Annotated in this window: 56 protein-coding genes and 1 tRNA gene (2 of these 57 only partly in view); 25 read left to right on the top strand and 32 right to left on the bottom strand. The window is 38.4% G+C overall.

The features are described from left to right. From ahpF to AC1M83_RS07040, 4 genes are all read left to right on the top strand, one after another. A protein-coding gene (ahpF, locus tag AC1M83_RS07055; RefSeq protein ID WP_481590248.1) for an alkyl hydroperoxide reductase subunit F crosses the window boundary here: on the top strand, positions 1–1,239 show its 3' portion. The gene continues 327 nt to the left of window position 1, outside the view; 1,239 of the gene's 1,566 nt are visible here — the last part of the coding sequence; its start codon lies beyond the left edge, outside the window; it ends in the stop codon at positions 1,237–1,239. A gap of 174 nt (positions 1,240–1,413) precedes the next feature. Then, positions 1,414–1,758, top strand: coding sequence for a hypothetical protein (locus AC1M83_RS07050; RefSeq protein WP_035265393.1), 345 nt, complete (start codon positions 1,414–1,416; stop codon positions 1,756–1,758). Positions 1,759–1,907: 149 nt separating this feature from the next. Then, positions 1,908–2,609 carry a VIT1/CCC1 transporter family protein gene (locus AC1M83_RS07045; protein ID WP_180028406.1) on the top strand — a complete coding sequence of 234 codons (702 nt, stop codon included), beginning with the start codon at positions 1,908–1,910 and terminating at the stop codon, positions 2,607–2,609. A 131-nt stretch (positions 2,610–2,740) separates the two neighbouring features. Next, positions 2,741–3,952: a YeeE/YedE family protein gene (locus AC1M83_RS07040; protein WP_481590325.1), complete on the top strand. Its 1,212-nt coding sequence runs from the start codon at positions 2,741–2,743 to the stop codon at positions 3,950–3,952. A gap of 255 nt (positions 3,953–4,207) precedes the next feature. On the opposite strand, the gene AC1M83_RS07035 is transcribed toward AC1M83_RS07040, so the two are convergent. From AC1M83_RS07035 to AC1M83_RS07025, 3 genes are all read right to left on the bottom strand, one after another. Further along, entirely contained in the window at positions 4,208–5,506 is a 1,299-nt protein-coding gene (locus tag AC1M83_RS07035) for a dicarboxylate/amino acid:cation symporter (protein ID WP_481590324.1), read from the bottom strand. A 536-nt stretch (positions 5,507–6,042) separates the two neighbouring features. Beyond that, complete coding sequence (locus tag AC1M83_RS07030) at positions 6,043–6,822, bottom strand: TIGR03915 family putative DNA repair protein (RefSeq protein WP_481590323.1); 780 nt, start codon at positions 6,820–6,822, stop codon at positions 6,043–6,045. Further along, the gene (locus AC1M83_RS07025) at positions 6,823–8,082 is read right to left on the bottom strand and encodes a putative DNA modification/repair radical SAM protein (RefSeq protein ID WP_481590322.1); all 1,260 of its coding nucleotides are present in this window, start codon (positions 8,080–8,082) and stop codon (positions 6,823–6,825) included. A 178-nt stretch (positions 8,083–8,260) separates the two neighbouring features. Here AC1M83_RS07025 and AC1M83_RS07020 point away from each other — a divergent pair, with 178 nt between their 5' ends. Next, complete coding sequence (locus tag AC1M83_RS07020; protein WP_481590321.1) at positions 8,261–9,310, top strand: NAD(P)H-dependent flavin oxidoreductase; 1,050 nt, start codon at positions 8,261–8,263, stop codon at positions 9,308–9,310. Positions 9,311–9,383: 73 nt separating this feature from the next. Beyond that, positions 9,384–9,584, top strand: coding sequence for a hypothetical protein (locus tag AC1M83_RS07015; RefSeq protein ID WP_481590320.1), 201 nt, complete (start codon positions 9,384–9,386; stop codon positions 9,582–9,584). Between the two features lie 45 nt (positions 9,585–9,629). Here AC1M83_RS07015 and dusB read toward each other — a convergent pair whose 3' ends face one another. Then, a complete protein-coding gene (gene dusB / locus AC1M83_RS07010) occupies positions 9,630–10,676 on the bottom strand; it encodes a tRNA dihydrouridine synthase DusB (RefSeq protein WP_180028412.1) in 1,047 nt (348 codons plus the stop codon). Between the two features lie 282 nt (positions 10,677–10,958). Here dusB and AC1M83_RS07005 point away from each other — a divergent pair, with 282 nt between their 5' ends. Both AC1M83_RS07005 and AC1M83_RS07000 read left to right on the top strand, forming a co-directional pair. Next, the gene (locus AC1M83_RS07005; protein WP_481590319.1) at positions 10,959–12,164 is read left to right on the top strand and encodes a DUF1615 domain-containing protein; all 1,206 of its coding nucleotides are present in this window, start codon (positions 10,959–10,961) and stop codon (positions 12,162–12,164) included. Then, the gene (locus tag AC1M83_RS07000) at positions 12,131–12,778 is read left to right on the top strand and encodes an HAD-IB family hydrolase (protein ID WP_481590318.1); all 648 of its coding nucleotides are present in this window, start codon (positions 12,131–12,133) and stop codon (positions 12,776–12,778) included. Before AC1M83_RS07005 ends, AC1M83_RS07000 begins: the two co-directional genes overlap by 34 nt. A 23-nt stretch (positions 12,779–12,801) precedes the next feature. Here AC1M83_RS07000 and proB read toward each other — a convergent pair whose 3' ends face one another. Together proB and cgtA are read right to left on the bottom strand one after the other, a co-directional pair. Beyond that, positions 12,802–13,935 carry a glutamate 5-kinase gene (gene proB / locus AC1M83_RS06995; RefSeq protein ID WP_035265485.1) on the bottom strand — a complete coding sequence of 378 codons (1,134 nt, stop codon included), beginning with the start codon at positions 13,933–13,935 and terminating at the stop codon, positions 12,802–12,804. Between the two features lie 28 nt (positions 13,936–13,963). Beyond that, on the bottom strand, positions 13,964–15,175 hold the full coding sequence (gene cgtA, locus AC1M83_RS06990) for an Obg family GTPase CgtA (RefSeq protein WP_092767039.1): 1,212 nt from the start codon (positions 15,173–15,175) through the stop codon (positions 13,964–13,966). A 257-nt stretch (positions 15,176–15,432) separates the two neighbouring features. Between cgtA and AC1M83_RS06985 the strand changes: the two genes are divergently transcribed. Then, on the top strand, positions 15,433–16,614 hold the full coding sequence (locus tag AC1M83_RS06985) for an MFS transporter (RefSeq protein WP_481590317.1): 1,182 nt from the start codon (positions 15,433–15,435) through the stop codon (positions 16,612–16,614). A 55-nt stretch (positions 16,615–16,669) separates the two neighbouring features. Here AC1M83_RS06985 and AC1M83_RS06980 read toward each other — a convergent pair whose 3' ends face one another. Further along, on the bottom strand, positions 16,670–17,044 hold the full coding sequence (locus AC1M83_RS06980) for a winged helix-turn-helix transcriptional regulator (protein WP_180028416.1): 375 nt from the start codon (positions 17,042–17,044) through the stop codon (positions 16,670–16,672). 117 nt (positions 17,045–17,161) lie between these two features. Between AC1M83_RS06980 and AC1M83_RS06975 the strand changes: the two genes are divergently transcribed. Beyond that, entirely contained in the window at positions 17,162–18,025 is an 864-nt protein-coding gene (locus tag AC1M83_RS06975) for an SDR family oxidoreductase (protein WP_481590316.1), read from the top strand. A gap of 28 nt (positions 18,026–18,053) precedes the next feature. Here the strand turns inward: AC1M83_RS06975 and AC1M83_RS06970 are convergent, their stop codons facing one another. The 8 genes from AC1M83_RS06970 to uvrB all read right to left on the bottom strand — a co-directional run bounded on the left by AC1M83_RS06970 (position 18,054) and on the right by uvrB (position 27,063). Then, positions 18,054–18,734 carry a hypothetical protein gene (locus AC1M83_RS06970; RefSeq protein ID WP_180028418.1) on the bottom strand — a complete coding sequence of 227 codons (681 nt, stop codon included), beginning with the start codon at positions 18,732–18,734 and terminating at the stop codon, positions 18,054–18,056. An 11-nt stretch (positions 18,735–18,745) separates the two neighbouring features. Further along, positions 18,746–19,504, bottom strand: coding sequence for an MFS transporter (locus AC1M83_RS06965; RefSeq protein WP_180028419.1), 759 nt, complete (start codon positions 19,502–19,504; stop codon positions 18,746–18,748). A gap of 189 nt (positions 19,505–19,693) precedes the next feature. Beyond that, complete coding sequence (locus AC1M83_RS06960) at positions 19,694–21,151, bottom strand: glyceraldehyde-3-phosphate dehydrogenase (protein ID WP_481590315.1); 1,458 nt, start codon at positions 21,149–21,151, stop codon at positions 19,694–19,696. Between the two features lie 245 nt (positions 21,152–21,396). Then, positions 21,397–22,509, bottom strand: coding sequence for a hypothetical protein (locus AC1M83_RS06955; RefSeq protein WP_481590314.1), 1,113 nt, complete (start codon positions 22,507–22,509; stop codon positions 21,397–21,399). After that, positions 22,506–23,108 (bottom strand): hypothetical protein, encoded by a 603-nt coding sequence (locus AC1M83_RS06950; RefSeq protein ID WP_481590313.1) that lies wholly within the window; start codon positions 23,106–23,108, stop codon positions 22,506–22,508. Before AC1M83_RS06950 ends, AC1M83_RS06955 begins: the two co-directional genes overlap by 4 nt. A gap of 157 nt (positions 23,109–23,265) precedes the next feature. After that, positions 23,266–24,210, bottom strand: coding sequence for an EamA family transporter RarD (gene rarD, locus AC1M83_RS06945; protein WP_481590312.1), 945 nt, complete (start codon positions 24,208–24,210; stop codon positions 23,266–23,268). A 106-nt stretch (positions 24,211–24,316) separates the two neighbouring features. After that, positions 24,317–24,919: a lipocalin family protein gene (locus tag AC1M83_RS06940; protein ID WP_481590311.1), complete on the bottom strand. Its 603-nt coding sequence runs from the start codon at positions 24,917–24,919 to the stop codon at positions 24,317–24,319. A 122-nt stretch (positions 24,920–25,041) separates the two neighbouring features. Then, entirely contained in the window at positions 25,042–27,063 is a 2,022-nt protein-coding gene (gene uvrB, locus AC1M83_RS06935) for an excinuclease ABC subunit UvrB (protein WP_179997909.1), read from the bottom strand. Between the two features lie 190 nt (positions 27,064–27,253). Between uvrB and AC1M83_RS06930 the strand changes: the two genes are divergently transcribed. The 5 genes from AC1M83_RS06930 (at position 27,254) to AC1M83_RS06910 (ending at position 34,264) form a co-directional block, all read left to right on the top strand. After that, positions 27,254–28,039, top strand: a complete 786-nt coding sequence (locus AC1M83_RS06930; RefSeq protein WP_481590310.1) for an A1S_2505 family phage non-structural protein — start codon at positions 27,254–27,256, stop codon at positions 28,037–28,039. 76 nt (positions 28,040–28,115) lie between these two features. Further along, positions 28,116–29,066: a PAS domain-containing protein gene (locus AC1M83_RS06925; RefSeq protein ID WP_481590309.1), complete on the top strand. Its 951-nt coding sequence runs from the start codon at positions 28,116–28,118 to the stop codon at positions 29,064–29,066. Further along, positions 29,053–29,532, top strand: coding sequence for a GGDEF domain-containing protein (locus AC1M83_RS06920; RefSeq protein ID WP_481590308.1), 480 nt, complete (start codon positions 29,053–29,055; stop codon positions 29,530–29,532). The genes AC1M83_RS06925 and AC1M83_RS06920 overlap by 14 nt, the downstream gene beginning before the upstream one ends. 133 nt (positions 29,533–29,665) lie before the next feature. After that, on the top strand, positions 29,666–31,108 hold the full coding sequence (locus AC1M83_RS06915; protein WP_481590307.1) for a sensor domain-containing diguanylate cyclase: 1,443 nt from the start codon (positions 29,666–29,668) through the stop codon (positions 31,106–31,108). Positions 31,109–31,369: 261 nt separating this feature from the next. Continuing rightward, complete coding sequence (locus tag AC1M83_RS06910) at positions 31,370–34,264, top strand: calcium-binding protein (protein WP_481590306.1); 2,895 nt, start codon at positions 31,370–31,372, stop codon at positions 34,262–34,264. Positions 34,265–34,305: 41 nt separating this feature from the next. Here the strand turns inward: AC1M83_RS06910 and AC1M83_RS06905 are convergent, their stop codons facing one another. Continuing rightward, the gene (locus tag AC1M83_RS06905) at positions 34,306–34,488 is read right to left on the bottom strand and encodes a hypothetical protein (RefSeq protein WP_092767054.1); all 183 of its coding nucleotides are present in this window, start codon (positions 34,486–34,488) and stop codon (positions 34,306–34,308) included. 216 nt (positions 34,489–34,704) lie between these two features. On the opposite strand from AC1M83_RS06905, the gene AC1M83_RS06900 reads away from it, so the two are divergent. Further along, complete coding sequence (locus AC1M83_RS06900; RefSeq protein ID WP_035265512.1) at positions 34,705–35,931, top strand: pyridoxal phosphate-dependent aminotransferase; 1,227 nt, start codon at positions 34,705–34,707, stop codon at positions 35,929–35,931. Between the two features lie 497 nt (positions 35,932–36,428). Here the strand turns inward: AC1M83_RS06900 and AC1M83_RS06895 are convergent, their stop codons facing one another. After that, complete coding sequence (locus AC1M83_RS06895; RefSeq protein WP_481587793.1) at positions 36,429–36,872, bottom strand: hypothetical protein; 444 nt, start codon at positions 36,870–36,872, stop codon at positions 36,429–36,431. 239 nt (positions 36,873–37,111) lie between these two features. Between AC1M83_RS06895 and AC1M83_RS06890 the strand changes: the two genes are divergently transcribed. After that, positions 37,112–37,187 (top strand) — tRNA-Asn (locus AC1M83_RS06890). Between the two features lie 87 nt (positions 37,188–37,274). Here AC1M83_RS06890 and AC1M83_RS06885 read toward each other — a convergent pair. The 11 genes from AC1M83_RS06885 to AC1M83_RS06835 form a co-directional block, all read right to left on the bottom strand. Next, positions 37,275–37,928, bottom strand: coding sequence for a MiaE family protein (locus tag AC1M83_RS06885; RefSeq protein ID WP_180028430.1), 654 nt, complete (start codon positions 37,926–37,928; stop codon positions 37,275–37,277). Between the two features lie 14 nt (positions 37,929–37,942). Continuing rightward, positions 37,943–38,668, bottom strand: coding sequence for a pyridoxine 5'-phosphate synthase (gene pdxJ, locus AC1M83_RS06880; protein ID WP_035267175.1), 726 nt, complete (start codon positions 38,666–38,668; stop codon positions 37,943–37,945). Positions 38,669–38,677: 9 nt separating this feature from the next. Further along, entirely contained in the window at positions 38,678–39,391 is a 714-nt protein-coding gene (gene recO, locus AC1M83_RS06875) for a DNA repair protein RecO (protein WP_481590305.1), read from the bottom strand. Between the two features lie 12 nt (positions 39,392–39,403). After that, the gene (locus tag AC1M83_RS06870) at positions 39,404–39,595 is read right to left on the bottom strand and encodes an NF038104 family lipoprotein (protein ID WP_180028433.1); all 192 of its coding nucleotides are present in this window, start codon (positions 39,593–39,595) and stop codon (positions 39,404–39,406) included. 26 nt (positions 39,596–39,621) lie between these two features. Then, a complete protein-coding gene (gene era / locus AC1M83_RS06865; RefSeq protein WP_035267178.1) occupies positions 39,622–40,650 on the bottom strand; it encodes a GTPase Era in 1,029 nt (342 codons plus the stop codon). Then, positions 40,647–41,348 (bottom strand): ribonuclease III, encoded by a 702-nt coding sequence (gene rnc / locus AC1M83_RS06860; RefSeq protein ID WP_035267179.1) that lies wholly within the window; start codon positions 41,346–41,348, stop codon positions 40,647–40,649. Before rnc ends, era begins: the two co-directional genes overlap by 4 nt. Next, the gene (locus AC1M83_RS06855) at positions 41,320–41,694 is read right to left on the bottom strand and encodes a DUF4845 domain-containing protein (RefSeq protein WP_035267180.1); all 375 of its coding nucleotides are present in this window, start codon (positions 41,692–41,694) and stop codon (positions 41,320–41,322) included. The genes rnc and AC1M83_RS06855 overlap by 29 nt, the downstream gene beginning before the upstream one ends. Before the next feature lie 25 nt (positions 41,695–41,719). After that, entirely contained in the window at positions 41,720–42,574 is an 855-nt protein-coding gene (lepB, locus tag AC1M83_RS06850) for a signal peptidase I (RefSeq protein WP_035267182.1), read from the bottom strand. Positions 42,575–42,590: 16 nt separating this feature from the next. Beyond that, positions 42,591–44,408, bottom strand: coding sequence for a translation elongation factor 4 (gene lepA, locus AC1M83_RS06845; RefSeq protein WP_180028436.1), 1,818 nt, complete (start codon positions 44,406–44,408; stop codon positions 42,591–42,593). A gap of 163 nt (positions 44,409–44,571) precedes the next feature. Then, a complete protein-coding gene (locus AC1M83_RS06840) occupies positions 44,572–45,033 on the bottom strand; it encodes an acyl-CoA thioesterase (RefSeq protein ID WP_481590304.1) in 462 nt (153 codons plus the stop codon). A 112-nt stretch (positions 45,034–45,145) separates the two neighbouring features. Then, complete coding sequence (locus tag AC1M83_RS06835; RefSeq protein WP_481590303.1) at positions 45,146–46,531, bottom strand: Do family serine endopeptidase; 1,386 nt, start codon at positions 46,529–46,531, stop codon at positions 45,146–45,148. A gap of 233 nt (positions 46,532–46,764) precedes the next feature. On the opposite strand from AC1M83_RS06835, the gene nadB reads away from it, so the two are divergent. After that, positions 46,765–48,396, top strand: coding sequence for an L-aspartate oxidase (gene nadB, locus AC1M83_RS06830; RefSeq protein ID WP_373683328.1), 1,632 nt, complete (start codon positions 46,765–46,767; stop codon positions 48,394–48,396). A gap of 35 nt (positions 48,397–48,431) precedes the next feature. On the opposite strand, the gene AC1M83_RS06825 is transcribed toward nadB, so the two are convergent. The 4 genes from AC1M83_RS06825 to pabC all read right to left on the bottom strand — a co-directional run bounded on the left by AC1M83_RS06825 (position 48,432) and on the right by pabC (position 51,416). After that, positions 48,432–48,851 carry a PaaI family thioesterase gene (locus AC1M83_RS06825; RefSeq protein WP_481590302.1) on the bottom strand — a complete coding sequence of 140 codons (420 nt, stop codon included), beginning with the start codon at positions 48,849–48,851 and terminating at the stop codon, positions 48,432–48,434. Between the two features lie 62 nt (positions 48,852–48,913). After that, complete coding sequence (tmk, locus tag AC1M83_RS06820; protein ID WP_481590301.1) at positions 48,914–49,537, bottom strand: dTMP kinase; 624 nt, start codon at positions 49,535–49,537, stop codon at positions 48,914–48,916. Between the two features lie 14 nt (positions 49,538–49,551). Next, complete coding sequence (gene mltG / locus AC1M83_RS06815) at positions 49,552–50,601, bottom strand: endolytic transglycosylase MltG (protein WP_481587787.1); 1,050 nt, start codon at positions 50,599–50,601, stop codon at positions 49,552–49,554. Between the two features lie 5 nt (positions 50,602–50,606). Then, complete coding sequence (gene pabC / locus AC1M83_RS06810; protein ID WP_481587823.1) at positions 50,607–51,416, bottom strand: aminodeoxychorismate lyase; 810 nt, start codon at positions 51,414–51,416, stop codon at positions 50,607–50,609. Between the two features lie 152 nt (positions 51,417–51,568). Here pabC and AC1M83_RS06805 point away from each other — a divergent pair, with 152 nt between their 5' ends. The 7 genes from AC1M83_RS06805 to AC1M83_RS06775 all read left to right on the top strand — a co-directional run. Continuing rightward, positions 51,569–52,576: a sulfate ABC transporter substrate-binding protein gene (locus AC1M83_RS06805; RefSeq protein ID WP_481589029.1), complete on the top strand. Its 1,008-nt coding sequence runs from the start codon at positions 51,569–51,571 to the stop codon at positions 52,574–52,576. A gap of 175 nt (positions 52,577–52,751) precedes the next feature. Beyond that, positions 52,752–53,768 (top strand): sulfate ABC transporter substrate-binding protein, encoded by a 1,017-nt coding sequence (locus tag AC1M83_RS06800; protein WP_481590300.1) that lies wholly within the window; start codon positions 52,752–52,754, stop codon positions 53,766–53,768. Positions 53,769–53,783: 15 nt separating this feature from the next. After that, the gene (locus AC1M83_RS06795) at positions 53,784–54,389 is read left to right on the top strand and encodes an alpha/beta hydrolase (protein WP_481590299.1); all 606 of its coding nucleotides are present in this window, start codon (positions 53,784–53,786) and stop codon (positions 54,387–54,389) included. Positions 54,390–54,473: 84 nt separating this feature from the next. Further along, positions 54,474–55,307: a sulfate ABC transporter permease subunit CysT gene (gene cysT, locus AC1M83_RS06790; protein ID WP_035267202.1), complete on the top strand. Its 834-nt coding sequence runs from the start codon at positions 54,474–54,476 to the stop codon at positions 55,305–55,307. Next, on the top strand, positions 55,304–56,194 hold the full coding sequence (gene cysW / locus AC1M83_RS06785; protein WP_481589027.1) for a sulfate ABC transporter permease subunit CysW: 891 nt from the start codon (positions 55,304–55,306) through the stop codon (positions 56,192–56,194). The genes cysT and cysW overlap by 4 nt, the downstream gene beginning before the upstream one ends. Positions 56,195–56,206: 12 nt before the next feature. Continuing rightward, a complete protein-coding gene (locus AC1M83_RS06780; RefSeq protein WP_035267206.1) occupies positions 56,207–57,268 on the top strand; it encodes a sulfate/molybdate ABC transporter ATP-binding protein in 1,062 nt (353 codons plus the stop codon). Positions 57,269–57,323: 55 nt separating this feature from the next. Next, positions 57,324–57,671, top strand: the start of a protein-coding gene (locus AC1M83_RS06775; protein WP_481590298.1) for a CysB family HTH-type transcriptional regulator. 582 nt of this gene lie beyond the right edge of the window; only the first 348 of its 930 coding nucleotides appear in the window; the start codon lies at positions 57,324–57,326; its stop codon lies beyond the right edge, outside the window.

Here is a 57,671-nt window from a genome sequence, read left to right as displayed (position 1 = left end):
TCCATCAAAGCTTTAGAAATCAAATCTGACTTTGACGTATTCGTATCTTTAAGCTGTCATAACTGCCCAGATGTGGTTCAAGCACTTAATTTGATCGCAATCTACAACCCTGGCACAACTGCAACCATGATTGATGGTGCATTCTTCCAAGACGAAGTAGAAGAACGCAAAATCATGGCTGTCCCAATGGTGTTCCAAGACAACGAACATATTGGTCAAGGTCGTATGACATTGGAAGAAATTGTTGCGAAGCTCGATACTAACTCTGCAGCGAAAGATGCTGAAAAACTCAATGCCAAAGATGCATTTGACGTGCTTGTGATCGGTGGTGGTCCTGCAGGTAACACATCTGCAATCTATGCGGCTCGTAAAGGTATCCGTACAGGAATCGTTGCTGAGCGCATGGGTGGTCAGGTCATGGACACCATGGATATTGAAAACTTTACATCAGTGCAAAAGACGCAAGGTCCTAAGTTTGCGGCTGAAATGGAAGCACACGTTCGTGAATACGGTGTCGACATCATGAACTTACAACGTGTGTCTGACATCAAAGGTGCGGATGAAACTGCCAACGGTTTAGTTGAAGTGACTTTAGAGAATGGTGCAAAACTTGAATCGAAAACGGTCATCCTGTCTACAGGTGCACGTTGGAGAGAAATGAATGTACCAGGTGAGCAAGAATACAAAACACGTGGTGTTGCGTACTGCCCACATTGTGATGGTCCATTGTTCAAAGGTAAACGTGTGGCTGTGATCGGTGGTGGTAACTCTGGTGTAGAAGCGGCAATTGACCTTGCGGGTATTGTTGAGCATGTCACTTTAGTTGAGTTTGATACCAAACTACGTGCTGACCAAGTCCTTCAAGATAAATTGAACAGCTTACCTAACACGACTGTCATCAAAAATGCGCTGTCTACAGAAGTTGTGGGTGATGGCAAACAAGTCACTGCACTGAAATACAAAGATCGTGCGACGGATGAAGAACACACTGTCGAATTGGCGGGAATCTTCGTACAAATCGGTTTGTTACCCAACACGGATTTCTTAAAAGAAACTCAAGTTGAGTTGACCAACCGTGGTGAGATTGTGATTAACGATCGCAACGAAACCAATGTAAAAGGTGTATTTGCTGCGGGTGACTGTACAACAGTACCTTATAAACAAATCATCATTGCCACTGGTGAAGGCGCGAAAGCATCACTGTCAGCGTTTGATTACATCATTCGTTCTGGACAGTAATTTAAGCCTTAACATACCACACTAAAGTGTAGCCCTGAGAAAACTCTTTCTCGGGGCTCTTTTATAAGCCAATATTATCTTTACAATTTTTGAATAAAACTTTATTTAAAATCTGCTTATATTGTTCTCATCCATGCTACTTGGATACTCATTGAATTAAAAAAGGAAGATAAAATGAATAAGATTCTTGTTGCTTTAGGTCTTGCTGCTACAGTTGCTTTGGTTGGGTGTAATAAGGATAAAGCTCCTGAAACTGGCGCGACAACTGGTGAACATTTAGAAAATGCCGCTGAACAAGCAGGTGCAGATATTCAGAATGCGACTGAAGATGCAGCTCAATCAACTGCAACTGCAGTCGACAATGCTGCTGATGCGACAGCGCAAGCTGCAGATAATGCTGCTGCACATGCTGAAAATGCTGCGCACAACGCTTCAGAAGCGGCTAAAGAAGCAACTGCTAATGCAGCAGCAGCTGTAGAAGAAGGTGCAGCGAATGTAAAAGAAAAAGCTCAACAATAATTTGAGTTCTACCAATTAAAGCCTCTTTAGAGGCTTTAATTTTTTCTCTAACAGAGCAATTTTACAGCCCCAAGATACGAATCAAGCCTATACTGTATGAATAACAACTCTTTTTTGAATAACATTTTCAGATAATAAGACAAAATCCTATGAGCTATTCACATCATACAGAACCACATTATATACATCGCACAGGTTGGTTAAGAGCTGCTGTTCTTGGTGCCAACGACGGTATAATTTCAGTCACTAGTTTAATCATGGGGATGGCAGCAAGTGGCGCGAATCAACATACCCTTTTAATCACTTGTATTGCTGGTTTGATTGCAGGCGCAACGTCCATGGCAGCTGGTGAATATATTTCGGTAAAATCTCAGTCTGATATTGAAGAAGCTGATCTAAAGTTTGAAGCAAGTGAGTTAGCACGCAATCCACAAATCGAACTGAAAGAATTAACGCATATTTATGTACAAAGAGGATTATCACCCGAACTTGCTCATCAAGTTGCTATACAACTGAGCGAGCATGATGCGTTAGCTGCACATGCACGCGATGAAATTGGTATTCATGAAAATACAACAGCTCAACCTTTTCAAGCCGCTTGGTCTTCTGCCACCGCCTTTTCAATAGGTGCAGCTTGCCCTATGATCGCTATACTGATCAGTCCTCCTGCATATTTAGAATACAGTGTTGCCTTTTTTTGCATTTTAGCGTTATTTATTCTAGGGGCTTTATCTGGATATTTTGCTGGAACGTCTAAAGTAAAATCTGCATTGCGAATTACGCTTTGGGGAATCGCAGCGATGGCATTTTCAAGTTGGATTGGCTCACTGTTTAATGTACATGTCGGCTAACATATAAGAATTACAAATATATAAAATCAATATTACTCAGCAGCATTTAATGCATAAATGCAGTGTAGGACTATCAACCCACAATCAATCAATTAAAATACTGATGTGTTTTATCAGCGTTTCTTATCTTCATGTCCATTATTGCAGCTCAATCTGACCGATCACACTCATCGGTCTGGATCGCTATTGTTTTATTGATTGTAGGCACCCTTAGTGCTTATCAAATTGTGGGAATTAATCAAGCCCTGTTATTCCTTATTGGTGGTGCGCTTGGTATGACGCTCTACCATGCATCATTTGGTTTTACATCGAGCTGGCGCGTTTTTATTAAAGAACGCAAAGGTCGTGGTTTACGTGCACAAATGATTATGCTCGCACTGGCAGTGCTGCTCTTCTTCCCAGCTTTAGGTGCAGGTGAATTATTTGGTCAACCCGTTAAAGGCAACGTCAATCCCGTATCGATGTCCGTGATGATTGGTGCATTTATTTTCGGAATTGGCATGCAACTGGGTGGTGGTTGCGCATCTGGGACACTCTATACAGTCGGTGGTGGTAGCTCACGTATGCTGATCACTCTATTCTTTTTCTGTTTAGGCTCACTGATCGCTACTTCACATATTGAATGGTGGTTTGCACTGCCACACTTAGCCCCTATTTCAGTAGTACAAAGCTTTGGTGTTATTCCAGCGCTAATACTCAATTTCGTGCTATTTGGTTTGATCGCATTAGCAACAGTCTACTTCGAGAAAAAACGCCACGGTCAGCTTGAACAAGAACCTGTTGCAGCACATCAAGGCTGGAAACGTTTCCTAAAGGGACCATGGCCTTTAATTTGGGGTGGTATTATTCTCACCCTGCTTAATTTCGCCACGCTTGCATTGGCTGGTCGCCCATGGGGTGTCACATCTGCACTCGCAGTATGGGCAGCGAAAGGTGCAACATTAGTCGGAATTGATGTAACAGCTTGGGACTATTGGCAACAACCTGGAAATGCTAAAGCTTTAGCAAATTCGTTGTGGTTTGATATCACCTCTATGATGAATTTTGGCATCATGCTCGGCGCTTTACTTGCAGCAGGTCTCGCTGGAAAATTTGCACCGAGTCTTAATATCCCTAAACGCTCAATTCTAGCAGCAGTCATTGGGGGGATCATGTTGGGTTATGGCGCTCGATTAGCATACGGTTGTAACATCGGTGCTTATTTGAGCGGCATTGCATCAGGCAGTCTACATGGGTGGTTATGGCTGATTTTCGCTTTTATTGGTAATGGTATAGGTGTGAAACTTCGTCCACTATTTTTCCCGAATGAAAAGCCTCAGCCTGAAAAACTTACAGGTTGCTAATCAGCAAATATCGATATTTGAGAACGCCTAATTTCAATTGGGCGTTTTTATCTTTCTATAGTGCAATTACAACCACTTAATAGAATAAGAAAAAGAAAGGAGTATTAAATTTCAGCCGATTGAAATCAGCTAAGTCACCAAAGTTTGTTCTTATAATAAGTCTTACTGTGCTTACTTTGAGTTTGTTAAATGCTGCATCATCTATATAAAAACCCATCCGAAGATGGGCTTAAGATTTAGATATTAAAAGTGAAGTCAAGCCTCTACTTTATTTTTCAAAGTTGCATCTAATTGTTCTTTATCTAATGCATTATCCCAACGTGCTACAACGATTGCTGCACAAGCATTGCCAACAAGATTAGTTAATGCGCGGCATTCAGACATGAAACGATCGATACCTAAAATAAGTGCCATCCCTGCAACAGGTAATGCTGGAACAACGGATAATGTAGCTGCCAGAGTAATAAAGCCCGCACCCGTTACACCTGCAGCCCCTTTTGAACTAATCATCGCAACCAACAAAATCGTGATCTGTTCCCAAATGGTCAAATCGATATTACAGGCTTGAGCAATAAAAAGAGCAGCCATCGTCATATAGATATTTGTACCATCTAAATTAAATGAATATCCAGTTGGAATGACCAAACCAACGACCGACTTTTCACAACCCGCTTTTTCCATTTTATTCATCAGCGTTGGCAGTGCAGCTTCAGAAGAGCTCGTACCTAATACTAACCATAATTCATCTTTGATATAGCGGATGAGATCAATGATAGAAAATCGATTGTAACGTGCAACTGCTCCCAGAATAAGCAGAACAAATAAAAGTGAAGTAATATAGAACGTTACGATTAATAATAGTAAATTTCCAATACTTGAAATACCGAAAGCACCAATCGTATACGCCATCGCACCAAATGCACCAATTGGAGCTAGTTTCATTAACATACCGACAAGGTAAAATACTGGAGCGGTCAGTGTCGTTAAGAAATCTGTAATTGGTTTCCCTTTTTCACCCACCGCTGCAAGCGCTAAACCAAATAACACAGCAACAAATAAAACCTGAAGAATATCCCCACCCGCTAAAGGACTGATTAAAGTCTTTGGTATGATATTCATGAAGAAGTCAACAATAGAGGCATCCTGAGCTTTTTCAACATAAGTTGAAACTTTGTCACCTTCTAAAGCAGCAGGATCGATATTAAGACCTTTACCCGGCTGAATAAGATTGGCAACAATCATGCCCACAATCAGCGCAAGCGTAGAGAAAGTTAAAAAGTAAGCCATTGCTTTACCCGTCACTCGCCCCACTGCGCCCATATTCGTCATACCAGCAATACCCGTGACCACAGTCAAGAAAATAACGGGTGCAATGATCATTTTGACGATTTTAATAAAAGCATCGCCAAGAGGTTTTAAACTTGCCCCCAACTCCGGCATAAAATGTCCAAGTGTGACACCCGCAATAATTGCAAAGATGACTTGAACATATAAAATTTGATAAAACTTTTGCTTCTTAGGTGGTTGAGATTGCTCATCAACGTGAATATCCATGGAAGACCCTTCTAATTCAAAAAAGTGAATCCATTGTTAAATGCAATAAATTTCACACTCAAAAATGAATTGCGCGTTAAATAATTTCAAAGGTCGAAATTCTAGTGACATTCACTTTTTGAATGAAAAAGTCGGGCTTAACTATTAGTCTAAGAAAAAAAAGATTTATAGAGTCCAATTGTGCTGAGATGACTAAATATGAATCGTCATAAAAATTAACTCATATAAAATTAAGTTTTGATATTTTTAGAAAAAAAATGAAAATTAAAAATTTATAAGTTAATTTTGAATATTAAAAATACAAATAATTTTATTTTATGACCCAATATATACCTATAAAGTATAATTAAATTTCAATGCAATCTAAGAACAATATATATAAATATATAATTCAATATCTTATGTAAATAACCCTTAAAGAAATATAATCAAAAAATATTAATAATTTTAGTAGTATAAATTTAAAACACTCTTACAAAATTGTTTTTATTATATTTTATCAAATAAATTCAATAACTTATTTTTAAAAAATCATACTAAACCTGCTTTTCATTCATATATCTCCAATACCTTTTAGGTACGTATTGAACATGCAACTTAGGATTATCACGTGCCACTATATTTACACTCTTAAAATAATCCTTCCAAAGTTGATCATATAGCTCTTCTTGATCATCGAGTTCAATCATGAATGATTGACTAGAACCTATATGGATATTTTGATCAATTTCGGCTGCATTCAAATTAACTTGATGGACTTGCTTCAAATCATAGTAAATTCCGTAGCGTCGCTTTTCATCATAAATTAACCAACGCTGGTCTTGATAACGTGCTTTGAAATGCTTAGAGATTAAAGGCAGAACATTAAAATCTGGTCTTACTAATGATAAAAATAAACCATCCTTACACTTTTTAAAGCGAACAAATGCCTCCATTCGGTGCTTTTCACGACCAACTTGTTTAGCCCATTGTGCAAGCGCTAAAACATCACGATGACCGAAATTTTTTTCAACGGCATATTGGTGCTTAAAGATATAAATGGAATAATCAAATAGATGTTGGTATGCCACTTCCTGCTCAGACAAAAAAGTAAAATACCAATTACGTAAACTTGAAGCAGAAATTTTAGATTTTAAACCTTGCCAGACTCGTTCAGCTTGCTTTTCTTCACTGTAAACTCGGACTGACTCATCAAACAAACTCTGGTGAGCGTTTCCTTCAGTTTGAACTTTTACGTCGAACTCTTTGAATTGAAAAGCTCTAAAAACACAGCACAGCAACCCAGTCATGGTACCATCAAAAACATACACAGCCATTTAAAACCCAAATCCTAGTTGAGGTGACAGTTGTTTCACATATTTTGATTGCCCACTTTGTAAAATTTGCTGGCGGATCTGATGAGCGTGCTGTTCTCTTTTAAACTTAGGTGTATCAGCACATCGAATAAAATGCTGAGCACGATTATAAGCAACGCCTAAGCGCTTTAACTGATCGATATGAATTTTTCCAAATCGGCGAGCCTGTACAATTTTCTTAGCAGATCTCACACCAATGCCAGGAACACGCAAAATCATTTTATATTCAGCAGTATTGATATCCACTGGAAACTGCTCTGGATGTCTTAAAGCCCAACCTAATTTAGGATCAACCTCTAAATCTAAATTAGGGTGTGCTTCATCCACAATTTCGTTGGCTTCAAATCCATAAAAACGCATTAACCAATCTGATTGATATAAGCGATTTTCTCGCAATAACGGCGGTGCAGAACCTACAGCAGGCAAAGCAGCCTCTTCTGGATTGATAGGAATATATCCTGAGTAATACACCCGTTTTAATTTAAAATCTTTATAGTGCTTGTCAGCCATCAAGATTACATCACGATCTGTTTCGTGATGCGCACCGACCACCATTTGTGTTGTCTGACCTGCAGGCACAAATTTAGGAACCGACTTGATTAGTTTTCTCTCATCTTTCAATTCAATCAAACGGTCTCTCACAATAGCTAAATCTTTCTGCACTTCTGCATGCGACTTTTCAGGAGCAAATTTCACCAAGCCTTCTTCTGTCGGCATTTCCAAGTTAATGCTCATCCGATCGACATACAGTCCAGCCTCATGAATAATCTCTTGAGAAGCGCCCGGAATAGTTTTGAGATGAATATATCCATTAAAATTTTCTTCAAGCCTTAATTTTTTTACGACTTGAAGCATTCTCTCCATGGTGTGATCCGCGGATTTAAAAATTCCTGAACTTAAAAATAACCCTTCTATATAGTTTCGACGATAAAAATTAATGGTCAGATCTACCACTTCTTGGACGGTAAATGCTGCTCGCTTTACGTCATTTGAACGGCGAGAGACACAATACGCACAATCATAAATACAGACATTTGAGAATAAAATTTTTAATAATGAAACACAGCGACCATCTTCGGTATAACTATGGCAAATTCCGGAACCTGTATTACCAAGACCTTTATCTTTGTTCTTGCGGTTACTACCACTTGAGGAACAAGACACATCATATTTGGCAGCATCAGCTAAAATCTGTAATTTTTCACGGATACGATCAGACATATATGTATGGGGAAGCAATGAGATTTCGAATATTATAATTGTTTATTTATTCTACCAAATGTCAGTGATCACTCATGCGACACAGTTTGACGCTTTGCATTTTCGCACTAAATAATGAATATAATTTGATTCTCTGACCATGATTGTGCAAAGTGAAATTGAATCATGGAGCTTGATTATGTCTTTACTCGAACAATTATCCATTCAGCACCCCATTTTTTTAGCGCCAATGGCTGGGGTATCCACACCAGAACTGGCAGCTGAAGTATCCAATCAAGGTGGATTGGGGTCTCTTGGTTTAGGTGCTGCCAGTATCCAAAATGCTCGACAACAAATAGTTGCAACTCAAAAATTAACAGATTTACCCTTTCAGGTGAATTTCTTTTGCCACAAACCAACTGAACTTGATTCTGAACGGAATCTAAATTGGATAAATTATCTAAAACCCCACTTTGATAACTTTAATACTGAACCACCCAAAGAATTAAAATGTATTTACCCCAGTTTTTTAGATACTGATGATTTTTTAGATTTAGTCTTGGAAACTCGACCTAAGGCGGTGAGTTTTCACTTTGGGATACCTCATGCACATCAAATAGCTGCCCTCAAAGAGGTTGGTATTATTACGATGGTATCAGCAACGAACTTAGCGGAAGCTAGAGCAATTGAAGACGCTGGGATTGATATCATCATTGCACAAGGTATTGAAGCGGGAGGACACCGTGGTATTTTTAATGAGCATTTTGACAGTGCAATCAAAACAGCAGATTTAATAAAATTACTTGTTCCTACCTGCAAGATACCTGTCGTAGCAGCTGGTGGAATCATGAATGGATTTCAAGCTAAATATATGATGAATCTCGGAGCTTCAGCCGTACAACTCGGTACTGCATTTGTACAATGCAAGAGTTCAGCTGCTAATGCTGCTTATCGTAATGCATTATTAAGCAAGCCTTTAACTCAAATCACTTCAAGCATCTCTGGGCGACCAGCGAGAGGGATAATCAACAGTTGGTCAACTCTCGTAGATTTACCTCAGCGTGAGTTAGTTGCTCCCTACCCTTATGCATATGATTTAGGTAAACAACTTAATGCAACAGCATTAACCAATAATGATGAAAGCTTCGGTGCATTCTGGGCAGGAAGTAATGTAAATCAAATCAGAGCTTTAGAAGCGCCTGATTTAATCAATCAAATCATATTAGAAATTGATCAATATGATGCTTAAATAATCGATAAAACCCATATCGAGCTGTAGTTTTTTAATTTACAATAAATTGTTAAATTATGTAGCGAAAAGTATGGGTTTTGTATTATTAGCACTTGTGGCGATTGGATTCGGAATAGACACCTATTCACATGCTCAAGATAATGATCAGTCCACTCAACATAATATTGAGCAGCTAGATACTCAGAATTTAAATCAAGATCAATTACATTCTTCTGAAGAGAAAAAATCGGATTCTGAAATAAATTTACAACCTCTTGAATCTCAACAGTAGAATGTATGAATAACTTATCTGAGTTGAGTGCTGACATATAGAAACTCAACCTGATTTTAATAAATCCACAGATTCCACTTGAACATCACTCATAATTTGCCCTTCTGACAAAAGTAAATCGAAATAATTGGCTACGACCTTGGCTTGTTCCGCTGTACTTTCTACTTTGTACATATTCTGACGAAATTCATTACTTGAGTGGAGACCTTTGGTGTACCACGCGATATGTTTACGTGCAATACGACAGCCTGAATACTCACCGTAAAATTCATATAGCTCATTCAAATGACCCAATAGAACTTCTTTTACTTCAGCAATCGATGGGGCTGCAAGTGGCTGTCCCGTTTTTAAATAATGAGCAATTTCTCTAAAAATCCATGGACGACCTTGTGCAGCTCGGCCAATCATCACGGCATCAGCACCAGTATGATCTAATACATACTTGGCTTTTTCTGGGCTATCAATATCTCCATTTGCAATGACTGGAATAGAGATATTTTGCTTCACTTCTTTAATTAGATCATAACGTGCAGTATTTAAATACATATCTTCCCGTGTACGACCATGCAATGCTAGAGCTGCAATACCCGCTTGTTCTGCGCGCTTCGACACACGCATAATATTTTCATGTCCGTTTAAAAATCCTAAGCGCGTTTTAAGTGTTACAGGGACATCTACTGCCTCGACCACCGCATCTAAAATTCTGGCTACCAAGTCTTCATCCTGTAGTAGTGCAGAACCTGCTAATTTATTGCACACCTTTTTCGCTGGACAGCCCATATTGATGTCAACGATTTGAGCACCATTTGACACTTGATATCGTGCAGCTTCAGCTAAATCCCGTGGGTCTGATCCTGCTATTTGTGCTGAAATTGGAGCAATTTCTCCATCAAAGTTGGCTCGGTAGAGACTTTTCTTGCTCATACGCAGCGTTTTGTCAGAAGTCATCATTTCACTAACTGCATGTCCTGCACCAAAATATTTACACAAGGTTCTAAATGGTCGATCCGTTACACCTGCCATGGGTGCTACAAAAACAGGAGTTGTTTTTTCGCGATCAAATAAATCACGGATCACAGGATGTTGAGACATGAATAATACCAATGATGATGAAACAGTTTCAGAATGCTTAACTTTTTAAATCTGCACTCATTGAGAGATTGAAATTGGATACAAGCATTAAATTATATAACGTTTGAAACTAAAAATATGTTTTATCTCATTTTGCTTGAATGTTAATGGATGAACTTAAGCTCAAAACTTAGATTTTGATTTGAAGCATGCTGCCATCATCTTGTATACATATAAGTTCTCACAAATCGTGAATGAAATAGTATACTTCGCTAGAATCTTTATCGCTGATACTTTGCATTTATGAAAAATAGCTTTCGCTCTAATGTAATTTTTAAAGCCTGTAGTGTTGCTACATTAAGTTTATTCATGAGTGCTTGTGATGACTCATCGTGGTGGAACACACAAGACAAAACGATTGATGCGGAACAAATCTCAAAACTCATTCCTGGCCGCGTTAATAATCGTGGTTCATGGGCCGAGGATATTTATAAAATAACGGAGCAACTTGGTATACCTCAAACGAAAGAAAATGTGTGTACCATTATTGCTGTAGTCGATCAAGAATCTAATTTTGTTGCAGATCCTCATGTACCCGGACTAGGTGCCAAAGCAGTTAAAGAAATTGATGATCGTTTAGATGAAAAATTTAAAGATAAATTAGGGGATAGTATCGGAGGCACAGTTGCGGGCTATTTCCAAGAGGTCTTAAAAAATCAGCCAACCCCTGAAGACAACTATCTGAAACAAATGCGGAAAGTGTCTACCGAACGAGAATTAGATGAATTGTATCGTGAGATTTTTGCTCACATGGCAAAACACTACCATGTCAGTGCACTTACTGGTGCAGCTAAACTCGTTGGTCAAGATATTGGTGAAAAACTAAATCCCATTACCACTTTAGGCTCTATGCAAGTTCATATTAGCTATGCAAAAGATCATAAGCGCCAAGGTGGAAGTATCGCTGATCTAAGATCAGACCTTTATAGTCAATATGGCGGACTCTATTATGGTATTCACCGCCTGATGATGTATCCAGCAGATTATGATCAACCCATATATCGCTTTGCAGACTACAATTCAGGCATGTATTCAAGTCGTAACGCCGCTTTCCAAAGCATGCTCAATGAATTAACAGCAGCAGAGTTAACGCTTGATGGCGACTTATTACTGTACAATAAAAATGGCAATCCAAAAGCTGAAAAGAGTCAATCTGAACAAGAACTTATCAATGTATTTGCCGCAAATAATGTATTTATTACACCTCGTCAAATTCGAGCTGATTTAAAGAAAGAAAAAGAGAAAAAGTTTGAAGATACGCAAACTTATAAAGCTGTGACTGAGCTTTACGAAAAGAAAATTGGAAAAGAAAAATTTTATGCCATTATGCCTGAAGTGGTTATTTCAGGTCCTAAGCTTAGTCGCGACTACAATACCAACTGGTTTGCTACGCGAGTTAACGGTCGATATCAAACATGTATGCAGAAAGCAAAAAGAATCAAAACCTAGCGTTATTTGATTTTGATGGAACACTGTGTGAAAAAGATAGTTTTACGAGCTTTATCTTTTACGCCTTATCAAAACGACATATTGTTACGCAAGGACTAAAAACCCTGCCTTGGATTCAAGCCTATTTTTTAAATATCTACCCCGCGCACGCAATGCGCCCTAAGCTATTCAAGGCAATGTTTACTGGATTTTCTAAATCTGATGCAGATCCGATTGCACTTGAATACGCCCATTCATTACAACAACACTTAAACTCACCCATTTATGAACAACTGATCAAGCATCAACTCCGTGGTGACCGCATTGCGATTGTCTCTGCATCCATTGATATTTATTTAAAACCCATTTCTCAAATTTTAAATGTAGATTTGATTTGTACTGAAACTGAAGTGCTTAATCAGTTTTATACGGGTCATTATTCTTCTCCTGATTGTAGTGGCGAAGAAAAAAGACAGCGCATACTCAAGCAATATGATGTAGACCAATTTCAATCAATTTATGCTTATGGAAATTCTTATGAGGATCAAGCGATGTTGGATATGGCTGATTATCCTTATATGGTCGGATCATCTCATCAATTACCCGATCTTGATCCACAAAAAAAGCTCGCCTAAGCGAGCTTTTATTAAATAAGAAATTAATAGATCGCCATATGATTGCGATGGATCATTTCTAATGAACGTGCTTCACCTAGAACTTGGTGTACCTTATCTGAGGGTAAGCCTTTGACAATTTCAGCGCTACGTGAACTAAAGTTGACACGACCAACTGCGACGCGATGCCGTTGCTGATCCACACACTCCACCACATCACCACGCTCGAAATGCCCTTCAACTGCTTTCACACCTACAGGCAATAAACTCCGATGATTTTCTTTGATCGCTTTCACAGCACCATCATCAATCACCAATCGCCCTGCAGTCTGCAAATGCGCAGCTAACCATTGTTGGTGAGCAGTGATTCGATCATTATCAGTGATAAACAACGTACCTAGCATCTCACCCGACATTAATCGAGTTAACACATGATTACTGTCTCCACTGGCAATCAGTGTAGGACATCCTGATTTCGCAGCTAAACGAGCAGCACGTACTTTGGTCAGCATTCCACCTCGACCAAACTTACCACCACCACCTGCCATATCAAACAAACTTTCATCTAATGCGCGAACTGTATGAAACAACTTCGCATTAGGATTTGAGCGAGGATCTGAATCAAACATCCCCTCTTGGTCTGTCAAAATAATCAATAAATCAGCATGAACTTGGCCTGCAACCATTGCAGCTAAAGTATCATTGTCTCCGAATCGAATCTCATCAGTAGATACAGTGTCATTTTCATTAATCACTGGAATCACTTTCCAATCGATTAAATGTTGTAAAGCATCACAAGAATTCAAATAACGGCGACGGTCAGCCAAGTCATCATGAGTCAATAAAACTTGTGCAGACTGAATATTGTGATTCAACAATACACTAGACCAAGTTTGTATCAGCCCCATTTGACCAATGGCAGCACAAGCTTGAAGACTGGGTAGATCCGTGGGTCGATTCTCAAGTTTCATTCGAACCATACCTTCAGCCACAGCACCGGAAGACACGAGAATAATCTCATGCCCTGCATTGTGTAGATCTGCAATTTGCCCCGCCCAATGCGAGATTGCATCTATATCTAAACCTTTTCCGTTTGCTGTGAGTAAAGATGATCCGATTTTAACAACGATTCTTTTGCAACCCTTGAGCTGACGTTGCCCATCTACCACTTCTATCATCTTGTCCTCTGTCTCTTATATAAAGAGATTAACGTACGTAGTACACTTCCATTTCGCCATCATCTTCATCATCGTCAAAATCGTCATCCTCTTGACTGGCAAGACGTTGTTTACGACGCATTTCACGATAAGCCTCTTTAGCTGCAATGGTTTGTTCACGTGTTTCAGCTTCAAGCTGATCACGGAATGCTTGCATTTCTGCTGCATACTCTGGATCTTCAACTTCGCGTTCGCGCTGTTGTTCAATTTGATCCATTAAATAATAAACGACTTCTTTGGTTCCCTCAGACATCAAGCCTGAAGTCTTAAATACTGGACCCTCCCATTTCAACTCTTCAAGGATGTGATTGCACCACTCATCTCTTGAGTCTTCAGGCAACTGATCTACTTTATTTAAAACCAACACCACTGGGAGTTTTGACAATGTTGGAGAGAACTTTAAAAGTTCATTTAAAATTGCCTTAGCATTATAAGCTGGATCTGATCCATCAATTGGCTGTACATCCACGATATGTAGAAGAATACGAGTACGCGCCAAATGTTTTAAGAAGCGAATACCAAGCCCTGCACCTTCTGCAGCACCTTCGATCAAACCTGGAATATCAGCCATTACAAATGAACGGTGACGATCTGCATCTACAACACCAAGATTAGGTACCATAGTTGTAAATGGGTAATCTGCTACTTTTGGTTTTGCTGCAGAGACAGCACGAATAAATGTTGATTTGCCCGCATTTGGCATACCTAATAAGCCAACATCTGCCAAGACTTTCAGCTCTAGGCGAATTTCGCGGAACTCACCTTTGTTACCATGTGTACATTTACGTGGAGCACGGTTCGTTGATGACTTAAAGTGAGTGTTACCTAAACCACCGTCACCACCTTGAGCAACAAGAACACGTTGACCATTTTCAATTAAATCACCAATGATGTCGCCAGACTCAGTATCTACAATTGTTGTTCCTACTGGAACATATAGTGTTACGGATTCACCACCGCGACCTGCACAGTTTGCGCCAGCACCATTTTTACCACGTTCAGCACGAAATCTACGGGTATAACGATAATCTACAAGCGTACTGGTGTTGTCATCAGCTTGAATATATACGCTGCCACCACGACCACCATCACCACCATCTGGACCACCAAATGGTACGAATTTTTCACGGCGAAAACTGGCTACGCCATTGCCACCGTCGCCAGCCTCTACGGTAATGACTGCTTCATCAACAAAGCGCATAATGCCAATCCTCTAAAAACTTTAAAACCGCCTATTCTGCCATATTTTAAAGTATTTCTCGACTATATTTATGCAGGTTGAGAATAAGTTAGCGACTTTTTTCATAAATTGAGTCTTTAATATTTTGGTGTATCACTGCATTAAATTTGATTTATTCATTACTCATTGTTTTATCAAATGACATCATTGGTTTTATTTATTTCTGAAACCATAAAATAATGCCTATAGTGCATTAAATTGCACTCTAAGATTTTGACATGGATCGCTCTGCTACCCCTTTATCCTCACAATTCGTGCTTATTATGGCTTTGGCCTGTGGTGTCTGTGCAGGTTCAGCCTATTTCAATCAACCACTGATTTATTCAATCGAAAGAAGTTTAGAAATTTCGACCAGCCAAGCTGGATTTACCGTGGTTATCGCTCAAGTGGGTTATATGCTCGGACTCATGCTTTTGGTACCCCTTGGAGATTTTTTTAATAAACGAAAACTCATTGTGAGTTTAATGATATTTGCGGCAATTTCGCAGATCCTTTTGTCTTTCAGCTCAGATATTAGCACTTTATATATCTTTACCCTTTGTGCAACATTTGGAGCCATATCAGCACAAGTATTAATTCCATTTGCTTCTTCCATTAGCCCACCGGAATTAAGCTCGGCAGTTGTAGGTAAACTCATGAGCGGATTGGTCATGGGGATTATTTTATCTAGGACATTTGCCGGCTTTGTTTCAACTTATTGGTCTTGGGAAGGCGTTTATTTCATTAGTGGTATTTTGACTTTATGTTTTGCATGTTTAATGTGGAAAAAACTCCCCAACACTCAACCTGCTTCGCATTTACAAGTCACCGATATTTACAAATCACTTTGGAGCATCGCAAAGCATAATCCGCATCTCATACGCCGTGCCTGCGCGGGTGCCCTAGGATTTGGCATTCTCTCAATGGTGTTTACATCGATGACTTTTGTTTTAGGGAGTGCCCCATATCAATTTACTGATTTTCAAATTGGTCTATTTGGTCTGCTAGGTATTATCGGAATTTATTCCTCGAGTTGGTCTGGTAAAACAGTTGGCAAAGGGAAAGAAGAATTTGTCGCTCAATTATGTATCACCTTGATGCTGTTCTCTTGTATTCCATTATATTTCGCGCAACAGAACATCTTCATTTATGCACTTGGCGTATTGATGAGCTATTTTGGTCTCACTGCATTTCATGTTTTAAATCAAAATCTAGTCTATCGTATTGATGGTCAAGCACGCTCACGAATTAATGCTGTATATATGACCATTTACTTTTCAGGCGCTGCATTAGGTTCTTTAGGTGCTGTCTATGCTTGGGAACATTATGCATGGATTGGTTGCGTTGCTTTGGGACTGTTTTTCTCAATTTTAATTTTATGTATTGATCGTTATGATTTTAAGATCATGAAAATCATATAAACATCTCGCTCAGTACACACTTTAAACTGAGCGATAATGAAATGATGAAGAATAACTATCGCGTAATAAGTGCCTTACTTTCCAAAATCTCGGGTAAATTTCGCTCAATCCAATGGATCAATTCATTTAATTTCATCGCTGCATTTGAACCCAATACAGTGAGTTGATACTCCACCTTTGGAGGAACTACTGGATAAACAGTGCGCAAAATAAAACCATCTTTTTCTAAGGTTTTTAGTGTCTGAGCCAACATTTTTTCGCTCACCCCCTCAATTCTTTGTTTTAGCTCACTAAAACGATGCACACCATCACTCAAGCAACTTAGGACGAGAACTGACCATTTACTGGTGAGATGCTCCAAAATTTCACGAGAAGGACATTCACTGGATAAAACTTGACCTAATAAATCACTATGCGCATATGTACTCATCATTTTTCTCTTAACAGTTAATAACTTACTTTTAGGTATGTACTTTCATTAAGTAAGTTAACAGATTAATATGCCTGCATCAAGTTTATTTTTTAGCCACATTAAGAGGAAATTAAAATGAAAATTGCGATTACAGGTGCAACTGGTGAATTAGGTCGTTTAGTTGTTCAAGAACTTAAAAAACTTCATAGCAAGCATGAAATTATTGCTTTGGTTCGCAACCCAGAAAAAGCTAAAATTTTATTTTCTGAAGATATTCAAGTACGCAAATTTGATTATGATCAGCCAAATGATCTCGCAAATTCTCTTCACGATGTTGATAAACTCCTGCTCATTTCTGCCAATGAAATTGGTCGTCGCACTCCACAACATAAGGCTGTTATTGATGCTGCAATTAAAGCTAGAGTTCCTCACTTAATCTATACCAGCTTACTGAACGCAGATCATTCTCCGCTTGGCTTAGCCAATGAACATCGAGAAACGGAAAAATTAATACGTGAAAGTTCTATTACCTACACCTTTTTAAGAAATAATTGGTATAGCGAAAACTATTTATCTGCGCTCACCCATCAAATCGAGACAGGCATTGTGTACGGAGCGGCTCAAGATGGTTTAATTAGTTCAGCTTCTCGTTTGGATTATGCCACTGCTGCAGCTCAAATATTAAATGATGAATCAGCTCAACATTTGAACAAAATTTACGAGCTTGCTGGTAGCGAAAGCTTTAGCTTAAATGATTTTGCGACCCTACTTTCTGAGTTTTCACAACAGCCTGTGAAATATCAAAACTTATCTCCAGAAGATTATCGTCAAGGATTAACTCAAGCTGGTTTACCACTAGGTCTCATTGACATCATTGTAGATGCAGATCTTCACACCGCCCATGGTGCGATGTACAGTGAACGCAAAGATCTTGAACATTTAATTGGTCGAAAAACTACATCGATTCGTGAAAGCATTCAGCAAGCCCTGAATGCTTAGAGAATAGACTCCCCTTAAAGGGGAGTTTTTACTTTTTAATATTGCGCAGAGGTAAATCCAAGTTCATATCTAAATTTGCTTTTGTTTCACGCTCCAAGTTGTACATTGTTGCTCTAAAACTAGATACATCCTTCATCAAAATTGGATCATTTAAATGCAATACAGGTTTGAAAACATGATCAATATCCACATCAAGCTGCTCATGCAAATCTAAATACACAGGACCATCAAAATCAATCGTAATCGGAACTTGATAAGTACGCTTTAAATGAAATGGAACTTCAAGCTGAATAGGCAAATCTAAATTTAACGGAAATTTAGGTAAAAATCGTGTTTTATACACCAAATCTGTTGTTGCACTAATTGGAATCGTTTGATCGATTTTTACTTTCGTTTGATAATCCACACTCACAGAAACAGGGACTTCGATTTTAAACTTGAGATTGGTTTTGTATTTACCCTGCAAATCTAAATCAATATTTTCCTGTACTTTAATTTCTGTATTTAATGCGCCAATCGCTTGTACCTCAAGATAATTCCCAACATCAATTTTGGTCAGCAATGATTCTGACAACTGTACACTTGCATTCTTCGCACTGACTTGAACAGATGCTTGAATATTGAGATATAGCCAAAAACCTACGGCGACAATGCTTGCCACGACAATAAATACGAGCGAACCATATCCCACGATTTTTTTAGCACTCATGCTTCTCGAGCTCACTGGGCTTTCACCGATTCAGCAGATTGATCATCCTTCTGAAATTTAATGGGTGATGCTGCTTCCACTTTTTGATTTTTTTGTAATGTTAAGGTATTGAGTGGGATAACCAACTCACCTTTTTGTATTTTAATTGGCAAAGTATTTTGTACGTTGACTGAAGCCTCTAACGCAGTTTTAATTGGTGCATTCAAATGACCTTCTACTGGTATATCCACATCTAAATCCGTTTTTAATGGGATGCGTAGATTCTCTTTTAAATCCGCTTGAACAGGTGCTTGAAATTTCAAGTGAACCATTTGATCTAAGGGAACATCCATTTCAACAGGTACATCAAGTTTAATTGGAATCGTCCCTTTCAATGGCAATGTAATATCTTTGCCCAAAATGCGAACCTTTACTTTAGTATCTACTGCTAAATTTTGATCTACAATCAAATTTTCACGGACTGGAATAACCGTTTTAATTGGTACTTGATTGTCGAAATGAACCATAGGATTCAATGTTTGTTGTACAGGAATAGAAAGATTTTCTCGTATTGGAATGGTCGTTTTCACACGACCTGTCACATTTACATCCAAAGCATCATGGATTTGAACTTTCGCTTGCAATGGCTCCTGAAGATCAATATTCACGGCTTGATCTTCAAGTGGAATGTAAATTTTAAAATGTTGAAAAACCCATAAGGCAATTGCTATACCACTCGCGGCAGCCAAAGCAATCAGCACGAAGCCAATGACAAGATATTTGATGCGCAAAAATATAATCCTTTAACACTTATTTTTTTAATCACCTGCTCACAATCCATATTTTATGTGAACAAATACGCAATTTTTCAATATTAAACCACTTATTTTGAAGAAACCATATTGCTCTAAAGTCTTAATTACGTAAATTTAGGCAAATAAAAAAGAGCCTCGAAAGAGGCTCTTTTTATGCTTTACAAATTATGCATTTGTTTCAGCAGGTACTTTTGGATAGCTTACGCCGCCCATTTGTTCAGCGATACGCAGAACTTGGCAGCTATAACCTACTTCGTTGTCGTACCATACATATGCTGTTAAACGGTTACCAGACGTAATTGTTGCTTGTGCATCAAAAACACCTGCAGTGCGTGAACCGATAAAGTCAGATGATACAACTTCAGTAGAGTTTGTATAACCAATTTGACCTTGGAGATTAGAGTTGATAGAAATTTGACGAATATATTCGTTCACTTCATCACGATCAACTTCTTTGTCTAAAGTCAGGTTAAGGATTGCTAAAGACACGTTAGGTGTTGGTACACGTACAGAGTTACCAGTTAATTTGCCTTTAAGCGCTGGAAGTGCTTTAGCAACTGCTTTAGCAGCACCCGTTTCAGTGATCACCATGTTCAACGTTGCAGCACGGCCACGACGGTCAGCTTTATGGTAATTGTCGATCAAGTTTTGGTCGTTCGTGAACGAGTGAACTGTTTCAACGTGACCATTAATCACTGTATATTTGTCATGAAGTACTTTCAACGTCGGTGTGATCGCGTTTGTAGTACAGCTTGCAGCAGAGATGATTGTATCTTCATCAAGAATGTCAGCTTGGTTAACACCAAACACAACGTTCTTCATATCACCTTTACCAGGTGCAGTTAAGATTACACGTGCAGCGCCTGGGCATTTAAGGTGCTGAGCAAGACCTTCAGCGTCACGCCATTTACCAGTGTTATCAATCACCAATGCATTTTCAATACCATATGCAGTGTAATCCACTTCTGATGGGTTAGATGCATAGATCACTTTGATGAATTGACCATTCGCAATAATTGCTTCGTTTTCTTCATCTACAGAAATCGTACCTGCAAATGGACCATGAATAGAGTCACGACGAAGTAAAGAAGCACGTTTCTCTAAATCACCATCAGATGATTTACGAACAACAATCGCTTTAAGGTTTAGACCACGACCAAGACCAGACTGACCAATCATAAGACGTGCAAGGATACGACCAATACGACCAAAACCATAAAGCACAACATCTTTATGCTCAACAGATGCAGCATTTCCTTGTAGTGATTTAACAGCGTCAGCAACGAATGTATCTACATCGCCACCTTTTGCTTTAAATTCTACAGCAAGTTTGCCTAAATCGATTTCAGCTGTGCCGATATTTTGTACTTTAACCAATGCTTCAAGGATTGGGAAAGTATCTACAGCAGAAAGTTCAACGTCTAAAACACGTGTACGACGGTGAGCTTTAAGAATTTGGATAACCGAGCGGTTAATTAAAGAGCGACCGTATACTGTAGCTACGATGTTTTTTTCACGGTATAACTGACCAACAAGGGCAATCATACGTTCCGCGAGTTCTTCACGGTTTTTCCAGCGACCTTGGTGCTCTGCATGTAGGGCAACGATAGTGTCTTTGCTCACAGATACGTCCTCTAATTAATTGTAAATCTAAGCATAAATTTCAAAACCCCATAATTGTAAAGGAATTAACTCAGAGTTGAAATGAAAACTCGGTTTATTTTTTACTAAAGCAATTTTCTCTTGGTAAAAAATATATTTTAGCAATTGAATTACAATATAATTTTTTGGGTAAATGATTTCATTTAGATATCAAATACTGATCATTAAGCCTACAAATCCAATTTCGTCACTGAGTTGAAGCCTGTTCAACTAAATACTGGTGAAGCCGAAATATCCTGACTCAACATCATATTTAAATCTTCTAAATTAAAATCTTCTAAGTTTTCTGGGAGTTTGACCAATACTGGAAGCTTAGTTAAACCATTTTGCCCCGAAGGGAATGCATAATGTCGTTCAAACTCACTTGTAGCTGAAAAACTTTCAAATTCAATAAATACACTATATTTTCGATAGTTTTTAGGCACACTTAAAATATCTAGATAAGCCTGCTTCTTGATTTTCACCATGGCCAATGAAGTTTGTTGAAGTTCTTTTTCTAGCTTTTCTCCAGCCACCATTCTTTTTAAAAATGAGCCTTGAACTTCAGCATAATCTCGTTTCAAACGCATCGTATGAGACAGCATTTCTCGGTAATCTTGAATATGTTGGCTTAAATCTTCTTGTAATGCATTTAATGGTTTCTTGGAGCGCTCATGCATGACTCCACGCTCATACATATTCAATGGTACAAATATTTCATCTTTACGCTTTTCAAGTAGTTTTAAATAGGCTAACAACTTGTATTCAAACAATTGGACTGAGGAATTAAAAAATAATGAAGGCTGTTGTTTAAAATCTTTATAATTCGCCAGAATATCTGAAAATATGCGATGCACACTTTTAAACAGATGCTCATATTCTTCAATATGTGATAAATGCTGTTCTAAAGCCACCAGGAGAGGTTGTAGCAATTCGACAGTCAATGCTTGCTCAATCTTCCGTAAATGCTGTTTGGCTACAAAATCACTATTACTTCCAGCCATCCCTAAATTTTGTGTCAAAAGCGGTAATATCTTCTGTTCAGCAACATCTTCAAATTCTTGCACAATTTGAATGACATCTTTATGCACTTGATGCTGAATAGTAACCATCATCTGCACGTGTTCCATAAACTGTTTGATATACCCCTCTTCATTGTAACGGCGCATATCCAGAACTAACCCATTGAGATAAATTTGCTGGTTGTATTCCATTCGATCTTCAAATAAAAAACGACGGATCGAAAATGGATTTTGTTCAAACTGACTGGTTGGTGCGATGACGAATAGAAATTCAGAGGTTTTAACAATATCAAAGTGTCGAATGGACTGTTCTTTCAACAACCATTGTGCAAAAAAGGATGCTCCATGATCGATGAGCTTCTAGGTAGAAGGGGTTTAAACCAATACCCCAATAATTGTTGCTTAATAAATACTTCTATCATAAAGCTCTTAATCTGAGCTGAAGTTAACTGACGAGTTCCAACTGGTGTTTCAAGATTTAATTCTCGAATTAACTTAGCAACATCTTGCAAAAAAACCCGACGCATTAACATTTTTTCGCGTTGTAATTTTAAATTATCCTCAACAGCAATTTGGTCAATTTGATACAGCGCATTTTCCAAATAGTCCGCCACTTGTACGCAATCCGTCATCTCCTTCAACCATTGGATAGATTGACATAACTTTGCTGCAATGGAGCGCATTCTTTCACTAGAAAAACTGTGCTTTAAAATTCCCAGCGACGTCGTGACTTTATATTCGAACGTGTTATTCACACGATTCCAAAATATATCTTTAGGTTTGAGAATTTGACGATCAATTTCTTCGCGAACATCACTATCAGAATGTTGAAATATACGCTCTAAGAGTCTTTGCCAGTTTAAATCCAGACTAGGCTCCATCTGTAATAATGCTGCTCTTGTTTGGTACTGAATCATGATTGTTAAATTAGAATTACTATTGATCTAATAAATTTATCACATTTTTACATTTTAGTTAATTGTGTCACAAATATTTTTAAAGAATAAGCAATTATTCTTATCATTCAGTCAAAAACTCTTATGTACAACTCATCCTTATGTAATTATATGAAACTTAGTGCTCATCTTTTTGGGCTAGACGCGATTGTAGTTTCTTATGTTGATATTGAAGTAACTTTTCAGTTCTTCTTTGACGATAGAGATAAATTGCACCTTCCAAAATAAGGAGCAATACAGCAAACCAAATTGGAATATAAGTCAACCATTCTCCTGCTTCCACGCGTTCACCCATTGCCATTGATGCTCCTGCCAACAAAATCGGCTCTAAATAACTCAATAACCCAAAAATCACAAATGGAAGATATCTGCTCGCCAAGATGTAACTTCCAAGCCCTAAGGCACTTAAGCAACCTAGACCTAGTACGGCTAAAATGAGATATTTAAACTCAATAATCAGAGGTAATGTGTTTGAATAAAAAAATGCTAGAAAAACAGCAACTGGAATCACCAGCAATAAATCCCACCAGAATCCACCTAAATGATCTGTTGCAAATTTTCTTCTTAAAAAAAAGTAGATCGGATAAGCCACAGCAACATACATGGTTTCCCATGCCACAGTACCGATGCGCCAGATTTCATGGCTGACACCAAGAATTGCAAAAAACACTGCTGCAATTTGCCACTTTGAGAGCTTTTCTTTGTAAAGAACGCAACCAAAGAGAACCATCACCAGAGGCAACAAAAAATATCCTAAAGAAACCTCAAGCCCCCGACCATTGATTGGTCCCCACAAAAATAACCAGAGTTGAGTTGTACACAAAAACGAACTGATCAAGAGCCAAATTAAAATAGATGGTTGTTTGCAAATTTTATTATAAATTTCTCGAACATATTTTAGATCACCCGACCACCACATAAACAACGTTAAAAAAGGTAACGTGGCTAACATTCGCCAAGCAAAGGTTTGCTCGCTGTCTAGTGGTCTAAGAAAATACGTATAAAAATATAGCACCCCAAATGTCACTGATGCCATAACTGACAATGCTATACCTTTTAACATATCTGAACCTAAATTTTACCAAACGATATTATAGCTAGAATTCATAGCAATAGATGTTGATGCATAAAAAAACCACGCCTTAGCGTGGTTCTCATCATTTTCAACATTATTTTGTTGAACCAGGTGCTTGACCCGTTTGCTTTGTACGTATCACATCGCTTAAGTCATAACCAACGGATTTAGCATAATCAAGATACTCATTCACAACTGCTTGATCAGGATTATGCGTGCGAGAAAGCACCCACATGTACTTACGTTTAGGCTCACCCACAAGTACAGTTTGATAATCCTCATCCAGTTTCAGCACCCAATAATCGCCACGACCAACTGGTAACCATCGAATAGCACTCGGCAAGAAACTAACTTTCAATTTTGTATTAAATGGCTGATTTTGTACAAATGCCTCACCCACTGACTGAGTCACTTTACCATCAGCAGTAAAACAACGGTTATCAACATTGACATTACCATTTTCATTTAATGTATATGTCGCAGTCACATCACGATCACACTTGTTTTGGAAATAAAGTGGCTTACGTGCTACTTCATACCAAACACCTAAGTATTTATCGAGTTCAACTTTCTCAACAGTGTTGAGTGGCTTCTCCTGAGCATAAACCATCGTTGCTGCCCCTAAACCAACCAATAACGCACCACCCAATACACTCTTGCTAACATTGAAACCAGCAGATGGGAGACTCTTGATCATCTAAATAACCCCTATTTATTGAATTTGTTTGTGAGTATTCATTTACTCTTCTACAATAATGGTTATTTTTCGGCTTAATGTTACGTTATGTGATGATTTTACAGTGTTTTCTGTAAATTAAATCACTGAATTAACTGTGCTTTTAAACGCACGATCTCATCACGGAAACGCGCTGCTTGCTCAAACTGAAGCTCTTTCGAAGCTTTGAGCATTTCTTTCTCTAATTTAGCCAAATGTTTTGCCAATAGTTTTGGATCGGAAACTATATGGCGCTCATCCGCACTTAATGCACGTGCTTGTCCCGATACACTCTCATCAATTGACTCATCATCATACACTTCACCAGTATCAATTTCTTTGATGACTTGGCGGACTGCTGAACGCGGAGTGATGCCATGTTCTAAGTTAAAATTAATTTGTTTGGTACGGCGACGCTCCGTTTCATCAATCGCTTTTTGCATTGAATCCGTAATCCGATCTGCATATAAAATAGCCTTTCCTTCAACATTTCGAGCAGCACGACCAATGGTTTGGATAAGTGAACGTTCTGAGCGTAAAAAGCCTTCTTTATCGGCATCTAATATTGCAACTAAAGATACCTCAGGCATGTCTAAACCTTCACGGAGTAAGTTAATTCCAATCAAAGCATCGTAGACACCTGTTCGTAATTCATGAATGATCTTCACACGTTCAACAGTATCGATATCAGAGTGCAGATAAGCCACTTTGATCCCGTACTCTTTTAAATATGACGTCAAATCTTCAGCCATACGTTTGGTTAACGTTGTGACCAAGACGCGTTCATTTTTATCTTTACGTTGATTAATCTCCGAAAGGACATCGTCCACCTGAGTCAATACTGGTCGAATTTCAATGACGGGGTCAATCAACCCTGTTGGACGCACCACCTGCTCAGCAATTTGTTCTGATTTTTCTAATTCATAATTGGCAGGCGTCGCACTGACATAAATTGTAGTAGGAATAATACGTTCCCACTCTTCAAACTTCATTGGTCGATTATCCAATGCACTTGGCAAGCGGAAACCATAATTCACTAGATTTTCTTTACGTGATCGATCGCCTTTATACATCGCACCAATTTGAGGAACCGTAACATGCGATTCATCAATAATAAGTAATGCATCCTCAGGCAGGTAGTCGAAAAGCGTTGGCGGGGCCTCTCCAGCTGGTCGACCTGATAAATGTCTCGAGTAATTCTCAATACCATTGGTATAACCAAGCTGTTGCATCATCTCAAGGTCATATCGAGTACGCTGTTCAATACGTTGAGCTTCAAGCAATTTATCTTCAGCTCTGAAATATGCCAAGCGCTCTTTGAGTTCTTCACGAATCGTTTCGATGGCACGCTGCAAGTTATCTTTAGGCGTCACATAGTGACTTTTAGGATAAATCGTGATTCGTGGGACTTTACGAATCATTTTTCCAGTCAAAGGATCAAACCAGCGGATCGAATCCACTTCATCATCAAATAGCTCAATCCGCACTGCATTTTGTTCTGACTCTGCGGGGAAAATATCAAGAATTTCTCCACGAATTCGATAAGTACCTCGTAAAAATTCGAGTTCATTACGCGTATATTGCATTTCTACCAATCGACGAATCAACTCATCACGGCTGACTCGATCACCTGTCACAATATGTAAGAGCATATTCATATATGCGTTAGGATCACCTAAACCATAAATGGCGGACACCGAAGCAACGATAATGGCATCCTTACGCTCAAGCAAAGCACGCGTTGCGGACAACCGCATCTGATCGATGTGATCATTAATAGCAGAATCCTTTTCAATAAAAGTATCAGATGACGGTACGTATGCTTCTGGCTGGTAGTAATCGTAATAACTTACAAAATACTCAACAGCATTATGTGGAAAAAATGCTTTAAATTCTCCATAGAGTTGAGCCGCAAGGGTTTTGTTGTGTGCCATTACAATAGTAGGACGTTGTAATTGCATAATGACATTCGCCATCGTATAGGTCTTACCAGAGCCTGTTACCCCTAATAGCAATTGATCCTTAAAACCTTGTTGTACTCCTTTAACAAGTTTCTCAATTGCTTGAGGTTGATCTCCTGCAGGCTCGTAATTAGTTACTAATTCAAATGGACGACTGTCACTCACTCGATAATTCTCGCTATACAGATGATAAAAATATGCAATAACATTGGTAATGCATGGCTTGCTTGCTCAAATCTTTATGATTTACTCATCTGATGATGAGGGTGAAAACCATAAATTCAATCAATTTTACTTGACCCTTACAGCAATCAATTGCACCATGAACTTAAATTGCATGTTGATGTAAAAAACTATGACTTACCAATATCACGATGAAACGATTATCAACAGTTTAAATGAAGATACAGTATTTGTATTTGGTAGTAATTTAGCAGGCACTCATGCAGGTGGTGCTGCAAAAATTGCACTTCAACATTTCGGTGCGATTAAAGGTGCTGGCCGCGGATGGGCTGGACAGAGCTATGCAATACCCACCATGAATGAGCATTTGCAACAAATGCCTCTATCCCAGATTGAACACTACATCAATGATTTTAAGATCTATACAAAAAACCACCCCAAGATTAAGTATTTTATTACAGCCGTTGGTTGTGGTGTAGCAGGTTACAAAGTTGCTGAAATAGCACCCATGTTCAAAGGTATATCAAAAAATGTGATTTTCCCGATTTCGTTTAAACCTTTCGTTGAACGAACCTTTCCTAAATTAAACCAACCTTTATTACATGCCATTTTTTCTTCTGAACTGCTGTTCGCGGATTCTTTAGAAACGGCATTTGAGCAACTTAATTTAAATGAATCTGAAAAGAAACTAGCCAATATTTTGATCGAAACGCCGATGTTCCCCGTGGACAGTAATGGACGTGAACGCATATTTGAAATCGAAGATATCCTCTATCATCTAAAAGATCAAACCTTCCAATATGAACCTAAGTCCGATCGTGCATTCATGATGGGTGGTGTGGTATTGGCTTTACTTGAACTCTACCAAATGAATGAACAAGATTTTGTTGATGTTTGGCAAGGGCTTAAGTCAATTTCTGCGCCAAAACCTGAGCATCGAGCAAAAAAATCAGTTTAATAAGATGTTGATTTTATAAGATTCATTCACTTATATTGTATAAATGAATGAATTTTAAACACCAAGGCTCGCATCTATGGATCATTTAGATCTGACCATCTTTGATTTATCTCCAATTGCGATGTGGCTACAAGACTTCAGCGGTGTTAAACAAATTTTTGAACAATGGACTGCTGAAGGTATTGAAGATATTGAAGCATATTTGATGGAGGATCACAGTCGTCTCCACCTTTGCTTGAGTACGATTCATACCTTACGTGTTAACCAAAGTACGCTTAAACTGTATGAAGCAAAAAACTTAGAAGAAATTTTAGAAAGTTTTCAGAAGTTCCTTCATCCTGAAGTCAGCACTTTCCAAATCCAATTTTTTGTATCACTTTGGAAGAATACTGAACATCATATTCCAGTGATCAATTATACGACCAATGGAAAGCGTTTAGATGTTCAATTACGCGGTATGAAATTAAAAGGTTATGAGGATAATTGGAAATGCCTACTCATGACCACCGAAGATATTTCCCAATATCAAAAAGCACGTCATTTTGCCGAATCTTTATTTACTTATAATCCAACAGCACTATGGATCATGGATTTTAGCCAAATTAAAAAAAGATTTGAGCTGCTCCGTTTGCAAAACATTGAGAATTTAGACCAACACATTCATCAACATCCAGAATTTGTTGTGGAATGCTTTGAGCAAATAAATTTCATTGATGTCAATGAAGCGGCGCTCAAACTTTTTGCTGTGAAAGATAAATCTCAATTTTTACATCATTCCCATGATTTATTTGATATTAAACGTTTGGAAAATTTTAAAAGCCAGTTACTACAATTGTGGAATCATGAAGAATATCAACAGCGAGAAAGTAGTTTCTACAACGCGAATGGAGAACAAATCTTCGTTTTAGAACAATTAAATATTTTTCCACATAATTTAGATGATTGGGCGGTGATACAAGTCGCCCTTACAGATATCACTGAGCGAAAAAAAATTAGAAAATCACTTACATTATTTGGGTCAACATGACATTTTAACTGATTTACATAACAGAACTTATTTTAATGAAGAAATTGAACGGATTGAGCAACTTGATCTCTATCCAGTGTCTTGTATTTACATTGACATGAACGGTTTAAAAATCATCAATGATCAGTTCGGACATGATGTCGGTGATCAGTATCTAAAAAACTTTGCCGAAATTCTTCAATTTGTCACTCACAAAAAAGATTTTTCAATTTCTAGAATAGGTGGCGATGAATTTGTATTATTGATGCCTCATGCCGATGTTGAGCAAGTTAAAATCCTTGTTCATGATCTTGAAACTCAAATACATCAACATAATCTAGATCACCCTCATCTTTCTATCAGCGTTTCACTCGGACATGCCACAAGACTTAAAGGCGAAACCTTAGAAGATATGTTACGCCGTGCAGATAAATGCATGTATATTAACAAGCATCATTTTTATCAAAATAAAAATCTAACGAATTGAGCTCAACGTTAGCTTAGCTTAAAAAAGTGTCTTAAATCACGTAAATAATAAAAAATTTGAATTTCATATCAAAATAATTTAGTGCTATATTATCCACAATTTATTGTTTTAAAAGAAAAGTTCAAGGATAGTTATGGAGATACTTGATTCATCAATTTTTGATTTATCTCCTATCCCAATGTGGTTGGAAGATTTTAGTGCCATTCAAACCATCTTTAACCAATGGCGTAGTGATGGGGTTACTGATTTAGCTTTACATCTGCAGCAAAATCCAGATCTTGTGACTTTATGCGCACATCAAATTAAGATTGTTAAAGTAAATCAAAAAACACTCGATCTTTTTGAAGCACAAAGCCTTAAACATCTCACCCAAAATTTAAGCACCATTTTCCAACATCAAATGTTTGATGCACATGTAGCGGAATTAGTTGCACTTTGGAAGGGTGAATTAGAGTTTACAAGTACAACCACTAATTTCACCTTGAGTGGTCAACCCTTAGACATAAAACTGCGAGCTGTCGTTTTACCTGGTTCAGAACAAAGTTTAGACCGTATTTTGCTTACTACAGAAGATATTAGTGGTTATATGCAAGCTCGGCGTTTAGAAGAAAAAAATCGTCGATTAGCTGAAGCAAGATTTAGTTATTCACCCACATCATTATGGGTTGAAGACTTTAGTCGCATTAAATTAAGACTCGATCATCTTAAATCAATTGGTATTGATGATTTCAGAACTTTTTTAGATGTGCATCAAGATTTCGTACAACAATGCATTGAAGACATTGTATTACTAGATGTCAATCAAGCAACATTGGATTTATTCAAGGCATCGACGAAATCTGATTTATTTCAAAATCTAAAAAAGGTTTTCTCAAAAGAAATGCATCAAACTTTTAAGGAACAATTAATCGAACTATGGAATGGGAAAATTCATCATAGTCGTGAAGCAATCAACTACGCTTTGGATGGTTCAATTCGTTATGTTTTACTTCAATTCACTGTGTTTCCAGGTTATGAAGAAGATTGGGGACTTGTACAACTTGCCCTAACGGACATTACAGCACGAAAAAAAGCTGAGAGCTATTTAGAATATTTAGGTAAACACGACGTTTTAACCAAACTCAAAAATCGCTCGTTCTACACTGAAGAAATCCATCGATTAGAACGCGCACTTATTCGCCCAGTTTCTGCAATTTTTCTTGATATGAATGGCCTTAAACCGATTAATGATCACTTTGGTCATGATGCAGGTGATGAGATTTTACGCAGAATGGGTAATATCTTAAGTAGAACGATTCACAATACCAGTTATACAGCCTCTCGAATTGGAGGTGATGAATTTGTTATCTTGATGCAAGGTGCAAATGAAACTACCGTTCAGTCGACGATTTTGACCATTCAAGAATTATTGAATATCGATAATCAATATTATTCTAACCATATCATCAGTGCATCAATGGGATTTGCTACAAGCCTTGAGAATGAAACAATTGAGGATATGTTAAAGCGTGCAGATCAATCCATGTATGATCATAAGAGACAATACTACAAATATTTATCCAATAAAAATCAATAGTTTATAATATTTATATTTTTAGATCATACATTTTATTTGCTCTTGAAACACTAGTCATTGCACTGGTGTTTTTTTTTGAAAAAATCAATCTTATTCAGTTCTCATATAAGCTTTACTATATTTTTCATTAAATTATGACAAAAAATTCATGATCTTGTCTAACAAAAGCAATTGATTTTAAATTAATAAAATGTGATTCTCATCACACTTTAATCACGAATAATGATTAAAAACACTTTATTTTTATAAGAGACTATAACAATGGCTTTGTTCAATTATAAATCATTCGATTACTTACCTAACTTTAAATTAAGTTCAGTTCTCTCAATTCCAGCTCAACTCGTTGGTAATGGTCTAATCGCTGCCACCAATGCTGTGAATACTGTTCTTGATGTAGTTTCTCCTATCGGTTTAGCAGGTAATGCTTTACTTGGCAAACCTTTCGAAGCAGTGCACGAACTTGGTGATAAAATTATTGATGCAGCTTCAGATGCAGTGAATTCAGTGGGTAAAGCACTTGGTGCAACCATCGAACCGAATGACACTCATCATAAAAATGAGTGGGAAGACAAAGAACTCAGCTTAGATAACATTTTAAGCCTTCCTGGGGATTTAATTGGAAACACCATTATCGGTGCAACCAATATTGCCAATGATATTCTTGATGCTGCTGCACCGATTGCTATTGCAGGAAATGCGCTTATCCCTGGTTTTGATGTTGTTCATAAAGCAGGTGATACGATTATTGATGCTGTCTCTGATGTGGCTCATGACATTGGCTCAGCGATTGGCGGGACAATTGAACCTAAAGATACGCATTATGATAATGAATGGTCTCAAGAGCTTCCATCAGCTACTGAAAACCTAAAATCAATTGTGAATACAGTTGCAAATCAAGTTGAAAATGCACTTGAACCTATTTTCGATTATGTTCCTGATTTCAAATTTAGCTCAGTACTTTCTATTCCAGCTCAGTTACTAGGTAATGGTTTAGTCACGACAGCAAATTTAGTCAATACAGTTTTAGATGTGGCTTCGCCTATTGGCCTAGCAGGTAATGCTCTACTTGGTAAACCATTTGAAGTTGTTCATGAGTTAGGTGACCGCATTATCGATGCAGCATCGAATTTACTCAGTGGTGCTGGTGAGGCCCTCGGCTCAAATGTAGAAGCAAAAGATACAAACCACAAAAATGAATGGAAAGATGGCGAACTTAGCCTTGATTCAATTTTAAAAATTCCAAGTGAGCTGGTTGGTAATTTGATTATCGGCAAAGATGGCATCGTGAATGATTTATTAGATAGCGTTGCGCCATTGGTTAAAGTTGGTGATAAATTCATTCCTGGTTTCGAAGAAATTCATAAAGCCGGTGATGCAATCATTGATCAAATTTCAGACATTATCGTAAATATTGGTAAGGATATTGGTGCCACTCTTCCACCTTCAGACTCACATTTTGATCGAGAATGGGGGCAACCAAAACAACCAGATCAATCTAATCCATCAAATGACGGTCGTCCTAAATTCTACAAAATTGACAATCAATTCAGTTACCGCGTAAGTGAATCTGCATTTAAACAAGTTCAAGAACTATATAACAAGTTTATCTCAACTGGTTCTTTACAAGGTAAAAATTTCTGGCGCCCTATTTATACCGTGATCAAAGAAGATTTAGCATCAAATGACGCAGTTGATCAGGGTACTAAAAACTGGTTAAAAGTTGCTGAAGCTGTTGCAATAGCTGATCCTCAGAGCTTCCTTTATCAATATGTTCGCTTAGGAACAGGTAAATCACTCGCAGATAAAGGCATCTATATTACGGATGAACAATTCTGGCAAGCATCAAATGTATTGATCAAAACTTTAGCTGACAATTTCTTGAATGGCGTTAAAAATGCTGATGGCGAGACTGTTGTTCCAGCAGGATATTTACCAAGCTCTGATGGTAAGTTTGGATTGGTACTTATGGATGCAACTCAAGCTCTTGAAAACTTGGGTGGCGAGCTAGGTGATTGGACAGGTATCACACCATTAAGTATTCTTGATCACTATTTAGGTGTGGATACTTCACAATTGAACGGTGGTGATAGCCGTCCGTTTACTTGGTATTTAGAGCTATTAGGTGATGTGGTTAAAGCGAACTTAAAAGCTGGTGCGAGTATCTTTGATGTTGTGAATCAAATCGTGACTGAGGGCTTAAACTTCGTTGGACAATTCATCAAAGGTGAAATATTTGATGATGGCTTCTCTTCACGTGATCAACTTGTAAATACATTGACTCAACTTGCTTACGCATATGCAGGTGATTTAGCTGGTTCTGTAGCAGTAGCGACAAACTTATTTAACCCTAACACCAACATTATTACCACTCACTCAGTTTTCGGACGTACCTTAAACGGTAAAGATGGTAATGACATCATTAAAGGCGGTGTCGGCAACGATACGCTTGTAGGTGGTAAAGGTGATGACTTGCTCTTTGGTGGTTGGGGCAATGACATTCTAAAAGGTGGTGAAGGCATCAATGTCCTCGTAGGTGGTCGTGGTGACGATACCTATTATGTACAATCAAAATATGACTTCGTACTTGAACACAACTATGAAGGTACAGACACTGTCATTAGTTCTGCAGATCAGTATCAATTAATCGAAAATATTGAAAACCTTACGCTGATCAATCCAATCAAAGAACTTTTGATTGCTGGATCAGAAATTCAACAAAGTGGTACGGGTAACCAATCTGACAACATTATCACAGGTAGCAAATTCGTAAATAACGAACTAAAAGGTCTCGCTGGAGATGACACCTTAATCGCAAACGGGGGTCTAATTAACATCTTAAATGGTGGTATTGGTAACGACAAATTGTATGGCGACCTTGGTAACGAGACATACTATTTTGATCAAGGCTTTGGAGTAGATACAATCTATGAAAAAGGTGGTCAAGATACCATTCAATTTGGTGCTGGTATCTCAATTGATGATTTACTCGTTCAAGACTCTGGGAATGATCGTATCATCAAACTTAAAGATTCTGCTGATCAAATCACTATTAAAGATTGGGCTAAAGGTGAAGCACATCAAGTTGAATCAATCGTATTTAAAGACGGTTCTACATTCAACTTACTGACTCTAGATCAAAACTTAAGTTACGTGTAATTCTTCCCTGCAAAAAAATAGGTGCTTAAAGCACCTATTTTTTATCTTTTACCCATCGAGCGACGTGTACCACGTGGCGGCATCCATGTGCGATCAGCATAGCGCTGAGGCTTTGGACGTAGAACTTCGATTTCTTCATCAGCTTGCTTTGCGTCATTCACTTGCTTGATAGGAAATGGAAGATTCACTACAGGCTTCTTTTTGGGAGAATTTTCCGAACTCATTTGAGACTACTCATTTCAATCTAACGCTATTGTACGGAAATTTGTTTTTTTATGCGACCCACGTTGTTTAATGTGGATATGTATCATTGCATTAAAATTCGGTGAATTTCGTGATTTTTTGCTAATTTGCCTAGATATTGGACGACTAAAACATTCAATTTAAGCTAAGATAGTGTGCTTTTTATTTTTTTAATCCCTATAAGAAGGAATACTGCCGTGGACGTACGTCTCTCTGATCGTGTCAATGCCATCAAACCGTCCCCAACGCTTGCTGTGACCAATAAAGCTGCAGAACTTAAAGCTGCTGGTAAAAACGTTATTGGCTTAGGTGCAGGTGAACCGGATTTCGATACACCACAACACATCAAAGATGCAGCAATTGCAGCGATTAACAACGGTTTCACTAAATACACCGCAGTTGACGGTACGCCAGGTCTTAAAAAAGCAATTATCGCTAAATTAAAACGTGATAATAACCTTGATTATGCTGCTAACCAGATTCTCGTTTCTTGTGGCGGTAAGCAATCATTCTTTAACCTTGCGCTTGCATTGTTAAATAAAGGCGATGAAGTAATCATCCCTGCTCCATTCTGGGTAAGCTATCCAGATATGGTGATCATCGCAGAAGGTGTGCCAGTTATTGTTAAATGTGGTGAAGAACAACGTTTCAAAATCACACCAGCTCAATTAGAAGCTGCAATTACTGATAAAACTCGCCTAGTTGTTTTAAACAGCCCATCTAACCCAACAGGTATGATTTATACCAAAGAAGAATTAGAAGCATTAGCTGAAGTTCTTCGTAAATATCCTGAAGTATATGTTGCTTCTGATGATATGTACGAACCAATTCGTTGGGACGACGAGTTTTATAACATTGCTACAGTTGCACCAGATCTTTACGATCGCGTAATCGTTCTCAACGGTGTATCTAAAGCATATGCAATGACAGGTTGGCGTATCGGCTATGCAGCAGGTCCTGCTAAATTAATCGGCGCAATGAAGAAAATTCAATCACAATCTACTTCTAACCCAACTTCAATTTCGCAAGTTGCGGCAGAAGCTGCATTGAATGGTCCTCAAGATGTACTTAAACCAATGATTGAAGCTTTCAAACGCCGTCATGATTTGGTTGTTAATGGCTTGAATGATATCAAAGGCATTACATGCTTACCTGCTGACGGTGCATTCTATGCTTATGCAAACATTCGTCCATTGATCCGTGCAAAAGGTTTAAAATCTTGCACAGAATTCTCTGCATGGTTATTGGAAGAAACTGGTGTTGCGGTTGTTCCTGGTGATGCATTCGGTTTAGGCGGTTATATGCGTATTTCATATGCAACAGCAGATGAAGTATTGGTTGATGCGCTTGCACGTATCAAAAAAGCAGCTGACTCAATCGAAGGCGTAGATGCAGCAATTGCTTCTATCGCAGCTGAAAAATAATCTGATAAATTAATCAGATCAAAAAACCCGCGATTTTCGCGGGTTTTTTTTATTAAATCTAAACCCCTTCATGCACCTACATAACCCAATACGCAACATAAAACCTTTTGGTTAATACGCTCTCTCACTGAAGCGAAAAAAGTGTGCTTTTAGGATTGGATAAACGTCGGAGGTTTTTTTAAAGCTATCCAAACATGATCCATCAGTGATCCAAATAGAATATTGAAATTTAAACACTATTCATAGTATCGATAGCTCATTCTGAAAGATCATATTTATCACTGAAAAATCCCATTTATAGATATGCTTTGCACCATCATATAGAAGTTGGAACTGATCTAAGTAACCATAATATGGGATTTAATTAATGAAAAATAAGTTCTAGAAACACCAACTCACCCTACTAAAGAAGATAAAATGACACAGGCTAACTTGGACTATATTTAAAAAAAAATCAATTCACTCAACAATTTCAGATTTGACTTGTGAAAATTTGCCTAAACTGCAAGCTGTTTATTAAACAAATGCTTTGAAGGACGAGAACAACTTAGGCATTCAACATAATATTTAAGTGGTGACTTTAATAAAATCTCACTCACCGCATTCGATTCATTTAACCAAGCAAGCGATTTATTCGTGCCAAGAATGGCATTCCCTTTTATGGAGTAGATATAGACTTTATTTACGTTAGGTGTTAAGTCATTTGCTGCCAAATATTGTTCAAGCGTGAATGATTGATCTTGATCAACAGACCATTTTTCAGAAAACCACAGCTGTAATAACTCACCCAAAACCAGATGATGTTTTTTAAAAGGAAATACATCAATTACCGCGCCCTCTACTTCAATGAAATAAGAACTAGGCGAATTCAAGATAGACAGGTAATTTTGTTTATAGAATTCAAGATTAGAAAAGATCTGAGAAATGGTAAGCGTATTCATTCGCTTTCTCCTATTTTAGCCATTTAGTGCTGGCAAGTTGGTATAAATCCACACTGCTTAAAACTCTGTTTCAAGCGCTCTGTTGTTAAATAAATCTAACAAGCTCATTCTAAATTGGCAAGTAAATTTAAAAAAAACATTTTATTTGAGCAAATAAACAACATGCGGCTCAAAAGTGACAATTGTATGGCAATTTACACTTGACCCAATCTTAAATCCCCTTATAATCGCATTCAGATTCTCCAATAGCTCAGTCGGTAGAGCGACGGACTGTTAATCCGCAGGTCCCTGGTTCGAGCCCAGGTTGGAGAGCCAAATACTAAAAAGCCCAAGCATTTAAGACTTGGGCTTTTTTTTATGTCAAAAAAATCCCCCACTTGGGAGGATTTTCTCAACCATATTTTAAGCTGCTTTTGCTGGAACTCCACTGTGAAAACGGAAGGTTTCATCAGGTGTTAAGATGAGTTGCTTTTCAACTTCACGAATGTGCTCTATACGACTTTGAATATCCTCCTCAGGATCTTTCAATTTCGCAGTTTTAGCCACATCCAGAGCTAGAGCCAAATAATCCTCATAATGGCGTGATTCAGATTTTAGTAAGTAGCGATAATAGCGCCCTAATTCCTCATCGACTCTAGGCGCTAATGCATAAAAACGTTCACATGAGCGTGCTTCCACAAACGCACCAATAATTAAAACATCAATTAGCGCTTCTGGTTCATACGTCCGAATTTCTTTGCGTAAGCCACCCGCATAACGCCCAGCACTTAAACCGACCCATTGCTGCCCGCGCTTGTTCATAAACTCTAAAACCTGCTCATAATGCAGCATTTCCTCACGCACTAATTGAGCGAGCTTAACTTGTAAATCTACAAAAAAGCTGTATCTAAACATGAGATTCATGGCTGTACTGGCTGCTTTCTTTTCACAGTTCGCATGATCTTGCATCAAAATATCAAGATTATTTACAGCCTCATCTAACCAAGCTTGTGGAGTTTCGCAACCAAGGAAGCTTATGACAGGCTTCATTAATTCATCATAATCAATATTTGACATAGTACTCATCAATCTTATCGTGCAGCTTTGATTGCTGCTTTCATATCTTGAACTGCTTGCGTAAGTCCTTTGAAAACAGCATCGGCAATCAGAGAATGTCCAATATTCAATTCGTGTATTTGAGGAATTGCTGCAATAGGAGCAACATTGTCAAGATTAAGTCCATGCCCAGCATTTACGACCAAACCTTTAGCAGCAGCGTATTCTGTTCCACGGATAATACGTTGTAACTCTACCTGCTGTGCTTCTTCTGTTTCAGCATCTGCATAAGCACCTGTATGAATCTCAATAGTTGGCGCACCACAGGCAATTGCAGCATCAATTTGTTCAATATCAGCATCGATAAATAACGATACATCACATCCAATCGCTGCTAATTCCTGTGTAGCAGACTTAACAGCCTCAAAATTACCAACAACATCTAAGCCACCTTCGGTCGTGACTTCTTGACGCTTTTCAGGCACAAAACACACGTGATGCGGCTTTATTTCTTTAGCAAATGCCACCATCTCATCTGTCACTGCCATTTCAAGGTTCATGCGTGTTTTAAGTACAGGGCGCATGCGACGGACATCATCATCATGAATATGACGACGATCCTCACGTAAATGTAATGTAATGCCTTCAGCCCCTGCCTCTTCACAAATTAGTGCTGCCTGTACTGGATCCGGGTAGCGTGTGCCTCGAGCCTGTCTTAGAGTTGCAACATGATCAATGTTCACACCAAGCAATGCAGCCATAACATTTTCCTAATTTGATTTTGATTGAGCGTTTTGAATCCACAATTGACGACTTTTTAGTGGGCGATCACCCAATAATGAAGTAATCATTTGACGATATAATTTATTCAACAATTGTAACTGTTCAGCGTTGAAATCTGTACCATTTTCATAATTTATCATGCTGCGAATTTGCTCACCTGTCATTGTAGCGGCACTTGAATACTGAACTGGTATGAAGCCTTCGTTTAATTGAAATTGATATTTTTGTGAAGTTAAAATTTCATTTTGGTGTGCATCTATCGAGTAATCAATCGCATAACCAAGCTCTTCTAGAAGTACGTATTCAAATTGACGAAGAATTTGCTTCAAGAATTCGTTAGGATTTGAATGTTGAGCTAATTTTTGTAAACTTTCTAATGTCTTGTGGTACTGTGCAAAAGTATCTGGCATTGCCTCTTCTAATGGACATAATCTCAATAAGATTTCATTTAAATAAAATCCTGAAAAGAATGCATCTCCATGAAAAAAAATAGGATGATTAACAATTTCTAATTTTGTGAAATTTTTTAATTCAGACTTACCTGTCGCTTGGAGTGCGATAGGCTGATATTGCGGTGGTGGAGGTTGTCTTAGTATGCCGTCAACTCGTCCATACTCTTCAGTGAATAAATGGACAATATGACTCCGCTCTCGATACTTTCGATGATGGATTAAGTATCCATGCAAAAGTTCATTTCGCATCGACTAATCTTATTATTTATCTTTCTTTAGTTCTTTTTCATCATCGTCATCACCATCGGGAATAACAGCCCCAACTACTGCTGCAGTACCTTTGACGACTCCTTTGGTGGTTTTATACGCAACTTTTACAGGAACTGTGACAACTTTATGAATGCAACCTTGTAAAACCAAAGCACATACAATTATCGCAACCATCTTCATCATCATCAGCTCCTATAACCGTTTAATCCTTAGATATCACTATATCCTAGGCTTTTTAATGCACGCTCATCATCAGACCAACCGCCTTTGACTTTAACCCAAAGGGTGAGCATGATCTTTTCTTCGAACATTTTTTCCATATCAGCACGTGCATCCATACCAATTTTTTTCAATTTTGATCCTTTTTCACCGATGACAATGGCTTTTTGCCCAGGGCGATCAACAAAAATCGTAGCATCAATATAGGTACATGCAGGCTTCATACGACCAGTTTTCTCATTTAAAGTCGCTTCTTCTGTTTTAAACGATTCAATTTGAACCGTTAAATCATATGGAAGCTCTTCACCCAGCTGACGCATGATTTTTTCACGAATAATTTCAGAAGCTAAGAAGCGTTCAGAACGATCTGTGAGTTGATCTAGTGCATACAATGGTGGTTGAAACGGTAAGTATTTTTCGATCGTATCACGAAGATGATCAAGGTTAGCGCCACGCAATGCCGATACTGGAACGATCTCAGCAAAATTCATTAATTTAGTACGTTCTTGAATTAATGGTAATGCCTGATTTTTATTCTCAAATGTGTCCAATTTATTAATGACCAAGATGACAGGCATTTCGGCATTTTTGAGCTTCTCAAGGACTAATTCATCATTTTGAGTCCATTTGTCAGCGTCTACAACAAATAGTACAAGATTTACATCACGCAAGGCTGAATGAGCTGCACGATTCATCATTTTATTGATAGCACGGACTTCTTTCTTATGCATTCCAGGGGTGTCAACAAATACTGCCTGAGATTTCTCACGCGTATCAATACCCACAATCTTGTGTCGAGTTGTTTGAGGCTTACGAGACGTAATCGAAAGCTTCTGACCCAAAATATGGTTCATTAATGTAGATTTACCTACATTCGGACGACCTACAATTGCTACAAAGCCACTTTTGTAGTCTGAGGGAATTGTAGTACCTTGAGAACTAAAAAATTGATTGATTAAATCATTGCCGCTGTCTTGCGACTCGTGATCAGCATCGATGTGATCGGAATGAGTAGTCATGAAGACTTTTGCTCCAAAAATTTTAAAATTTCCGCCGCTACTGCTTGCTCAGCAAAACGACGACTTGAACCCTCACCCATACATTTTGGCAAGCCTTCAACCATACATTCCACTTTAAAATGTTGGTTTGGTGCATCACCCTGAATATCAACAACCTCATACACTGGGAGAGGTTTTTTACGAGCTTGAAGATACTCTTGTAAACGGGACTTAGGATCTTTCAATTGATCTGTTGGTTCAATATGATCTAAATAAGGTTCATACCATTTCAACACAATTGATTCTAACAACTTTAAATCTTGGCTATCAGTATAGATTGCACCAATAATCGCTTCGACTGTGTCAGCGAGTATCGACTCTCTATGATGACCACCAGATTTTAATTCACCAGTACTGAGTATTAAACTCTGACTAAGTTTCAAATCTGTTGCAATTTTGCCTAACGCTTCTTGTCGAACCAAAGTAGCTCGCATACGCGTCAGACGACCTTCGTTTTCATGTGGATAAGCATGATAAAGGTAATTGGCAATAATCATACCTAACAATGAATCGCCTAGAAACTCTAGGCGTTCATAGTTATGTTTATGGCTAACCGATCGGTGTGTCAGCGCAAGTTGAAGTAATTCAATTTTCTTAAACTGATAACCGATGCGACTCAGTAAGCGAGAATCACTTACTTTGAACTGACCTTTGATCAAAACTTTTCTCGAATGTGAGGACTAAATCAATATTAAATAAGAATGGCTTTCTTACTTCATATTTCTTTGTCACTTGTAAACCTTGTTTAGATTTGACAGTCGCAATATCTTTGAACTCAATGTCACGGATATTGTTCATGCTAAATTTCTGCCCCATTGTTGAAGCAAACTGTTGTGGTGTTGTCGCCTTTGAGCTGATTGCAACTTGCTCTTCAATCAATTGATTGATTAGTCGGTCATCCCAATAAGGCTGCCACAATGCTACGAGCACTTTAAGTCCAAATGCCGCAACAATTACCCCTAATAAAATCGCTGTATACGATGCACCACGCTGAGTGTTACGCATTTTTTATTATCCATATATTTGAAGATTACTGAATTTGACCATTACGACTGAATGATGGCAATTTCAAACCAGCTTCTTTATGCATCCATACATAAATTGCTTGTCCTGTTAAATTTGCCTCAGGTACGAATCCCCAGATTCGACTATCAGCACTCTGATCACGGTTGTCACCCATGGCAAAGTAATATCCTTTCGGAACAGTTACTTCCCAGCTTTGACCATTTGTTCTCACAAAGCGATCATTCGCAGTGGCAACATAAGGAAGATCTTGTTTGGTTTGTGCATAATTGAAATGCGCAATAATCGGGTTTTGACCTTCCAAATTACGAACCAAATACTTATGATCACCTAAAGTTTCATAATGATAAATTGAATTTGGCGTGTCTGAAACATCTTTTTCACGATTAAATTCAGCCGATTCCGTTACAACTTTTTCACCATTGATGGTTAATTGATTATTCTCAAAAACGATATGATCACCAGGTAAACCAATAATACGCTTAATATAGCTAATTGATGGGTTTGGTGGATATCTAAATACCGCCACATCACCACGTTCAGGCTCATTGACATTCAACACTTTGGTGTTGCTAATCGGTAAACGAACACCATATTGATATTTGTTCACCAAGATATAATCACCCGTTTCCAATGCCGGAACCATGGATTCAGATGGAATATTATAAGGTTCAAAGAAGAATGAACGCAGCACTAACACAACTGCAAGTACAGGCCAAAAATCATATGCCCATGTAATAATGAAATTTTCATTCCCTTTTCCTTTGGTTGCTCTTTGTTTGAGCACCAATTTATCCAGCAACCACAATCCAAAAAAGATTAGGGTTGCAGGTACGAGAATGAGGTTAAAATCAAAATCCATGGGATATTCCTTGTTGTTATCGCTCTACTTTTAACACAGCTAAGAAAGCTTCTTGTGGGATTTCTACACTACCCACCTGCTTCATACGTTTCTTACCTTCTTTCTGTTTAGCGAGAAGTTTCTTCTTACGTGAAACGTCACCACCATAACATTTTGCCAATACGTTCTTACGCATTGCTTTTACTGTTGAGCGCGCGATAATTTGAGCACCAATCGCAGCTTGAATTGCCACATCAAACATTTGGCGCGGAATCAAATCTTTCATTTTTTCTACAAGTGCAATACCACGATGTCGCGCATCTTGACGGTGACAAATCATTGCCAATGCATCGACTTTTTCACCATTGATCAAGACATCTACTTTTACAAGAGAAGAAGACTCAAAACGGACGAAGTTGTAATCTAATGATGCAAAACCACGTGAACATGATTTCAATTTATCGAAGAAATCCATCACGACTTCAGCCATTGGTATCTCAAATGTAATGGCTACTTGGTTTGCCATAAACTTCATATCTTTTTGAACACCGCGTCGTTCAACACACAACGTCATTACATTACCAAGATATTCTTGTGGCACAAGGATATTACATTCTGCAATCGGCTCTCGAAGATCCTCTACAGTAGATCCATCTGGCATTTTTGATGGACTGTCGATATAAACTGTCTCACCACTTTTCATGACAGCTTCATAAATTACAGTCGGTGCCGATGAAATCAGGTCTAGATCATATTCACGCTCTAAACGCTCTTGAACAATCTCCATGTGCAGCATACCCAAGAAACCGCAACGGAAACCAAATCCTAATGCATCTGAACTTTCAGGTTCAAAGAATAATGCTGAATCGTTAATTTGCAGTTTTTGTAATGCTTCACGGAAAGGTTCAAATTCACTCGAATCAATTGGGAATAAACCAGCATATACCTGTGGTTTAACTTTTTTGAATCCAGGTAAAGTTTCTACTTCCGGCGTTGTAGCAAGTGTAATCGTATCTCCAACTGGCGCACCAAAAATATCTTTGATACCAGCAATCACAAAGCCAACTTCACCTGCTTCTAAAATATCAGTTTCTGTATGTTTAGGATTGAAAATACCGACAGAGGTAATGATGTGCGTTTGACCTGTTGATTTCATCAACATTTTATCGCCTTTACGCACCCGACCTTGCTTAATGCGAACTAAGGATACAACACCTAAATAGTTGTCAAACCATGAGTCAATAATTAAAGCTTGAAGCGGCGCTTCACGGTCACCCGTCGGAGCAGGAATGGTATTCACAAGTGTTTCTAAAACACCTTCGATTCCTAATCCAGTTTTAGCTGAACACGTAGGTGCTTCAGTTGCTTCAATTCCGATAATGTCTTCAATTTCTTGAATAACACGCTCTGGTTCAGCTTGAGGTAAATCAATTTTATTAAGTACTGGAAGAACCTCAAGACCTTGCTCAATAGCTGTATAACAGTTTGCAACTGACTGAGCTTCAACACCCTGAGCTGCGTCAACAACTAAAAGTGCACCTTCACAAGCAGCAAGCGAGCGCGAAACTTCATATGAGAAGTCAACGTGCCCAGGTGTATCAATAAAGTTCAGTTGATATTCTTCGCCATTTGGGTGTGTATAATAAAGCGTCACAGATGCAGCTTTAATGGTAATCCCGCGCTCACGCTCAAGCTCCATTGAGTCTAGAACTTGCGCTTGCATTTCGCGATCTTGCAAACCACCACAGGTCTGAATAAAACGGTCAGCTAAAGTTGACTTCCCGTGATCAATGTGAGCAATGATCGAAAAGTTACGTATATTTTTGATATTTACGGATTTTTTAGCTTGCGCCATGGGTTACCTTGAACAATAAATTGCGCTATGCATGAAATAAAAACTACATAGCAAAAGCTGTTTAACAAATTGCGGACGATTATAGCAGATGGATTTTTCAAAGTATTCATAATAATGAACACCATGTGGTGAAATATTTAATTCGTCCGACTCAAGCAATTCTTTAGTTAGCGGGTAAAGAATAATCTTGAGTGAAATCCAAAGGATTTAATACCTCAGAAATAGGCTGATAAGCTTGAGTAAATGTTGGCGATAATCGTTTAGGTCTGCCTGTCGCAATCTCTACACAGGCCCATTTGGTATTTCCCACAAATAATAATGATTGGTCTGAAGGTCTAAAAAAAGCGTACTGACGGAATGAATACATCGCATTCAAATCATTAAGCCAAGTTCTTAAAATAATTTCATCATTTTCAAAACACGCCTTTCTGTAATTCATGTGATGCTCAACAGCAACCATGGCATGTTTGAGTTCTAGATATTGCTCAACCCCCAAACCCAGTTGTTGAATATGTGCTGTTGCAACATCTTGCATCCATTTTACATACACCACATTATTCACATGACCTAAAATATCAATGTCTTGTGCTGTTGCTTTTATTTTAAGGTCAAAGATTGTACTCACTGTATTCCCTTGTATTGCGTATTCATCATCAACATTCGAAAAGAGTTTAATATAATTTTAGGGTTAAATAAAAAAGACCTTGCTGTCGCAAGGCCTTTTATTCAATTTATGTTTATTTGATTCTTAATCCGATCATGGCATTTCGCCCTTCACGGATGATACCCACTCGTGCAACTGTATTCGTTTTAAGATTAGCCACCGCTTCCACAAAATCTTGTGTTGTACTTACATTCTTACCATTAATCGAGGTGATCACATCACCAGCCATAATACGAGATTGTGCCGCCAAACCTCCGCGTACAACCTCTTGAATGTAGACACCACCTTTAACACCAAGGCGTGTTTTTTCAACAGGTGCAAGTTCGCGTATCGCAACACCTAATATAGGTCCGCGTTTTTTAGCTTCACTTACATTTTGCGCTTGTGCTGGTGTTTCATCTGGTGCTGATGCAAGTGTTGCTGAAATCGTACGTACACGTTCATCGCGTAAGATTTCTAGCTGAATTTTTTGATTTGGCTGTGTTCTATTTAAGTAATTTAGTAGCTCACTCGTTCTTGAAATTGCAGTTCCGTTGTATTTCAAAATAATATCATTTTGCTTTAAACCAGCGCGCTCTGCTGGGGAGTTTGGCGCAATTTCTGTAATTAAAGCACCTTCAGGTTTTGGTAGTTTATAAGCTTCTGCGAGGTTACGATCAATCTCTTGTAAATGAATACCAAGATATGAGCGAGTAACTTTACCAGTTTTCTTTAATTGATCCGCCACATCCATCGCTACATCGATTGGAATGGAGAATGACAATCCCATATATCCGCCAGTACCACTGAAAATACGAGAGTTCACACCAATCACTTGACCTTGTTGATTAAACAATGGTCCCCCAGAGTTACCAGGGTTTAATGCGACATCGGTTTGAATAAACGGAACTGATGTTTCACCCAACATATTTCTTGATTTGGCACTGACAATCCCTGCAGATGCCGAGTATTCAAAACCAAACGGTGAGCCAATGGCGAGAACAGGTTCCCCAACTCTTAATTGGTCGATATTCCCAGTCGAAAGTGCTGGGTAGTTCGTACCTTCAACTTTCAGTAATGCCACATCAGTACGTTCATCACTACCAATAACTTTGGCATCAATCTCGCGACGATCATTTAACATGATGGTGATTTGTGAAGCATTTTCTACAACATGATGGTTGGTAATCAGGTAACCATCACGGCTAATAAAAAATGCACTCCCAAAACCCGTTTTCTCTTGAGGAGCTTGGCGCTGCGGAATAATAATTTGATTGCCGAAGAATCGTTTCAGTAGTTCAGGTACTTGTTGTTGAAGAATTTCTTCTTGTGTCATTTTCTTAACAACATTCACGCTGACGACACCCGGACTTACTCGCTCTACAAGATTTGAAAAGTCAACAGTAGCCGCCGCTTGAGTTTGCACTGCCGCAGTAAATACTGCAGCAAAAAGTCCTGATGCTATAACGCGATTTTTCATGTTAAGTGAACTCTCATTTATGATTCTTGGATAAAATAATTTTTAGCACAATCAAAATTCTCTGTGCGTAAATAAATGTTTCTATATTAATAGAAAACAATACTTTACTTAAAATATGATTAAAAACTAATAGTTCAAGTGCATAAAAAAAAAATTGATCAATCAAACTCTTGAATTTTGCTTTGAAAAAGAGCCATATTAATGCACTTTTAAAATTCAGTTTGCGAATGGAAATGCCGAAAAATACAAGTACGCATCAATTTGATGTGATTATTGTGGGCAGTGGCGGTGCGGGTTTAAGTCTAGCACTCTCATTACCTGATCATTTTAATATCGCAGTGTTAGCAAAATCTCATTTGAAAGATGCCAGCACGTATTATGCACAAGGAGGCGTTGCAGCTGTTCTTGATGAGGCTGATTCTATTCAACAACATATTGATGACACGCTCATTGCAGGTGCTTATCTCTGTGAAAAACAAGCTGTTCAACACACGGTTGAAGGAGGAAAACCCTCTGTTGATTTTTTACTGAAACAAGGTGTTAAATTCACACTAGATGATGAAGATAACTTGCATCTCACACGTGAAGGTGGGCATTCTCAGCGCCGCATTATTCATTCCGCAGATGCAACAGGGAAAGCAATTTCAACCACTTTAGTTGAACGGGCACAAGAAAAAAACAATATTCACATCTTTGAAAATTACATTGCGATTGACCTCATTACAGCGCATAAGCTGGGGCATTTGAATCAGGAAAATCGTGCTTTAGGCTTATATGCTTTAGATGAGCAAACCGAGCAAGTGCATACTTTCTTAGCACCATTTACTGCACTGGCATGTGGCGGTGCCATGAAAGCATATTTATATACCTCTAACCCTGATATCGCTACAGGCGATGGTATTGCAATGGCATATCGTGCTGGATGCCGCGTCGCCAATATGGAATTTAATCAATTCCACCCAACCTGTTTATATCACCCTCAAGCACGTTCCTTCTTAATTACTGAAGCAATGCGTGGTGAAGGCGCTTATCTTCGTTTACCTGACGGCGAACGCTTCATGCTTCGTTTCGATGAACGTGCAGAGTTAGCACCACGTGATATTGTAGCTCGAGCTATCGACTACGAAATTAAAAGATTGGGTATACGACATGTATGGCTAGATATTACCCACAAAACCCCTGAGTTTATTAAAGAGCACTTCCCTACGTTGTATGCTCGCCTACTCGAGCTGGGTATTGATATTACCAAAGATATGATCCCAGTTGTGCCAGCAGCGCACTACACCTGTGGTGGTGTCGTAGTCGATGAACATAGTCAAACGGACATTCAAGGTCTATATGCGATTGGTGAGACTTCTTATACAGGTTTACACGGCGCTAACCGTATGGCAAGTAACTCACTTTTAGAATGTTTTGTATATGGCATGAGTGCAGCAAAGCATATTCAAGATCAACATCAAAATATTATAGATCACTATGAAGTCCCTGAATGGGATGCTTCTCAAGTCATGAATCCTGATGAAGACGTTGTCATTTTACAAAACTGGGATGAGTTACGTCAGACCATGTGGAACTATGTAGGTATTGTACGAACGACCAAACGTTTAGAACGTGCATTACACCGCGTTGAAATGCTGAAACATGAAATCACCGAATATTATCAAGATTATCATGTCAGTAAAAATCTAATTGAGCTTCGTAACCTTGTGCTCGTTTCTGAAATGATTATTCGTTGTGCGATGCAAAGAAAAGAATCACGCGGATTACATTACACTTTGGACTATCCTGAGCCTTCGCAAGAATTACGAAAAACCGTACTCACCCCACCAAATTTTGAAGTGGAAACACCTTTAGTTGAGGTTTAAGTTCAACATAAAAAAGCGAGTTCATACTCGCTTTTTTATGCCCTTTTGGGAGGAATTGAGTAAGTTCCAGTAACGTGAGCTATCGGCTCATCATTCCCAACAGAGTACAAGTAAACCTCTCCGACAACTAGAGTTTTGCCAACTTTCATTAATTTACAAACACCCTTGATGTCACAACCACCTTTCGGTTTTTTAAGAAAGTTTATATTCATATTGGTCGTCACTGTAAGACCTACAATACCAATTTCTCCGAGTATTGCGATATACAATCCATAATCGGCTGCTGTCATCATAGTCGGACCTGAAACTGTCCCTCCAGGTCTTAAATCATTTTCATCAACATGATAAATGACTGTAGCACCACGTGGCTCTACTGACACTATTTCACATTTTTGGAGACTTTGTGGAAATTCGGTTTGTAGGAATTTGAGTATTTCTTCTTTATTACTGATCATATTGAGTCTAATCGTTTTTCCATAAACAATGACTCAATATAAATCATATTTGCATCCTTTAATTAGCATTTATGCTCAGCTTTCCATGAACTAATTCGTTCAATTGCATCATTAAATACTTGCTCATGACTTTGTGTTGCATCAATACGCTTAACACGATTGGGTTCTAACTGATGTAATTCAGCAAATCCTGCGCGTACTTTTTCAAAAAAAGCTGCTTTTTCTTGTTCAAACCGATCCAATGCTCCACGCGCTCGTGCTCGTTGCATTCCAAGTTCAGTCGGAGCATCCAACCAAAATGTCAGGTCTGGCATTTTTAGGACAAAGTTTTGGTTTAAAAGTGCTAATTTTTCACGACTTAACCCACGACCTGCACACTGATACGCGAAACTGCTGTCACAAAAACGGTCGCATAACACAATCGAACCATTTTCAAGTGCAGGTATTATGACTTGTTGCAAATGTTGCGCTCGAGCTGCGTACATCAATAATAGTTCAGTATCATTACTCATTCTTTCTTCATGATTCACCGTCAGAAGTACGGAACGAATTTGCTCAGCGAGCGGAGTACCACCTGGTTCACGAGTTAGAACAACTTGCTTTGATTGCTCAAGGAAGTAGTCACGAATTTTATGGATCAATGTCGTTTTACCAACACCTTCTGTGCCTTCAAAGCTAATAAACACGTCTATTTTACCCCTTATTTTTTAGATCGAATCACAGCAAGATATTCTTGAACAGCGCGATTATGGTCATCTAGATTGGTACTGAATTTGTGACCTCCATTTCCAGTCGCCACAAAATAAATATAGTCAGAATGATCTGGATGCATTGCCGCTTCGATCGCTTTATCACTTGGTAATGCGATCGGTGTTGGTGGCAATCCGTAAATCGTATATGTGTTATATGGTGTCGGCGTTCTTAAATCTTTACGGGTAATGTTGCCCGTATATTCATCACCCATACCATAAATTACGGTTGGATCAGTTTGTAAACGCATACCTATTTTTAATCGACGAACGAATACGCCCGAGACTTTATCTAACTCATGATCAACATTGGTTTCTTTCTCAATAATTGATGCCATGATGAGCGCTTCATATTTATTTTTATAAGGCAAATCAGAAGCTCGATTTTCCCAGGCTTTATCTAGTGCCTTCATCTGATGTTGATACAAATCAGTTAAAATTTTACGATCTGTTTCACCCTTCGCAAAAAAATAAGTATTAGGCGCAAATAAACCTTCTGGATGTGAAAATGGAATATTCAATTCCTTTAATATTTCTGCATCACTCAAATGAACCAGCTCTTTCGTCACCAATTCATCATTTTTGAGTGCATTTTTTAACTGCTTAAATGTTGTACCCTCAATGACCAAAATTCGATTCAGTTGTGCATTTTCAGAATTCGAAATCATGTCTAGAACTTGACGGACACTCATTCCCTCTTTAACTTCATAGACTCCAGCTTTCATGCTGTCATGAATCATGAATCGTTGATAAATCTTTAAAATAATGGGAAATGAAACTTGTTTATTTTGAGCTAAACGATCAATAAATTGTGAGTAAGTATCACCATGATTAATCGCGAGCATTTGCTTTTTACCTTCTACAGGATAATCCTTCCATAGACTTGCAGATAGAATCATGGTTGCAAGCAACATTAGGCCTGCAATAATGAATAAAAGCGCTTTAGGTTTAAAGGATGTCTTGCTGTTCTTTTTCTTTGTTGATTTCTGAGGAGAGGACATAAGCTTTAAATCTGATTAAGTTGAAGGTGGTGAAAAAGATCAATACACGCTTGTGTATCTAATCGACGATCATCAAGGCAAGAGGCGATTTTCATTGGGTGGAGCGCATTACAATAAAATACACTTTGAATGTGAAGAAGTTCATTCAAATCAATTACTCTTTTTTGGAACGTTATACAATAATGATTCATACGCTCCAAAATTTCAGCACGCATCACCCCATGAACGCCATTATAACGAAGTTCAGGGCAAATCCACGTATCATTCAATCGTATAAAGCAGTTGCTGCTGATTCCTTCAACAATATAGCCTTGCACATCTGTAACTAAGGCTTCTTGAAAACCCTTCTCATCGGCTTCCTGCTTTAGTAACACTTGTTCTAACCGATTCAGTGATTTAATTCCCACCAATTGTGGCATGGTTAAACCCATCGCTCGCTCAAGTAAACCACTCACAATGACTTCATAGTGATGATCAGTCACGTTTTGCGGATAATAATACAACCAAAGATCTGCTGAATGATGAGGTAAACTGTATCCTCGTTGCCCCTCGCCTCGACTCAGTACAATTTTAATGGTCCCGTTTAATTGATCATACTTTTGCTGTAAATACTGGATAGACTCAGAAATATAGTCAAGATTAGCTTGAAGTGACAATCGCTCAATGGCGGTATTCAATCTTTTTAAATGACGTTCAAATAATTCAATTTTATTATTTCGAATTCTCGCCGTGGTAAAACAGCCATCTCCATAATGGAAGCCTCGATCAAAAATAGATATTGCATCCATTGGCTTGGCATTTTTTAAACAGATCATTTCAAGCAACCTCATTCCGTTCTCATAGTGTAAAAAGTCACTCACAAAATGAATAGCTGTTTTGATCATAACTTTTTCATTTCTTCTTATTTTTTTATTTTAAAAAATTTCCCTATGCTCAAATCATCAAAAAACGACAAACACATGGGATAATGATGCGTTCTTTTAAAATTGGGGTCATTGCGGCTTTACTTTCAGTCACTTCTGTTTCCACACTCGCAAAAGATTTTTTAAATGTTTCATATGATCCAACTCGCGAACTCTATGACAACTTTAATAAAGAGTTTGGAGCATATTGGAAAAAGCAGACTGGTCAAGATTTGAATTTTAAACAATCTCATGGTGGATCTGGTAAACAAGCGCGTGCTGTCATTGATGGCCTAGATGCAGACGTTGTGACTCTCGCACTCGCAGCAGATATTGATGCCATTGCTGAAAAAACCAATTTATTACCAAAAGACTGGCAGAAAAAATTCCCACAGAACTCTACACCCTATACCTCAACCATCGTGTTTTTAGTCAAAAAAGGCAATCCCAAAGGGATCAAAGACTGGGGAGACTTGATTAAAAATGATGTTGGAATTATTACGCCAAACCCTAAGACATCAGGTGGTGCACGTTGGAATTACTTAGCAGCATGGGCTTGGGCAAAACACCAACCCGGCGGTAACGATGCTAAAGCACAAGAATTTGTACGAAAAATTTATAAAAATACTAAAGTGCTAGACTCTGGTGCACGTGGTGCAACAACAACTTTTGCAGAGCGTGGCATTGGAGATGTACTCTTGGCTTGGGAGAATGAAGCACATTTAGCTCTTCGTGAACAACCTGGAAAATTTGAAATCATTACACCAACACTTTCCATTCTTGCTGAGCCCCCTGTAGCAATTGTTGAGAAAAATGCGCAAAAAGATGGCAACCTCAATGTAGCAAAAGCCTATTTGAATTATCTGTATTCTCCAGCTGGTCAAACCATTGCTGCCAAAAACTTTTATCGACCACGAAATGCAACGGTACTTTCAAAATATCAATCCGTGTTTAAACCTTTAAAATTAGTCACGATTGATAAAGAGTTTGGAGGTTGGACAAAAGTCCAAAAACAACATTTTGATAATGGCGGGATATTCGATCAAATTGTCAAAGCAAACAGTAATAAATAAATTAAGATTTAAGCATTAACTTATCGCTTGCCGATCATATTCATGATCGGCATTTTTTTAACAACACACATAAATCTTTTTTTTTCATATAAAATTCATTTTTTATTATTTTTTATGCATAAAGATTAGATTTATTCTAGCGCCATGTAACAGAATATTTTCTTTTGAGGTTGCCATGCGCTTTTCAGCTAAATTAAAACTTGGGGTGCTCGCAGCTTTTGTTTCAGCTGCTTCGCTTAGCGCTTCCGCTAAAGATTTATTAAACGTCTCTTACGATCCTACTCGTGAATTCTACGTAGAAGTAAATAAAGAATTTGGTGCGTATTGGAAATCTCGGACTGGGCAAAACGTCAACTTTCGTCAGTCACATGGCGGTTCAGGTAAACAAGCGCGTGCAGTCATTGATGGTTTAAATGCAGATGTCGTGACTCTCGCACTGGCAGCTGACATTGATGCGATTGCTGAAAAAACCAATTTATTACCAAAAGACTGGCAGAAAAAATTCCCAAAGAACTCTACACCCTATACCTCAACCATCGTGTTTTTAGTCAAAAAAGGCAATCCAAAAAATATTAAAGACTGGGGTGATTTAGTAAAACCGGGTGTGGACATTATTACACCAAACCCTAAGACGTCAGGTGGCGCACGTTGGAATTATTTAGCGGCTTGGGCATGGGCCAAACACCAACCAGGTGGAAATGACGCCAAAGTACAACAATTTGTTCAGCAAATTTATAAACAAACTAAGGTCTTAGATTCAGGTGCTCGTGGCTCAACTACAACTTTTGCTGAACGCGGTATTGGCGATGTTTTGCTTGCTTGGGAAAATGAAGCTCATTTAGCACTGCGTGAACAACCCGGTAAATTTGAAATCGTGACGCCATCACTTTCTATACTTGCTGAACCACCTGTAGCAATCGTTGAAAAAAATGCAGAAAAATCAGGCAATAAATATTTGGCGCAAGGTTATTTGAATTTCCTTTACTCGCCTAAAGGACAACATATTGCCGCAAAGAATTTCTATCGTCCGCGTAATCAAACTGTATTAAAACAATATTCATCAACATTTAAGCCACTGAAATTGGTCACAATTGATCAAGAGTTTGGTGGCTGGGCGAAAGTACAAAAAGCTCATTTTGAGAATAATGGTATTTTTGACCAAATTACCAAAGCCAATAACACAAAAAAATAATCAGTGGAGCATGACATGATACATACACTCATTGTACCCGGCGTCGGCGGAAGTGATGAAAATCATTGGCAATCATGGTTGCAACGTCAAGTCATGCCATGCTCACGTGTTCAACAAGATGATTGGAACTTTCCTTTACTCTCAGATTGGATCCATCGTTTTGTAGAAAAAATTTCGCAGATAGATGCACCCGTACAGATTGTTGCACATAGTTTTGGCTGTTTAACGTCTGTCGCTGCTCTGCATCAGCACCCAGAAATAGCACAGAAAGTTAAACAACTGGTTTTAGTTGCACCAGCCAATCCAAGTCGTTTTGGTGAGAATGGTTTTGCTCGTTTGAGTTTGACTGATTATAGTTTTTACTTTCATCAAATTAAGATTAGCGTTCCCACAAAAATGCTCATCAGTGAAAATGATCCGTGGTTAGGTTTTGAGGATGCAAAAAAACTAGCAAAATCATGGGGTGTAAAACCGATTAACTTAGGTCAAGTTGGTCATATTAATGTTGATTCAGGATTTGGACCATTTCCAGAGATCTTCGATTTTTTGATTCATGAAAAGTTGTCGAACTATATCAATAGTATTGATAATGGCAAGTTGTATTACAAATTTGCAATTTAAAGTTCGCCACTTATTCTTGATAAATTTTTCAATTCAATTGCTTATTGATTTCGGTAAGCTTTTTCTCTCATTTGAGGAGTAGTCATGTCGCAGCGATCCCGAGTGCTGCCAGGATTTGGTCTATCTCTAGGCTTTACCCTAGCGTATTTATCTTTAATTGTGCTCATACCCTTGTCGGCTGTTTTTATTAAGTCTTTAGGTATTGGCTGGGAAGGTTTATGGGAGATTTTAAGCTCTGAGCGTATCTTAAAATCATTACAACTAAGTTTCAGTGCTGCACTTATTGCTGCCTTCATTAATGTTGTATTTGGCTTATTACTCGCTTGGTGTCTCGTGCGCTATAGTTTCCCTGGTAAACGAATTGTTGATGCATTGGTTGATTTACCCTTTGCGTTACCAACAGCTGTTGCTGGGATTGCATTAACATCTTTATATGCTCCGACAGGCTGGATTGGTCAATATCTTGAACCCTTAGGCATTAAAGTCGCTTATAGTCCTATTGGGATTACATTAGCCCTGATATTTATTGGCTTACCTTTTGTGGTTCGTACAGTACAACCTGTACTGAGTGACTTAGAGACTGAACTTGAAGAAGCAGCGTCAGCATTGGGTGCAAATCGACTGCAAATTGTAACCAAAGTGATTTTACCAATTCTTTTCCCTGCTTTAATCACAGGATTTGCTCTCGCTTTTGCCCGTGGCGTGGGTGAATATGGTTCGGTCATCTTTATCGCAGGTAACCAACCCTTCGAAACTGAAATTGCGCCATTAATGATTATTTCTCGATTGGAAGAATATGACTATGCAGGTGCAACAACGATCGCCGTTGTCATGCTCCTTATTTCATTCGCTATCTTGTTCTTGATTAACTTGTTACAAGCATGGGCGAGTCGTCGTACAGGGAGAACTGCACAATGAGTTTGAATACAAATAGCAATGCTTTAGCGGAAAAATTGCAATCTCGTGATGCGACGCGTGAACCGACTTGGGTTCGTTATACACTCATTGTCATTGCCATGATTTTCTTCCTCAGTTGCTTAATCCTGCCTTTGATTTTAGTTTTTGTTGAAGCATTCAAACAGGGTATCGGCGTTTATGCGCAAGCTTTAGTTCATCCAGACACGTTGTCGGCTGTAAAGCTCACCTTACTAACAGCTGCAATTGCTGTACCGCTCAACGTAGTATTTGGTGTGGCTGCAGCTTGGTCTGTTGCGAAATTTAATTTCCGTGGTAAATCCATATTGACCACGATTATTGATATGCCTTTCTCAGTATCACCTGTAATCGCAGGTTTGATGTTGGTATTAATGTTTGGTACGCAAGGTTGGTTCGGTGGATGGCTGATGGATAACGACATTAAGATTCTATATGCCGTTCCAGCAATTGTACTAGCAACCATCTTTATTACAGTTCCTTTTGTGGCGCGTGAGCTCATCCCTCTGATGGAAGCTCAAGGTACAGAAGAAGAGGAAGCGGCAATCGTTTTAGGTGCTTCAGGCTGGCAAACTTTTTGGAAAATCACGATTCCAAATATCAAATGGGGCTTGATATACGGGGTTATTCTTTGTAACGCACGTGCAATGGGTGAATTCGGGGCAGTCTCTGTAGTATCGGGTCATATTCGTGGAGAGACCAATACATTGCCACTGCATGTAGAGATTCTCTACAACGAATATACCTTTAGTGCAGCATTTGCTGTTTCATCCCTCTTGGCTTTATTGGCGATTGTGACATTGATTCTTAAAACATGGGTCGAAATTCGCCAAGAGAAATTAAGCAAACGTAATGAAGATTCTACAGTTTAAAGGAAGTATCCGATGAGTATTCAAGTTAAAAATATTGAAAAACACTTTGGTGCTTTCCATGCACTAAACAATATCTCCCTAGATTTTCCTGATGGCCAACTCGTAGCATTATTAGGACCTTCAGGCTGCGGTAAAACAACTCTACTTCGCATTATTGCTGGTCTTGAATCTGCCGACAGCGGTCAAGTGATCCTCGAAGGTCAAGATTCAACGAATGTTCATGTCCGTGAACGTCAAGTTGGCTTCGTATTCCAACATTATGCTTTATTCCGTCATATGACAGTATTTGACAATATTGCTTTTGGTTTACGTGTTCGTCCACGTTCTACACGCCCCTCAGAATCTGAAATAAAAAAAAGGGTTACACGACTTCTCGATTTAGTTCAATTAGGATTCTTAGCAGATCGTTATCCAGCACAATTGTCTGGTGGACAGCGTCAACGTATTGCACTTGCACGTGCGCTTGCAGTTGAACCTCGTGTACTACTTCTGGATGAGCCATTTGGCGCACTTGATGCAAAAGTTCGTAAAGAGTTACGTCGCTGGCTGAGAACTTTACATGATGAACTCCACATCACCTCGATTTTTGTAACCCACGATCAAGAAGAAGCGCTTGAAGTTGCAGATCAAATCATTGTAATGAATAAAGGTAATGTTGAACAAATTGGCTCACCTCGTGAAGTTTATGAAAAACCAGCAACGCCTTTTGTATTTGACTTCTTAGGTCAAGCCAATAAGTTCGAAGGTCATAATCAAGCGGGAATCGTACAGATCGGAAATGATCGCATTCAACTGCCTTTAGCTAAAGATGCACCTGAAGGTAAAGTGATTGCCTTCATTCGACCAGATGAGTTTCAAATTCACGCTCAACCTACAGACAATGCAATTCAAGCAACGTTCTTACGTGAAGTTTGGATTGCAGGAAAAGTGGTTGCCGAACTTCAAGGTCAAGATGGCAATCTCATCGAAATTCTACTCACTCCAGATGAAGCTAAACTGCATCAATTCCGCCCAAATCAATCGGTTTGGTTAACGACTAATACATTGCACTTATTTGCACAAGAAAACGCATAAAAATGTGTAGATGGGGCTTTTATATAGCCCCATCATTTTAAAGGTAACAAAGACTATGAACTTTCAACAATTAAGAATTATTCGAGAAACCGTCAGACAAAATTTTAATTTAACGGAAGCTTCCGCTGCCCTTTACACGTCTCAATCAGGCGTAAGTAAACATATTAAAGATTTAGAAGATGAATTAGGTGTTCAACTATTTATCCGAAAAGGTAAACGCTTATTAGGGTTAACTGAACCTGGTCAAGCTTTGCTCGGTATTGTGGAGCGCATGCTGGTCGATGCAGACAATATTAAACGATTAGCCGATGATTTTAATCGTGTAGATGAAGGTACATTAACCATCGCAACCACTCATACTCAAGCGAGATATGTATTACCACCAATTGTAAATTCATTCAAA

The sequence above is a fragment of the Acinetobacter sp. 25-47-130 genome, assembly GCF_056779705.1.
Note: the sequence above shows the minus strand (reverse complement) of the source record. Positions and strands in the feature narration are given on the sequence as shown.

Excerpts from the sequence above, each read along its gene's own strand:
- AC1M83_RS07025 (WP_481590322.1), bottom strand. The coding sequence starts at position 8,082 with ATGTCTGATCGTATCCGTGAAAAATTACAGATTTTAGCTGATGCTGCC.
- AC1M83_RS07050 (WP_035265393.1), top strand. The coding sequence starts at position 1,414 with ATGAATAAGATTCTTGTTGCTTTAGGTCTTGCTGCTACAGTTGCTTTG.
- rarD (WP_481590312.1), bottom strand. The coding sequence starts at position 24,210 with ATGTTAAAAGGTATAGCATTGTCAGTTATGGCATCAGTGACATTTGGG.
- AC1M83_RS07040 (WP_481590325.1), top strand. The coding sequence starts at position 2,741 with ATGTCCATTATTGCAGCTCAATCTGACCGATCACACTCATCGGTCTGG.
- AC1M83_RS06800 (WP_481590300.1), top strand. The coding sequence starts at position 52,752 with ATGCGCTTTTCAGCTAAATTAAAACTTGGGGTGCTCGCAGCTTTTGTT.
- AC1M83_RS06950 (WP_481590313.1), bottom strand. The coding sequence starts at position 23,108 with ATGATTCAGTACCAAACAAGAGCAGCATTATTACAGATGGAGCCTAGT.
- AC1M83_RS06795 (WP_481590299.1), top strand. The coding sequence starts at position 53,784 with ATGATACATACACTCATTGTACCCGGCGTCGGCGGAAGTGATGAAAAT.
- cgtA (WP_092767039.1), bottom strand. The coding sequence starts at position 15,175 with ATGCGCTTTGTTGATGAAGCAGTCATTACCGTAGAGGCTGGCGACGGT.
- AC1M83_RS07045 (WP_180028406.1), top strand. The coding sequence starts at position 1,908 with ATGAGCTATTCACATCATACAGAACCACATTATATACATCGCACAGGT.
- AC1M83_RS06925 (WP_481590309.1), top strand. The coding sequence starts at position 28,116 with ATGGATCATTTAGATCTGACCATCTTTGATTTATCTCCAATTGCGATG.
- AC1M83_RS06825 (WP_481590302.1), bottom strand. The coding sequence starts at position 48,851 with ATGATCAGTAATAAAGAAGAAATACTCAAATTCCTACAAACCGAATTT.
- AC1M83_RS06905 (WP_092767054.1), bottom strand. The coding sequence starts at position 34,488 with ATGAGTTCGGAAAATTCTCCCAAAAAGAAGCCTGTAGTGAATCTTCCA.
- AC1M83_RS06855 (WP_035267180.1), bottom strand. The coding sequence starts at position 41,694 with ATGCGTAACACTCAGCGTGGTGCATCGTATACAGCGATTTTATTAGGG.
- lepB (WP_035267182.1), bottom strand. The coding sequence starts at position 42,574 with ATGGATTTTGATTTTAACCTCATTCTCGTACCTGCAACCCTAATCTTT.
- AC1M83_RS06895 (WP_481587793.1), bottom strand. The coding sequence starts at position 36,872 with ATGAATACGCTTACCATTTCTCAGATCTTTTCTAATCTTGAATTCTAT.
- AC1M83_RS07035 (WP_481590324.1), bottom strand. The coding sequence starts at position 5,506 with ATGGATATTCACGTTGATGAGCAATCTCAACCACCTAAGAAGCAAAAG.
- AC1M83_RS06870 (WP_180028433.1), bottom strand. The coding sequence starts at position 39,595 with ATGATGAAGATGGTTGCGATAATTGTATGTGCTTTGGTTTTACAAGGT.
- era (WP_035267178.1), bottom strand. The coding sequence starts at position 40,650 with ATGACTACTCATTCCGATCACATCGATGCTGATCACGAGTCGCAAGAC.
- AC1M83_RS07015 (WP_481590320.1), top strand. The coding sequence starts at position 9,384 with ATGGGTTTTGTATTATTAGCACTTGTGGCGATTGGATTCGGAATAGAC.
- AC1M83_RS06835 (WP_481590303.1), bottom strand. The coding sequence starts at position 46,531 with ATGAAAAATCGCGTTATAGCATCAGGACTTTTTGCTGCAGTATTTACT.
- cysT (WP_035267202.1), top strand. The coding sequence starts at position 54,474 with ATGTCGCAGCGATCCCGAGTGCTGCCAGGATTTGGTCTATCTCTAGGC.
- AC1M83_RS07030 (WP_481590323.1), bottom strand. The coding sequence starts at position 6,822 with ATGGCTGTGTATGTTTTTGATGGTACCATGACTGGGTTGCTGTGCTGT.
- pabC (WP_481587823.1), bottom strand. The coding sequence starts at position 51,416 with ATGATCTGTTTAAAAAATGCCAAGCCAATGGATGCAATATCTATTTTT.
- pdxJ (WP_035267175.1), bottom strand. The coding sequence starts at position 38,668 with ATGGCTGCATTGCTTGGTGTGAACATTGATCATGTTGCAACTCTAAGA.
- AC1M83_RS06780 (WP_035267206.1), top strand. The coding sequence starts at position 56,207 with ATGAGTATTCAAGTTAAAAATATTGAAAAACACTTTGGTGCTTTCCAT.
- AC1M83_RS06805 (WP_481589029.1), top strand. The coding sequence starts at position 51,569 with ATGATGCGTTCTTTTAAAATTGGGGTCATTGCGGCTTTACTTTCAGTC.
- AC1M83_RS06930 (WP_481590310.1), top strand. The coding sequence starts at position 27,254 with ATGACTTACCAATATCACGATGAAACGATTATCAACAGTTTAAATGAA.
- AC1M83_RS07005 (WP_481590319.1), top strand. The coding sequence starts at position 10,959 with ATGAAAAATAGCTTTCGCTCTAATGTAATTTTTAAAGCCTGTAGTGTT.
- AC1M83_RS06985 (WP_481590317.1), top strand. The coding sequence starts at position 15,433 with ATGGATCGCTCTGCTACCCCTTTATCCTCACAATTCGTGCTTATTATG.
- AC1M83_RS06940 (WP_481590311.1), bottom strand. The coding sequence starts at position 24,919 with ATGATCAAGAGTCTCCCATCTGCTGGTTTCAATGTTAGCAAGAGTGTA.
- AC1M83_RS06915 (WP_481590307.1), top strand. The coding sequence starts at position 29,666 with ATGGAGATACTTGATTCATCAATTTTTGATTTATCTCCTATCCCAATG.
- mltG (WP_481587787.1), bottom strand. The coding sequence starts at position 50,601 with ATGTCCTCTCCTCAGAAATCAACAAAGAAAAAGAACAGCAAGACATCC.
- AC1M83_RS06970 (WP_180028418.1), bottom strand. The coding sequence starts at position 18,734 with ATGAGTGCTAAAAAAATCGTGGGATATGGTTCGCTCGTATTTATTGTC.
- nadB (WP_373683328.1), top strand. The coding sequence starts at position 46,765 with ATGCCGAAAAATACAAGTACGCATCAATTTGATGTGATTATTGTGGGC.
- proB (WP_035265485.1), bottom strand. The coding sequence starts at position 13,935 with ATGATAGAAGTGGTAGATGGGCAACGTCAGCTCAAGGGTTGCAAAAGA.
- AC1M83_RS07000 (WP_481590318.1), top strand. The coding sequence starts at position 12,131 with ATGTATGCAGAAAGCAAAAAGAATCAAAACCTAGCGTTATTTGATTTT.
- AC1M83_RS06975 (WP_481590316.1), top strand. The coding sequence starts at position 17,162 with ATGAAAATTGCGATTACAGGTGCAACTGGTGAATTAGGTCGTTTAGTT.
- AC1M83_RS07020 (WP_481590321.1), top strand. The coding sequence starts at position 8,261 with ATGTCTTTACTCGAACAATTATCCATTCAGCACCCCATTTTTTTAGCG.
- dusB (WP_180028412.1), bottom strand. The coding sequence starts at position 10,676 with ATGTCTCAACATCCTGTGATCCGTGATTTATTTGATCGCGAAAAAACA.
- AC1M83_RS06885 (WP_180028430.1), bottom strand. The coding sequence starts at position 37,928 with ATGTCAAATATTGATTATGATGAATTAATGAAGCCTGTCATAAGCTTC.
- recO (WP_481590305.1), bottom strand. The coding sequence starts at position 39,391 with ATGCGAAATGAACTTTTGCATGGATACTTAATCCATCATCGAAAGTAT.
- lepA (WP_180028436.1), bottom strand. The coding sequence starts at position 44,408 with ATGGCGCAAGCTAAAAAATCCGTAAATATCAAAAATATACGTAACTTT.
- cysW (WP_481589027.1), top strand. The coding sequence starts at position 55,304 with ATGAGTTTGAATACAAATAGCAATGCTTTAGCGGAAAAATTGCAATCT.
- AC1M83_RS06910 (WP_481590306.1), top strand. The coding sequence starts at position 31,370 with ATGGCTTTGTTCAATTATAAATCATTCGATTACTTACCTAACTTTAAA.
- AC1M83_RS06980 (WP_180028416.1), bottom strand. The coding sequence starts at position 17,044 with ATGAGTACATATGCGCATAGTGATTTATTAGGTCAAGTTTTATCCAGT.